The organism is Citrobacter sp. S46_ASV_140 (genome assembly GCF_018919545.1).
GTDB lineage: Bacteria > Pseudomonadota > Gammaproteobacteria > Enterobacterales > Enterobacteriaceae > Citrobacter > Citrobacter braakii.
In genome coordinates this window covers 1-57,171 of the sequence record NZ_JAHLRC010000013.1, presented here as the reverse complement: position 1 = coordinate 57,171, position 57,171 = coordinate 1, and the positions used below count along the sequence as shown (strand labels likewise).

The 57,171-nt window shown below is 51.9% G+C and carries 61 protein-coding genes (1 of these 61 only partly in view); 21 read left to right on the top strand and 40 right to left on the bottom strand.

Annotation, left to right across the window (positions count from 1 at the left end):
• A protein-coding gene (locus KQJ19_RS06250) for an aminopeptidase P family protein (protein ID WP_103766140.1) crosses the window boundary here: on the top strand, positions 1–485 show its final stretch. It extends 1,294 nt beyond the left edge of the window; 485 of the gene's 1,779 nt are visible here — the last part of the coding sequence; its start codon lies beyond the left edge, outside the window; its stop codon occupies positions 483–485.
• A 55-nt stretch (positions 486–540) separates the two neighbouring features.
• Here KQJ19_RS06250 and ptsG read toward each other — a convergent pair whose 3' ends face one another.
• The 14 genes from ptsG to yceD form a co-directional block, all read right to left on the bottom strand.
• On the bottom strand, positions 541–1,974 hold the full coding sequence (gene ptsG / locus KQJ19_RS06245) for a PTS glucose transporter subunit IIBC (protein WP_016152655.1): 1,434 nt from the start codon (positions 1,972–1,974) through the stop codon (positions 541–543).
• Positions 1,975–2,267: 293 nt separating this feature from the next.
• A complete protein-coding gene (locus tag KQJ19_RS06240; RefSeq protein WP_016156196.1) occupies positions 2,268–3,065 on the bottom strand; it encodes a metal-dependent hydrolase in 798 nt (265 codons plus the stop codon).
• Positions 3,066–3,075: 10 nt separating this feature from the next.
• Positions 3,076–4,080 carry a DNA polymerase III subunit delta' gene (holB, locus tag KQJ19_RS06235; RefSeq protein WP_016152653.1) on the bottom strand — a complete coding sequence of 335 codons (1,005 nt, stop codon included), beginning with the start codon at positions 4,078–4,080 and terminating at the stop codon, positions 3,076–3,078.
• Complete coding sequence (gene tmk, locus KQJ19_RS06230; protein WP_016156195.1) at positions 4,077–4,718, bottom strand: dTMP kinase; 642 nt, start codon at positions 4,716–4,718, stop codon at positions 4,077–4,079. The genes holB and tmk overlap by 4 nt, the downstream gene beginning before the upstream one ends.
• Entirely contained in the window at positions 4,708–5,730 is a 1,023-nt protein-coding gene (yceG, locus tag KQJ19_RS06225; protein WP_019076480.1) for a cell division protein YceG, read from the bottom strand. Before yceG ends, tmk begins: the two co-directional genes overlap by 11 nt.
• A gap of 2 nt (positions 5,731–5,732) precedes the next feature.
• The gene (pabC, locus tag KQJ19_RS06220) at positions 5,733–6,542 is read right to left on the bottom strand and encodes an aminodeoxychorismate lyase (RefSeq protein ID WP_216403432.1); all 810 of its coding nucleotides are present in this window, start codon (positions 6,540–6,542) and stop codon (positions 5,733–5,735) included.
• A gap of 135 nt (positions 6,543–6,677) precedes the next feature.
• Positions 6,678–7,919: a beta-ketoacyl-ACP synthase II gene (gene fabF, locus KQJ19_RS06215; RefSeq protein ID WP_003036260.1), complete on the bottom strand. Its 1,242-nt coding sequence runs from the start codon at positions 7,917–7,919 to the stop codon at positions 6,678–6,680.
• 85 nt (positions 7,920–8,004) lie between these two features.
• Entirely contained in the window at positions 8,005–8,241 is a 237-nt protein-coding gene (acpP, locus tag KQJ19_RS06210) for an acyl carrier protein (RefSeq protein WP_000103754.1), read from the bottom strand.
• Between the two features lie 155 nt (positions 8,242–8,396).
• Positions 8,397–9,131 (bottom strand): 3-oxoacyl-ACP reductase FabG, encoded by a 735-nt coding sequence (gene fabG / locus KQJ19_RS06205; protein WP_016152641.1) that lies wholly within the window; start codon positions 9,129–9,131, stop codon positions 8,397–8,399.
• A 12-nt stretch (positions 9,132–9,143) separates the two neighbouring features.
• Positions 9,144–10,073 carry an ACP S-malonyltransferase gene (fabD, locus tag KQJ19_RS06200; protein WP_216403431.1) on the bottom strand — a complete coding sequence of 310 codons (930 nt, stop codon included), beginning with the start codon at positions 10,071–10,073 and terminating at the stop codon, positions 9,144–9,146.
• 15 nt (positions 10,074–10,088) lie between these two features.
• Positions 10,089–11,042 (bottom strand): beta-ketoacyl-ACP synthase III, encoded by a 954-nt coding sequence (gene fabH / locus KQJ19_RS06195; RefSeq protein ID WP_016152639.1) that lies wholly within the window; start codon positions 11,040–11,042, stop codon positions 10,089–10,091.
• A 77-nt stretch (positions 11,043–11,119) separates the two neighbouring features.
• Positions 11,120–12,199: a phosphate acyltransferase PlsX gene (gene plsX / locus KQJ19_RS06190; protein WP_216403430.1), complete on the bottom strand. Its 1,080-nt coding sequence runs from the start codon at positions 12,197–12,199 to the stop codon at positions 11,120–11,122.
• Between the two features lie 122 nt (positions 12,200–12,321).
• Complete coding sequence (gene rpmF, locus KQJ19_RS06185) at positions 12,322–12,495, bottom strand: 50S ribosomal protein L32 (RefSeq protein ID WP_003036242.1); 174 nt, start codon at positions 12,493–12,495, stop codon at positions 12,322–12,324.
• 16 nt (positions 12,496–12,511) lie between these two features.
• Positions 12,512–13,033 carry a 23S rRNA accumulation protein YceD gene (yceD, locus tag KQJ19_RS06180; protein WP_003036239.1) on the bottom strand — a complete coding sequence of 174 codons (522 nt, stop codon included), beginning with the start codon at positions 13,031–13,033 and terminating at the stop codon, positions 12,512–12,514.
• 197 nt (positions 13,034–13,230) lie between these two features.
• Here yceD and KQJ19_RS06175 point away from each other — a divergent pair, with 197 nt between their 5' ends.
• Positions 13,231–13,815 carry a nucleoside triphosphate pyrophosphatase gene (locus tag KQJ19_RS06175; protein WP_016152637.1) on the top strand — a complete coding sequence of 195 codons (585 nt, stop codon included), beginning with the start codon at positions 13,231–13,233 and terminating at the stop codon, positions 13,813–13,815.
• A 90-nt stretch (positions 13,816–13,905) separates the two neighbouring features.
• Here KQJ19_RS06175 and rluC read toward each other — a convergent pair whose 3' ends face one another.
• Complete coding sequence (gene rluC, locus KQJ19_RS06170) at positions 13,906–14,859, bottom strand: 23S rRNA pseudouridine(955/2504/2580) synthase RluC (protein WP_049259723.1); 954 nt, start codon at positions 14,857–14,859, stop codon at positions 13,906–13,908.
• Positions 14,860–15,557: 698 nt separating this feature from the next.
• On the opposite strand from rluC, the gene rne reads away from it, so the two are divergent.
• Positions 15,558–18,806, top strand: a complete 3,249-nt coding sequence (gene rne, locus KQJ19_RS06165) for a ribonuclease E (RefSeq protein ID WP_216403429.1) — start codon at positions 15,558–15,560, stop codon at positions 18,804–18,806.
• Positions 18,807–19,048: 242 nt separating this feature from the next.
• On the opposite strand, the gene flgL is transcribed toward rne, so the two are convergent.
• The 11 genes from flgL to flgB form a co-directional block, all read right to left on the bottom strand.
• Positions 19,049–20,002 carry a flagellar hook-associated protein FlgL gene (gene flgL / locus KQJ19_RS06160; protein ID WP_016152634.1) on the bottom strand — a complete coding sequence of 318 codons (954 nt, stop codon included), beginning with the start codon at positions 20,000–20,002 and terminating at the stop codon, positions 19,049–19,051.
• 14 nt (positions 20,003–20,016) lie between these two features.
• Positions 20,017–21,675: a flagellar hook-associated protein FlgK gene (gene flgK / locus KQJ19_RS06155; protein ID WP_046274758.1), complete on the bottom strand. Its 1,659-nt coding sequence runs from the start codon at positions 21,673–21,675 to the stop codon at positions 20,017–20,019.
• A gap of 64 nt (positions 21,676–21,739) precedes the next feature.
• Positions 21,740–22,690, bottom strand: a complete 951-nt coding sequence (gene flgJ, locus KQJ19_RS06150; RefSeq protein WP_200079580.1) for a flagellar assembly peptidoglycan hydrolase FlgJ — start codon at positions 22,688–22,690, stop codon at positions 21,740–21,742.
• Positions 22,690–23,766, bottom strand: coding sequence for a flagellar basal body P-ring protein FlgI (locus KQJ19_RS06145; RefSeq protein ID WP_019076467.1), 1,077 nt, complete (start codon positions 23,764–23,766; stop codon positions 22,690–22,692). The genes flgJ and KQJ19_RS06145 overlap by 1 nt, the downstream gene beginning before the upstream one ends.
• A gap of 33 nt (positions 23,767–23,799) precedes the next feature.
• A complete protein-coding gene (gene flgH, locus KQJ19_RS06140) occupies positions 23,800–24,498 on the bottom strand; it encodes a flagellar basal body L-ring protein FlgH (protein WP_016152630.1) in 699 nt (232 codons plus the stop codon).
• A gap of 57 nt (positions 24,499–24,555) precedes the next feature.
• The gene (gene flgG, locus KQJ19_RS06135; protein WP_003036202.1) at positions 24,556–25,338 is read right to left on the bottom strand and encodes a flagellar basal-body rod protein FlgG; all 783 of its coding nucleotides are present in this window, start codon (positions 25,336–25,338) and stop codon (positions 24,556–24,558) included.
• Between the two features lie 13 nt (positions 25,339–25,351).
• Positions 25,352–26,107 (bottom strand): flagellar basal body rod protein FlgF, encoded by a 756-nt coding sequence (locus KQJ19_RS06130; protein WP_016156188.1) that lies wholly within the window; start codon positions 26,105–26,107, stop codon positions 25,352–25,354.
• Positions 26,108–26,127: 20 nt separating this feature from the next.
• Entirely contained in the window at positions 26,128–27,420 is a 1,293-nt protein-coding gene (gene flgE, locus KQJ19_RS06125; protein WP_046274760.1) for a flagellar hook protein FlgE, read from the bottom strand.
• Positions 27,421–27,446: 26 nt separating this feature from the next.
• Positions 27,447–28,145: a flagellar hook assembly protein FlgD gene (gene flgD, locus KQJ19_RS06120; RefSeq protein WP_016152627.1), complete on the bottom strand. Its 699-nt coding sequence runs from the start codon at positions 28,143–28,145 to the stop codon at positions 27,447–27,449.
• A 12-nt stretch (positions 28,146–28,157) separates the two neighbouring features.
• On the bottom strand, positions 28,158–28,562 hold the full coding sequence (flgC, locus tag KQJ19_RS06115; RefSeq protein WP_006685091.1) for a flagellar basal body rod protein FlgC: 405 nt from the start codon (positions 28,560–28,562) through the stop codon (positions 28,158–28,160).
• A gap of 3 nt (positions 28,563–28,565) precedes the next feature.
• Positions 28,566–28,982 carry a flagellar basal body rod protein FlgB gene (flgB, locus tag KQJ19_RS06110; protein ID WP_016152626.1) on the bottom strand — a complete coding sequence of 139 codons (417 nt, stop codon included), beginning with the start codon at positions 28,980–28,982 and terminating at the stop codon, positions 28,566–28,568.
• A gap of 157 nt (positions 28,983–29,139) precedes the next feature.
• Here flgB and flgA point away from each other — a divergent pair, with 157 nt between their 5' ends.
• From flgA to flgN, 3 genes are all read left to right on the top strand, one after another.
• Positions 29,140–29,799 (top strand): flagellar basal body P-ring formation chaperone FlgA, encoded by a 660-nt coding sequence (gene flgA, locus KQJ19_RS06105; RefSeq protein ID WP_016156187.1) that lies wholly within the window; start codon positions 29,140–29,142, stop codon positions 29,797–29,799.
• Between the two features lie 93 nt (positions 29,800–29,892).
• Positions 29,893–30,186, top strand: a complete 294-nt coding sequence (gene flgM / locus KQJ19_RS06100; protein ID WP_016152624.1) for a flagellar biosynthesis anti-sigma factor FlgM — start codon at positions 29,893–29,895, stop codon at positions 30,184–30,186.
• Between the two features lie 3 nt (positions 30,187–30,189).
• Positions 30,190–30,612, top strand: a complete 423-nt coding sequence (gene flgN, locus KQJ19_RS06095; protein ID WP_016152623.1) for a flagella biosynthesis chaperone FlgN — start codon at positions 30,190–30,192, stop codon at positions 30,610–30,612.
• Positions 30,613–30,696: 84 nt separating this feature from the next.
• Here the strand turns inward: flgN and murJ are convergent, their stop codons facing one another.
• From murJ to rimJ, 4 genes are all read right to left on the bottom strand, one after another.
• Complete coding sequence (gene murJ, locus KQJ19_RS06090) at positions 30,697–32,232, bottom strand: murein biosynthesis integral membrane protein MurJ (protein ID WP_016152622.1); 1,536 nt, start codon at positions 32,230–32,232, stop codon at positions 30,697–30,699.
• Positions 32,233–32,455: 223 nt separating this feature from the next.
• Positions 32,456–33,379, bottom strand: coding sequence for a Gfo/Idh/MocA family oxidoreductase (locus tag KQJ19_RS06085; protein WP_216403428.1), 924 nt, complete (start codon positions 33,377–33,379; stop codon positions 32,456–32,458).
• A gap of 1 nt (position 33,380) precedes the next feature.
• Positions 33,381–34,028, bottom strand: a complete 648-nt coding sequence (locus KQJ19_RS06080; RefSeq protein WP_047501063.1) for a YceH family protein — start codon at positions 34,026–34,028, stop codon at positions 33,381–33,383.
• A 34-nt stretch (positions 34,029–34,062) separates the two neighbouring features.
• A complete protein-coding gene (gene rimJ, locus KQJ19_RS06075; protein ID WP_006685101.1) occupies positions 34,063–34,647 on the bottom strand; it encodes a ribosomal protein S5-alanine N-acetyltransferase in 585 nt (194 codons plus the stop codon).
• A 259-nt stretch (positions 34,648–34,906) separates the two neighbouring features.
• On the opposite strand from rimJ, the gene mdtH reads away from it, so the two are divergent.
• From mdtH to KQJ19_RS06030, 9 genes are all read left to right on the top strand, one after another.
• Positions 34,907–36,115, top strand: coding sequence for a multidrug efflux MFS transporter MdtH (gene mdtH / locus KQJ19_RS06070; protein ID WP_016156184.1), 1,209 nt, complete (start codon positions 34,907–34,909; stop codon positions 36,113–36,115).
• 114 nt (positions 36,116–36,229) lie between these two features.
• Complete coding sequence (locus KQJ19_RS06065; RefSeq protein WP_016152618.1) at positions 36,230–36,790, top strand: lipoprotein; 561 nt, start codon at positions 36,230–36,232, stop codon at positions 36,788–36,790.
• Positions 36,791–36,895: 105 nt separating this feature from the next.
• Entirely contained in the window at positions 36,896–37,942 is a 1,047-nt protein-coding gene (pyrC, locus tag KQJ19_RS06060; protein WP_049259720.1) for a dihydroorotase, read from the top strand.
• 66 nt (positions 37,943–38,008) lie between these two features.
• Positions 38,009–38,254, top strand: a complete 246-nt coding sequence (dinI, locus tag KQJ19_RS06055) for a DNA damage-inducible protein I (protein WP_003036157.1) — start codon at positions 38,009–38,011, stop codon at positions 38,252–38,254.
• Positions 38,255–38,593: 339 nt separating this feature from the next.
• On the top strand, positions 38,594–38,848 hold the full coding sequence (gene bssS, locus KQJ19_RS06050) for a biofilm formation regulator BssS (RefSeq protein WP_003036154.1): 255 nt from the start codon (positions 38,594–38,596) through the stop codon (positions 38,846–38,848).
• Between the two features lie 114 nt (positions 38,849–38,962).
• Positions 38,963–40,081, top strand: a complete 1,119-nt coding sequence (gene solA / locus KQJ19_RS06045; protein WP_047501073.1) for an N-methyl-L-tryptophan oxidase — start codon at positions 38,963–38,965, stop codon at positions 40,079–40,081.
• A gap of 52 nt (positions 40,082–40,133) precedes the next feature.
• Complete coding sequence (locus KQJ19_RS06040; RefSeq protein WP_003036148.1) at positions 40,134–40,247, top strand: YceO family protein; 114 nt, start codon at positions 40,134–40,136, stop codon at positions 40,245–40,247.
• 262 nt (positions 40,248–40,509) lie between these two features.
• Complete coding sequence (locus KQJ19_RS06035; RefSeq protein WP_049282343.1) at positions 40,510–41,076, top strand: cytochrome b; 567 nt, start codon at positions 40,510–40,512, stop codon at positions 41,074–41,076.
• A gap of 1 nt (position 41,077) precedes the next feature.
• Complete coding sequence (locus KQJ19_RS06030) at positions 41,078–41,653, top strand: YceI family protein (RefSeq protein ID WP_016152614.1); 576 nt, start codon at positions 41,078–41,080, stop codon at positions 41,651–41,653.
• A 46-nt stretch (positions 41,654–41,699) separates the two neighbouring features.
• Here the strand turns inward: KQJ19_RS06030 and KQJ19_RS06025 are convergent, their stop codons facing one another.
• Positions 41,700–42,752 (bottom strand): rhodanese-related sulfurtransferase, encoded by a 1,053-nt coding sequence (locus KQJ19_RS06025; protein ID WP_216403427.1) that lies wholly within the window; start codon positions 42,750–42,752, stop codon positions 41,700–41,702.
• Positions 42,753–42,972: 220 nt separating this feature from the next.
• On the opposite strand from KQJ19_RS06025, the gene KQJ19_RS06020 reads away from it, so the two are divergent.
• The 3 genes from KQJ19_RS06020 to KQJ19_RS06010 all read left to right on the top strand — a co-directional run bounded on the left by KQJ19_RS06020 (position 42,973) and on the right by KQJ19_RS06010 (position 45,728).
• A complete protein-coding gene (locus KQJ19_RS06020) occupies positions 42,973–43,893 on the top strand; it encodes a Kdo(2)-lipid IV(A) acyltransferase (protein ID WP_115190709.1) in 921 nt (306 codons plus the stop codon).
• 155 nt (positions 43,894–44,048) lie between these two features.
• Complete coding sequence (gene mdtG, locus KQJ19_RS06015; protein ID WP_016156180.1) at positions 44,049–45,269, top strand: multidrug efflux MFS transporter MdtG; 1,221 nt, start codon at positions 44,049–44,051, stop codon at positions 45,267–45,269.
• A gap of 81 nt (positions 45,270–45,350) precedes the next feature.
• Complete coding sequence (locus tag KQJ19_RS06010) at positions 45,351–45,728, top strand: MysB family protein (RefSeq protein WP_016152610.1); 378 nt, start codon at positions 45,351–45,353, stop codon at positions 45,726–45,728.
• On the opposite strand, the gene KQJ19_RS06005 is transcribed toward KQJ19_RS06010, so the two are convergent.
• The 3 genes from KQJ19_RS06005 to mdoG form a co-directional block, all read right to left on the bottom strand.
• Entirely contained in the window at positions 45,729–45,956 is a 228-nt protein-coding gene (locus KQJ19_RS06005) for a YceK/YidQ family lipoprotein (protein WP_016152609.1), read from the bottom strand.
• A gap of 75 nt (positions 45,957–46,031) precedes the next feature.
• Complete coding sequence (mdoH, locus tag KQJ19_RS06000; RefSeq protein WP_019076449.1) at positions 46,032–48,560, bottom strand: glucans biosynthesis glucosyltransferase MdoH; 2,529 nt, start codon at positions 48,558–48,560, stop codon at positions 46,032–46,034.
• The gene (gene mdoG / locus KQJ19_RS05995) at positions 48,553–50,088 is read right to left on the bottom strand and encodes a glucans biosynthesis protein MdoG (protein WP_085951042.1); all 1,536 of its coding nucleotides are present in this window, start codon (positions 50,086–50,088) and stop codon (positions 48,553–48,555) included. The genes mdoH and mdoG overlap by 8 nt, the downstream gene beginning before the upstream one ends.
• A gap of 271 nt (positions 50,089–50,359) precedes the next feature.
• Here mdoG and mdoC point away from each other — a divergent pair, with 271 nt between their 5' ends.
• Positions 50,360–51,520, top strand: coding sequence for a glucans biosynthesis protein MdoC (gene mdoC / locus KQJ19_RS05990; RefSeq protein WP_216403426.1), 1,161 nt, complete (start codon positions 50,360–50,362; stop codon positions 51,518–51,520).
• A 24-nt stretch (positions 51,521–51,544) separates the two neighbouring features.
• Here the strand turns inward: mdoC and KQJ19_RS05985 are convergent, their stop codons facing one another.
• From KQJ19_RS05985 to csgB, 6 genes are all read right to left on the bottom strand, one after another.
• A complete protein-coding gene (locus KQJ19_RS05985; protein WP_152903216.1) occupies positions 51,545–52,984 on the bottom strand; it encodes a phospholipase D family protein in 1,440 nt (479 codons plus the stop codon).
• Positions 52,968–53,510, bottom strand: coding sequence for an O-acetyl-ADP-ribose deacetylase (ymdB, locus tag KQJ19_RS05980; protein WP_049282345.1), 543 nt, complete (start codon positions 53,508–53,510; stop codon positions 52,968–52,970). Before ymdB ends, KQJ19_RS05985 begins: the two co-directional genes overlap by 17 nt.
• Before the next feature lie 100 nt (positions 53,511–53,610).
• Positions 53,611–53,931 (bottom strand): type 1 fimbrial protein, encoded by a 321-nt coding sequence (locus KQJ19_RS05975; protein ID WP_016152603.1) that lies wholly within the window; start codon positions 53,929–53,931, stop codon positions 53,611–53,613.
• 151 nt (positions 53,932–54,082) lie between these two features.
• Positions 54,083–54,415, bottom strand: a complete 333-nt coding sequence (gene csgC / locus KQJ19_RS05970) for a curli assembly chaperone CsgC (protein ID WP_016152602.1) — start codon at positions 54,413–54,415, stop codon at positions 54,083–54,085.
• Positions 54,416–54,476: 61 nt separating this feature from the next.
• Positions 54,477–54,926 carry a curli major subunit CsgA gene (gene csgA, locus KQJ19_RS05965; RefSeq protein ID WP_016156176.1) on the bottom strand — a complete coding sequence of 150 codons (450 nt, stop codon included), beginning with the start codon at positions 54,924–54,926 and terminating at the stop codon, positions 54,477–54,479.
• A 40-nt stretch (positions 54,927–54,966) separates the two neighbouring features.
• Positions 54,967–55,422, bottom strand: a complete 456-nt coding sequence (csgB, locus tag KQJ19_RS05960; RefSeq protein ID WP_019076446.1) for a curli minor subunit CsgB — start codon at positions 55,420–55,422, stop codon at positions 54,967–54,969.
• A gap of 759 nt (positions 55,423–56,181) precedes the next feature.
• Here csgB and csgD point away from each other — a divergent pair.
• Positions 56,182–56,832 carry a biofilm master transcriptional regulator CsgD gene (gene csgD, locus KQJ19_RS05955; RefSeq protein WP_003036091.1) on the top strand — a complete coding sequence of 217 codons (651 nt, stop codon included), beginning with the start codon at positions 56,182–56,184 and terminating at the stop codon, positions 56,830–56,832.
• Positions 56,833–56,836: 4 nt separating this feature from the next.
• Positions 56,837–57,171: curli production assembly/transport protein CsgE (gene csgE / locus KQJ19_RS05950; protein ID WP_216403425.1), on the top strand; the 335-nt coding region annotated here is incomplete at its 3' end.

The following is a 57,171-nucleotide window of genomic DNA, read 5'->3' as shown; positions in this document are numbered from 1 at the left end:
TGTCGCTTATCTCGCTGCAATTTCCCAGCGGCACTCAGGGTCATCAACTGGATGCCTTTAGCCGTCGGGCGCTGTGGGATCTGGGTCTGGATTTTGATCACGGTACGGGACACGGCGTAGGCCATCAGCTCCTGATCCATGAGCAGCCCCATCGCATTGCCAAAAAAGTAAACCCCTGGCCTCTGGTTGCGGGCAATATCATTACCATCGAGCCGGGTTATTATCTGGCCGGAGAATATGGGATCCGTATTGAGAATCAGGTGGAGATTATCAACAGTCGTCCTGGCTTCTGTCGCTTCTCAACGCTGACGCTGGTGCCGATTGATTTAAGTCTGGTTGAACTGCATCTGCTAAGTGAGGCTGAAAAGCAGTGGATTGATGATTACCACCAGCAGGTCAGAGAGACGTTATCCCCACGCGTGAACGCAGAGGCTCGTCCGTGGTTGTTCGCCGCCACTGCGCCGATTCGCGTTCAGGCCAATTAATGCATTAAAAAAGGCAGCCCGCAGGCTGCCTTAATTCTCCCCAACCTTTTACTGCTTAGCTGTGACGGATGTACTCATCCATTTCAGTTTTCAGGTTATCGGACTTAGTACCGAAGATAGCCTGAACACCGGAACCCGCCACTACAACGCCCGCCGCACCCAGTTTCTTCAGGCCAGCCTGATCCACTTTGGCAACGTCAGCGACGCTGACACGCAGACGAGTGATGCACGCATCGAGGTTAGTGATGTTTTCTTTACCGCCGAATGCCGCAACCAGGGCCGGAGCCATTTCGCCGGACGCACCCGCTTTGGTGTCTTCGGTAGCATCTTCACGACCCGGAGTTTTCAGGTCCAGCGCTTTGATCAGCACACGGAAGATGGTGTAGTAAACAATCGCATAACCGATACCGACAATCGGGAACAGCCACAGTTTGCTGCTGTTACCGGACAGAACGATAAAGTCGATCAAACCGTGGGAGAACGACGTACCGTCACGCATACCCAGCAGGATACAGATCGGGAATGCCAGACCAGCCAGAATTGCGTGGATGATGTACAGGATCGGTGCCACGAACATGAACGAGAACTCGATCGGTTCGGTAATACCGGTCAGGAACGAGGTCAGCGCCGCGGAGATCATGATACCGCCCACTTTCGCGCGGTTTTCTGGTTTAGCAGAGTGCCAGATAGCGATAGCGGCAGCCGGCAGACCGTACATTTTGAACAGGAAGCCACCAGACAGTTTGCCCGCAGTCGGGTCACCCGCCATATAGCGAGGGATATCGCCGTGGAATACCTGGCCCGCAGCGTTGGTGTATTCACCGATCTGCATCTGGAATGGAACGTTCCAGATATGGTGCAGACCAAACGGCACCAGGCAGCGTTCAATGAAGCCATAGATACCGAACGCCACGACCGGGTTCTGGTATGCAGCCCACTGGGAAAACGTCTGAATAGCAGTCCCGATCGGCGGCCAAATGAAGGACAGAACCACACCGGTGAAGATAGCGGCCAGACCAGAAATGATAGGAACGAAGCGCTTACCCGCAAAGAAGCCAAGATACTCAGGCAATTTGATACGGTAGAAACGGTTGAACATATACGCTGCAATCGCACCGGAGATAATCCCCCCGAGAACACCCGTATCAGCAAGGTGTTTAGCTGCGATCTCTTCAGCAGGTAAATGCAGAACCAGCGGCGCAACAACAGCCATGGTCTTAACCATAATGCCGTAGGCAACAACGGATGCCAGTGCAGATACGCCGTCGTTATTGGTGAAGCCTAACGCGACACCGATGGCAAAAATCAGCGGCATGTTTGCAAAAACAGAACCGCCTGCTTCTGCCATTACGTGCGATACAACGGCTGGCAGCCAGCTGAAGTTAGCGGAACCGACACCCAGCAGGATACCTGCAATCGGGAGTACGGATACCGGCAGCATCAGCGATTTACCGACCTTTTGCAGGTTAGCAAATGCATTCTTAAACATAATTGAGAGTGCTCCTGAGTATTTGTGCTTTTCTACGTTCTCACGCATTAGCGAGGGGGGAGAACCTCGCCGTGTACAGGGCATCTAAGTACCCTTTATTTATTACACAGAGTAAAATAATTCAGTTTGTTTTTGTTTGACGGCTATCACAATTCAGTCGTGGATGGCCGTAAAATCCGCACATTCCGATAAAATTCGTTTCTGAATGTGTCAAACCGGTTATTCACCGCCCATTTTGAGGCGGTGAACTTTACTCGCTTTGCTTATTAATTACGAGCTTTAAAAAAAGTCAGTTAACGAACGGATTGCAGGCGAGAAGCGTCGATGTGAAAAAGGCGGGCAAAGTTATCAGTGGTTGCCTGCGCCAGTTCTTCAACGGCAACACCTTTCACTACGGCCATATACTCCGCAACGTCACGGGTCATGGCGGGCTGGTTCTCTTTTCCACGATGCGGTACAGGCGCAAGGTAGGGAGAATCCGTCTCAACCAGCAACCTATCCAGAGGAACATAGCGGGCGGCATCACGGAGCTGATCTGCGTTACGGAACGTGACGATGCCGGAAAACGAGATATAAAATCCGAGGTCCAGCAATTTGCCCGCCGTTTCTCTGTCCTCTGTAAAACAGTGTAGTACGCCACCACAATCCGTCACTTTTTCTTCGCGCAGAATAGACAGCGTATCGGCTCGCGCATCGCGGGTATGTACGATAACTGGCTTTTGTAACTCACGGCCAATCTGAATATGATGGATAAAAGATTCCTGCTGGCGCACCTTTGTTTCCGGCGTATAGAAATAGTCCAGCCCGGTTTCCCCCATTGCCACAACACCCTCTTCGGCGGCAAAACGGCGCAGGTCTTCAACATCATAGGCTTCATCCTGATTTAACGGATGCACGCCGCAGGAGAACACCACATTGTCACGTTCACCGACCAGTTCGCGCATACTGCGGTATCCTGGCAGAGTGGTCGCGACGGCAAGACAGAATTTCACATCGCGTGCGGCTGCTTTCGCCAGCACGTCATCCACGTCCTTATGCAGAGATTGATAATCCAGGCCATCAAGATGGCAGTGTGAGTCGACTAAAAACATAATGTCTCTCTCAAAGATGGGGAACAGGCAATACGGTGCCTGGTTGCAGGTAATGCTCAATACGCAGGATAAGATCGGTTAACACCAGTTCACGGTTTACGCCTGTTACGTTCAGCAACTGCTGACGGCAATGACAAACGTCACCGAGTATCGCCTGTATCCGGGCGACGGATAACCGTTCTGCGATAGAAGATATCAGGTCCAGCGCATCAGGATTGGTTAAATGGGAAACCCCATACGGACGCTTCAAGGCATCCGTCAACAACGTTGCCAGCCAGTGTAAACGGGCGGCAGCCTGATCGTGGTTTAACGCCGCGAGCAGGATATACCAGTCACCTGCGTTTAATGTGTTTGCCAGTGCCGCACAAAAATCTGTGCGATGCGCCCAGCTTTCAGCCTGTAACAACGAGAGTGCCGCACCTGGCGAACCCGCGCTCAGGCGTAATGCGCTCAACAGCGCTTCTGGAGATGCGGTCACTTCGCGGGCGAGCCAGGAGATAGCGTACGACTCAGCCGGCGGCGCAAGATGGTGTAACCGGCAGCGGCTGCGCAATGTCGCCAGCAATCGCGCAGGCTCTGTGCTGGCGAGGAAAAACCAGGTTTGTGCCGGCGGTTCTTCCAGCGTTTTTAGCAGGGCATTGGCAGCGGCATCAGTTAACTGGGCGGCATCAGGGATCCACACCACTTTCGCACCGCCAAGGCGTGAATGCTCGTACAGCTTTTCACTCACTTCACGTACCGCATCAACCCCCAGCGTGCTTTTGCCTTTTTCCGGCAGCAGCGAATAGTAATCAGGATGCGTCCCTGCCTGCATCAGCTGACAGCCCCGGCAGTGTCCGCAGCTTTTATGCCCTTCCGGCTGCTGGCACATTAAATAGCGACTGAGCGCGTAAATCAGCGCGTCGTCACCCATTCCGGGTAATGCCTGAATCAGTAACGCATGGTGACCACGACCCGCCTGGTAGCTGGCTACCAGTTTTTCAAAATCTGGTCGTAACCATGGGTACCATTTCATGCGCCCTGCTCCTGCACCCACTGGGTGATGGTATTGCGGATATCAGCCATCACAGCTTCCAGCGGCTGCGTAGCGTCGATGGTACGAATGCTGGCATCTTTGGCAGCCAGTTCAAGATAGCGCGCGCGGGTGCGATTAAAGAAATCGAAAGATTCCTGCTCAATACGATCCAGCTCGCCGCGCGCACGGGCACGTTTCAATCCGACCTCTGGAGTCACGTCCAGATAGAGCGTCAGGTCCGGGCGAAAATCACCGAGCACCGCATCGCGCAAGGTTGCCAGCATGTTTTGATCGATGCCGCGTCCGCCCCCCTGATACGCCTGGGTCGACAAATCGTGACGGTCGCCAATTACCCATGCGCCTTTTGCCAGCGCAGGTTTAATAACGGTTTCGACCAGCTGTACGCGCGCGGCGTAAAACATCAGAACTTCAGCTTTGTCAGTGATGACCTCGTCACCCACCGACTTAATGTCCAGCACCAGACTTCTTAGTTTCTCAGCGAGCTGAGTTCCCCCCGGTTCGCGGGTAAAAACCATGTCACGAATACCGAGTTGCTCAAGTGTCTCTACCACCACGTTACGCGCAGTGGTTTTTCCGGCGCCTTCCAGGCCCTCGATGACGATATAGTTACTGCCCATTTTTTTCCTTAAGCACTTTCAGGTAATCCTGCACGGACCGGTTGTGGCTGGCAAGATTGGTGTTAAACGTGTGACCGCCTTTACCGTCAGCCACGAAATAGAGGTACGGCGTTTTTGCCGGATGCGCCGCGGCCTGCAATGAGGCCTCTCCCGGCATGGCAATCGGGCCAGGCGGCAACCCCGTAATGGTATAGGTGTTATAGGCGGTCGGGGTATCTAAATCCACACGCGACAACTTGCCATTATACCGTGACCCCATCCCGTAAATCACCGTCGGATCGGTCTGTAAACGCATGCCAATCCGTAAGCGGTTAATAAAGACGGAAGCCACCTGGTCACGCTCGCTGGCAACCGCAGTCTCTTTTTCGATAATAGAGGCCATGGTTACCAGCTGATTTTTGTCCTGATAAGGCAGGCCTTCAGCGCGCCCTTCCCAGACGGAGTCTACCGCTTTAACCATTTTCTGATGCGCGCGTTTTAGCAACGCCACGTCGGTTGTATTGGCGGTATACATCCAGGTATCTGGCCAGAACCAGCCTTCTACCCATTGCGGGTTCTCCAGCTTCAGCGCCTGAGCAACGGTCTCGTAATTATCATCGCTCAGCGTATGTTTGATGTACGGGGCGTCGCGCAGCTGCTTGAGGTAGTCGCTCAGACGCATCCCTTCAACCAGACGTAACGGGAACTGCGCCTCTTTACCGCTTTCCAGCAGTTGCAACATGTCCCGCACCGTCATGTCGGGCGTAAAACGGTAGGTTCCGGCTTTAAAATGCGACAGTTCGGGCTCCACACGCAGCAGCCACTGGAACACACGCGGACGATTGATAACGTTGTCCGCATACAACTGTTCACCGAGAGCCAGACGGCCCGTACCCGCTTTCAGCGTAAAAATCGTCTCTTCTTTAATCAATAATTTACTGTCCGCCAGATGGCGAACTTTCCACATTCCCACTCCCGCGGCTATGCCCAGCACAACCAGCAATAACAGGACAACAAGTAACAGTTTTTTCATGACTAATTCGGGTGCTCACAAAGTGGGGCTAAAAAATCGAACAATAAACGTGCAGACAGCAGCGTGTCGCCACAGGTGCGTACGGGAATAACAGGCATTAATGCATTACAGACGACGATTTCATCGGCCTGCATAACCTCTTCCAACCCGGCATACACTTCGACAATGCTGAACGACGATTGTGCCAGCATCCGGATACAGAATTGTCGCATAATGCCGTTCACTCCGGCCTGATCCAGCCGGGGAGTGTAAACCACATCCCCCTTACGCCAGAACAAATTAGCCGCACAGCATTCCGTAACCCATCCCTCACTGTCAAGAACCAGTGCTTCATCAGCTGCCGTCTGCTCAAGATGAGAGCGAATCAACACCTGTTCCAGTCTATTCAGGTGCTTAAGTCCGGCAAGCAACGGATTACGCCCCAGACGCACTGGACTTAACGTCAGCGTTATCCCCTCCTGCCGCCAACGATCGTAATGATCGGGCCGGGCTGAAACAGAGAGAATACGTGTGGCACTGCGACAGTTTGCGCCGCTGTAACCACGGCCACCGCTACCACGGCTGATAATCACTTTTAACACGCCACGCGCATGCCCTTGCGCCAGCATTTTCATTTCACTTTGCAGCTCTGACCAATCTTCGAAAGAGATCAGCAATTTTTGGCAGGCGTCTTGTAAACGCGCAAGATGCGCTGCAAAGAGGCAAATTTCGCCGTCAATAATACGCGCAGTGGTAAAACAGCCATCACCGAATTGGGTCGCTCGATCGCTTGCGGCCAGCATATTCTGCTCGCAGCCATTAATTAAGAACATGGTGGCTCCTTATTTCTGGTCCGCTAGTTTGGCAGGATGAACAACACAGGACAAGGGTGGAAAACCGAATAAAAAAAGGCCCGACAAGCGGACCTTTTTAAATTGCTATCGATGCTAACGCACCACCTGGCAGACTTAAATCTTTTTAAAGATCAAAGAGCCGTTGGTCCCGCCAAAGCCGAAGGAGTTACACAGTGCGTACTCCAGACCACTAACCTGACGCGCTTCGTGAGGTACGAAGTCCAGGTCACAACCTTCATCCGGGTTATCCAGGTTGATGGTTGGCGGAATAGCCTGATCGCGCAGCGCCAGGATAGAGAAAATAGACTCTACCGCGCCCGCCGCACCCAACAGGTGTCCGGTCATGGATTTAGTGGAGCTTACCATTACACGGCTTGCCGCATCGCCAAAGACAGATTTCACTGCCTGGGTTTCGGCTTTATCGCCAGCAGGAGTAGACGTGCCATGCGCGTTGACATAGCCGATCTGACCCGCTTCGATAGCCGCATCGCGTAGTGCGTTGACCATTGCCAGCGCAGCACCCGCACCGTTTTCCGGTGGAGACGTCATGTGGTAAGCATCGCTGCTCATACCAAAACCAACGACTTCAGCATAGATTTTTGCACCGCGCGCTTTCGCATGCTCGTACTCTTCCAGTACCACCATGCCTGCGCCGTCGCCCAGCACAAAGCCATCACGTTCTTTATCCCACGGACGGCTTGCCGCTTGCGGGTTATCATTACGTGTAGACAGCGCACGTGCCGCGCCAAAACCACCCACACCCAGCGGGGTACTGGCTTTTTCTGCACCACCCGCAACCATCGCGTCTGCATCGCCGTATGCAATGATACGTGCTGCATGACCAATGTTATGCACACCTGAGGTACAGGCGGTCGCAATGGAGATGCTTGGCCCTTGCAGGCCGTACATGATGGTCAGGTGACCTGCCACCATGTTAACAATCGTTGACGGAACGAAGAACGGGCTGATCTTACGTGGACCGCCATTCACCAAAGAGGTGTGGTTTTCTTCGATCAATCCGAGACCGCCAATACCAGAGCCGATAGCGGCGCCAATACGGTGAGCGTTCTCTTCCGTAATTTCGAGACCAGAATCCTGCATGGCCTGAACGCCAGCGACAATTCCATATTGAATGAAAGCATCCATCTTACGCTGTTCTTTGCGCGAGATAATGTCTTCACAGTTAAAATCCTTTACTAAGCCAGCAAATTTCGTTGCATAGGCGCTAGTATCGAAATGGTCGATCAGGCTGATGCCACTCTGACCGGCAAGGAGAGCTTTCCAGGTAGACTCTACGGTATTGCCGACAGGAGACAACATGCCCAGTCCGGTCACAACTACACGACGCTTAGACACGGTTGTCCTCCAGGGAGGGAAAATAATTCAAGTGGGATAAAAAGATAAAACTCAGGCGGTCGAATGACCGCCTGGAGATGTTCACTTACGCCTGGTGGCCGTTGATGTAATCAATGGCAGCCTGAACGGTAGTGATTTTCTCAGCTTCTTCGTCCGGAATCTCAGTATCAAACTCTTCTTCCAGAGCCATTACCAGCTCAACGGTGTCAAGAGAATCTGCGCCCAGGTCTTCAACGAAGGAAGCATTGTTGGTTACTTCTTCCTGCTTAACGCCCAGCTGTTCGCCGATAATTTTCTTAACGCGTTCTTCGATAGTGCTCATACTCTTAAATTTCCTATCAAAACTCGCTTTCGCGATGGTTTTCGTAGTGTATAAAATGTTGAAAAATTTGCAACTAAATCCCGGCAGGTCTTACCACGATTTTACGTTATTTTGAGGGCATTCACCCTAATAACGCAAATTTTTTTATCTCGTGGTTAAACCATGTACATCCCGCCGTTGACGTGCAAAGTCTCACCTGTGATGTAACTTGCTTCGTCAGAAGCTAAAAATGCAACCGCACTGGCGATTTCCTGAGCGCCGCCAAGGCGACCCGCAGGAACCTGCGCCAGAATACCCGCACGCTGATCATCAGACAGCGCACGCGTCATGTCCGTTTCAATAAAGCCCGGAGCAACAACGTTTACAGTAATGCCACGAGACGCAACTTCGCGCGCCAGTGATTTACTGAAGCCGATCAGACCCGCTTTCGCCGCAGCGTAGTTTGCCTGACCCGCATTTCCCATGGTACCAACCACAGAACCGATAGTGATAATACGCCCATGACGCTTTTTCATCATAGCTCGCATTACCGCTTTTGACAGACGGAAAACAGATGACAGGTTGGTTTCGATGATATCGTTCCACTCGTCATCTTTCATGCGCATTAACAGGTTATCACGAGTAATCCCGGCATTATTGACCAGGATATCGACTTCACCAAATTCTGCGCGAATATTTCCCAGAACAGATTCGATAGATGCCGGATCGGTCACATTCAACATCAGACCTTTACCATTTGCACCTAAGTAATCGCTAATGGCCTGCGCACCGCTTTCGCTGGTTGCAGTACCGATAACTTTCGCGCCACGGGCAACGAGTGTTTCAGCAATTGCGCGGCCAATGCCACGGCTTGCACCGGTAACCAGCGCGACTTTTCCTTCAAAACTCATGGTCTTCCTCTTTTATTGCTCTAGCGCCGCAGAAAATGCCGCCGGCTCATTCAGTGCCGAAGCAGTCAGGGTGTCAACAATACGTTTCGTCAAACCGGTCAGAACTTTGCCCGGACCAACTTCATACAGGTGCTCTACGCCCTGGGACGCCATGAATTCAACGGTTTTAGTCCATTGAACCGGGCTGTACAGCTGACGAACCAGCGCATCGCGAATAGCGTCTGCGTCTGTTTCGCACTTCACGTCAACGTTGTTCACAACCGGAACAGTCGGCGCGTTAAAAGTGATTTTTTGCAGTTCAACGGCCAGTTTCTCAGCAGCAGGCTTCATCAGCGCGCAGTGAGAAGGAACGCTGACCGGCAGTGGCAGAGCACGCTTAGCGCCAGCCACTTTACAGGCTGCGCCAGCACGTTCTACGGCTTCTTTGTGCCCGGCAATAACCACCTGACCTGGTGAGTTAAAGTTTACCGGTGAAACCACCTGGCCTTCGGCAGACTCTTCACACGCTTTAGCAATAGCAGCGTCGTCCAGACCGATAATAGCAGACATGCCGCCAGTGCCTTCCGGTACCGCTTCCTGCATGAATTTGCCACGCAGTTCAACCAGACGTACGGCATCGGCAAAACCGATAACACCCGCACATACCAGCGCAGAGTATTCGCCCAGGCTGTGACCAGCCATCAGCGCAGGTGTTTTACCACCCTGCTGCTGCCATACGCGATAAAGCGCAACAGAGGCAGTCAACAGTGCTGGCTGCGTCTGCCAGGTTTTATTCAGCTCTTCGGCCGGTCCCTGCTGAGTCAACGCCCACAGATCATAGCCCAGCGCAGCTGATGCTTCAGCAAAAGTTTCTTCAACAATTGGGTAGTTTGCTGCCATTTCAGACAACATCCCAACGGTCTGGGAACCCTGCCCCGGGAACACAAATGCAAATTGCGTCATGTTTAAATCCTTATACTAGAAACGAATCAGCGCAGAGCCCCAGGTGAATCCACCCCCAAAGGCTTCAAGCAATATCAACTGCCCAGCTTTAATACGCCCGTCGCGGACGGCTTCGTCCAGCGCGCACGGTACGGAGGCCGCGGAGGTATTGCCATGTCTGTCGAGCGTCACGACAACATTATCCATCGACATACCCAGCTTTTTCGCGGTTGCGCTAATAATGCGGAGGTTTGCCTGATGCGGTACCAGCCAGTCCAGTGCAGAACGATCGAGATTATTTGCTTCCAGCGTTTCATCAACGATGTGTGCAAGCTCGGTCACCGCGACTTTAAATACTTCGTTACCCGCCATCGTCAGGTGGATCGGGTTTTCCGGGTTCACGCGATCGGCATTAGGCAGCGTCAACAGTTCGCCATAGCGACCATCAGCGTGCAGATGCGTAGAAAGAATGCCGGGCTCTTCTGATGCGCTCAGTACAACCGCACCTGCGCCATCGCCGAAAATAATGATCGTTCCGCGATCGGTTGGATCACAGGTACGAGCGAGGACATCTGAGCCAACCACCAGAGCATGCTTCACTGCGCCAGACTTAACGTACTGGTCGGCAACGCTCAGGGCGTAGGTGAAACCGGCACAAGCGGCTGCAACGTCAAACGCCGGACAGCCTTTGATCCCCAGCATACTTTGGATCTGGCATGCCGCACTTGGAAATGCGTGTGTGGATGATGTGGTGGCAACCACAATCAGACCAATTTGTTCTTTGTCGATGCCCGCCATTTCAATTGCACGGTTTGCGGCGGCAAAGCCCATCGTCGCAACTGTTTCATTTGGCGCTGCAATATGGCGTTCACGGATACCTGTGCGAGTGACGATCCACTCATCAGATGTCTCAACCATTTTTTCCAAATCGGCGTTAGTACGCACTTGTTCAGGCAGATAGCTGCCAGTACCAATAATCTTCGTATACATGTACGCTCAGTCACTTTTTGGTTATATACCGCCACGAGCAAATCGCTGATACGTTGGCAGCATTCACAAACGCACCGTTATCTGTGTGCTCGCGAGTTTGCGTTTTCGCCACCGTCCAGCAGTTCGAATCCAGCTGGGTATACAGATTCCAGGCGAGCGGCAATTCGCTGAGGAACTTGTCGCTGCACCGCCTGCACTGCCTGTTCAATCGCGACTTCAAATGCTCGCTGATTGGCCGCACCATGACTCTTAATCACCGTGCCGCGCAATCCTAACAGACAGGCGCCATTATACTGGTCGGGGTTGAGGTGACTAAATCGCCTTGTCAGGCTTTTTTGTAACCAACGTTTTAATAACAGCAGCCACCACGACCGTTTTTTGCCCTCACCCTGAGACTTCAGCAGTGAAAGGAACATTCTGACAACACCTTCCATCGTCTTTAATGTGACATTACCTGTAAAGCCGTCACAGACCAACACATCAGTTTTGCCAGTCAGTAACTCATTGGCTTCAAGATAGCCGATATAATTGATAGAAGGGATTGTTTTTAGCACTGCAGAAGCATCCCGAATACTGTCGAGACCCTTGGTTTCTTCTTCACCGATATTGAGCAACGCAACACGGGGATTGGCAATTCCAACCACCTCTTCTGCCAGCACGGAACCCATGACGGCAAATTGCACCAACATCGTGCTATCACAATCCACGTTGGCACCCAAATCCAGCACCACCGTTTTGCCCTTTTGCTGATGGGGTAAAACCGTCACCAGCGCAGGACGCTCAATCCCCTCAAGGGGTTTGAGCAATAACTTCGCAAGTCCCATTAGCGCGCCTGTATTGCCGGCGCTCACACAGGCTTCCGCTCGACCTTCTTTCACGAGCTCCAGGGCAACACGCATTGAGCTTCCACGACTGGCGCGAATAGCTTGCGAGGGCCGGGCATCACTGGCAATAACTGACTGAGCAGGGATAATCTGCAGACGTGAACGTTGTTCGAAGTCAGCTTTGGCAAGTAATGGCGTGATTGTATCGGGATCCCCGACTAAAAGAAGTGTGAGTTGCGAATTAGAATTCAGTGCCTGCAATGCTGCAGGCACTGTCACGATAGGGCCAAAATCACCCCCCATGACATCTAACGCCAGGGTTAGACGTGTCAAGGTATCGTCGCTGCCCGGTTAGGTGTTTCCCCAGTTACCCGGGGAAAGCCTCACTAAGCTTCATCACGCGTGTACTCTTTGTCTTTCTCACCGTAGCGGGAAAGCCATTGAGTCATGCGTGATTACTTAGCGATTACCTTACGGCCACGGTAAAAACCGTCGGCAGTGATGTGGTGACGCAGGTGTTGTTCACCAGAAGTTTTGTCTACAGACAGGCTGGTGACTGCGGTCAGAGCGTCATGAGAACGACGCATGCCACGTTTGGAACGGGTTGGTTTATTCTGTTGTACGGCCATGGACCTTACTCCTCAATTACTTACGCTTTAAGCTGGCTAATACGGCAAATGGGTTTGGTTTTTGCGCTTCATCAGGCAATTCGCCAAAGACCATGTCCGCCTCGGACACTTCACAGTGTTCAGAATCATGCACCGGAACTACCGGCAAGGAGAGGATAATCTCATCTTCAACCATTGCAAGCAGATCGATTTCACCGAATTCGTTAACCTCAATCGGCTCATACGCTTCCGGGAGTGCTTCAGCCTGCTCGTCAGAACGGACAGGACTAAAACAATATGTTGTGTGAACATGAAGTGGGAACGGTTTCCCGCAACGCTGACATTCGAGCGTAACCGACACCTTTGCATCACCGGTTATAACGGCAAGGCGCTGGTTATCGATAGCGAACGACATGGAGCATTCCACATCACTGTCCACACTGACTACAGAATCGGCGACACGCTCAACCAGATCAGAAGTATAGATACCTTCATAATCGAGGCGTTTCTGAGCCGTACGAACCGGATCAAGAGTCAGGGGTAATTTTACCTTTTGCATAGGGCGCGCATATTAACTTTGTAACGTCATATAGTCAAAGAAAAAGGCAGCCTGTGGTTGCCTTTTGCCAATAATTCGCACACATTGCGGGTCATCGACTTAAAATCGCTCAACACAAGCCATTACAGCCAGCTTGTAGGACGAAGTCCATAGTTTAAAATGGCTCTCATCAATACGCTATATGCGAGGGAAAAAATATGCCTCAACTTATTCTTGCTTCTACCTCTCCCTGGCGTCGCGCTTTACTAGAAAAACTGGCAATCCCGTTCGAATGCGCAGCACCAGAGGTTGATGAAACGCCGTTACCGGGCGAAGCCCCCCGGCACTTAGTCTTGCGACTGGCGCAGAAAAAAGCGCAATCTCTCGCCCACCGTTATCCATCGCATCTTATTATTGGTTCCGATCAAATTTGTGTTCTCGATGGTGAAATAACCGGCAAACCGTTAACAGAAGAAAATGCACGCCAGCAGTTACTCAAAGCCCGTGGCAATATTGTGACGTTTTATACCGGACTGGCGCTGTATAATTCTGCGACCGGACATTTACAAACTGAAGTTGAACCGTTCGACGTGCATTTTCGTCATTTAAGCGAAACGGAAATTGAAGATTACGTGCGCAAAGAGCGCCCGCTGCATTGTGCCGGTAGTTTTAAAAGCGAAGGATTGGGCATTGCACTTTTTGAGCGCCTGGAAGGCCGCGACCCAAATACCTTAATCGGTTTGCCGCTGATCGCACTGTGTCAAATGCTGCGACGAGAAGATATGAACCCGTTAAAAGCCTGACGGGTTGACGGCTGTACAGGCCAATCCTGTAGGCCTGATATGCGCAGCGCCATCAGGCCTACAGGTAATGCGCGATAATATCAATGCGCATCAGCCTTTACTGCGTAACACCTCGAGGCAGCGCTTCAACTGCTTATCCATTGGCGCTTCAATACGCATTACTTCACCCGTCCCAGGATGAGTAAATTTCAACGCAGCGGCGTGCAAAAAGAGCCTGCTCAGCCCGGTATCCGCCAGTTGCTTATCGAACTCACGATCGCCATAGCGGTCGTCAAAGGCAATCGGATGTCCGGCATATTGTGTATGCACGCGAATCTGGTGCGTTCGTCCAGTCACGGGACTGCAGCGCACAAGCGTAGCGAACGCATAACGCTCTTCCACTTTAAAGCGTGTTTCCGATGGTTTGCCTTCCTGATTCACCCGCACGATACGCTCGCCGCTTTGCAGAATGTTCTTTAACAGCGGGGCCTGCACGGTTTTGACATGCGACTGCCACTGGCCGCGTACCAACGCGAGGTAGTCTTTCTGCATGCCTTTTTCACGCAGTTGTTCATGCAACGAACGCAAGGCAGATCGTTTTTTGGCCACCAGCAGCACGCCGGAGGTATCCCGGTCGAGGCGATGCACCAGTTCAAGGAAACGCGCTTCCGGGCGCAGCGCACGTAAGCCTTCAATGACGCCAAAGCTTAACCCGCTTCCACCATGCACGGCCGTACCTGAAGGCTTGTTAAGCACCAGAATGTGGTCATCTTCATATAAAATGACATCGGTCAGCGCCGCGACCTTCTGCAAATTCGGTGAAATGGCCTCTTCTTCACGTTCAGCGACACGTACAGGTGGAATACGCACAATGTCCCCGTCTTCGAGTTTGTACTCGGGCTTAATGCGTTTTTTGTTCACCCGCACTTCGCCTTTACGCAAAATGCGATAAATCATACTTTTCGGCACGCCCTTGAGCTGGGTGCGCAAAAAGTTGTCGATGCGTTGCCCTGCTTCGTCGGCAGTAATGGCAACTGTTTTTACGGCTGGAGTCTCTGTTTTCATGGGGGCCGATTTTAAATAGCCATCAAGATTCGCGCCACACATTTTTCTATGCTTATATTAACTGCTATACCTTATTACTTAAGTTTGACATAGCCGATTTGGTGGTTATTAAAGCAATCACTACGCGGAAGTGAAAAAACTGTGAGTAACCGGGTGATAAATGGCAAAAGTCATCTTGCTATAACAAGGTTAGCAGTGGAATAATGAGGTTGTTTCCGTGTTGAATCTTGTTAAAACAAGAACTTTTCCGGAATGACCCAATTTTGCCCGACCGATCATCAACGCAGCAATGGCGTAAGACGTATTGATCTTTCAGGCAGTTAGCGGGCTGCGGGTTGCAGTCCTTACCGGTAAGTGCTCTATAGATTTCGCGTTGTAGGAAGGCGGCAAGTCTGGGAACCCCAGGTGCTTACTCCTGTAAGTGGTTGGGGTAAGAAGATGAAGCCAACGCACCCACAGCGTGAAAGACGATAAGCACAATGGAAGCTTCTCTGGAGAGTAACACCCAGACTGTTCCCCTGATAATTGCGCTGTGTTTCCGTATGAAATACAGGCAACCGACACTCTGCGCCTCTTTGAGCTGACGATAACCGTGAGGTTGGCGACGCGAATAGACACGAGGCCATCGGTTCACACCCGGAAAGGCATTACTCTGCCCGCAGCTTAGTCGTCAATGTAAGAATAATGAGTAAGTTACGATGAAAAGAATGTTAATTAACGCGACTCAGCAGGAAGAGTTGCGTGTCGCCCTTGTAGATGGGCAGCGTCTGTACGATCTGGATATCGAAAGTCCTGGACACGAACAGAAAAAAGCCAACATCTATAAAGGCAAAATTACCCGTATTGAACCGAGTCTGGAAGCTGCTTTTGTTGATTACGGCGCTGAACGTCACGGTTTCCTCCCGTTAAAAGAAATTGCCCGCGAATACTTCCCCGCTAGCTACAACTCCCATGGTCGTCCCAACATTAAAGACGTGTTGCGCGAAGGTCAGGAAGTCATTGTTCAGATCGATAAAGAAGAACGCGGCAATAAAGGCGCTGCGCTGACCACCTTTATCAGCCTGGCAGGTAGTTATCTGGTTCTGATGCCGAACAACCCGCGCGCGGGCGGCATCTCCCGTCGCATTGAAGGCGACGACCGTACCGAATTAAAAGAAGCGCTGGCAAGCCTGGAACTGCCTGACGGCATGGGACTTATCGTGCGTACCGCAGGTGTCGGCAAATCTGCCGAAGCGCTGCAGTGGGACCTGAGTTTCCGCCTGAAGCACTGGGAAGCGATTCAAAAAGCCGCTGACAGCCGCCCTGCTCCGTTCCTGATCCATCAGGAAAGCAACGTTATCGTTCGCGCATTCCGTGACTATTTACGTCAGGACATCGGCGAAATCCTCATCGACAACCCGAAAGTTATGGAGATGGCGCGTCAGCACATCGCCGCGCTGGGTCGTCCGGATTTCAGCAGCAAAATCAAACTGTACACTGGTGAAATCCCGCTGTTCAGCCACTATCAAATCGAATCTCAAATTGAGTCCGCGTTCCAGCGCGAAGTGCGTCTGCCGTCCGGCGGCTCAATCGTTATCGACAGCACAGAAGCGCTGACCGCTATCGATATCAACTCCGCACGCGCGACCCGCGGCGGCGACATCGAAGAAACTGCGTTCAACACCAACCTTGAAGCAGCCGATGAAATTGCTCGTCAGCTGCGTCTGCGCGACCTCGGCGGCCTGATTGTAATCGACTTCATTGATATGACGCCGGTTCGTCACCAGCGTGCGGTTGAAAACCGTCTGCGTGAAGCCGTGCGTCAGGACAGAGCGCGTATTCAAATCAGCCATATTTCTCGCTTCGGCCTGCTGGAGATGTCCCGCCAGCGTCTGAGCCCGTCGCTGGGTGAATCCAGCCATCACGTATGCCCACGCTGCTCCGGCACGGGTACCGTACGTGATAACGAATCACTGTCGCTGTCTATTCTGCGTCTGATCGAAGAAGAAGCGCTGAAAGAAAATACGCAGGAAGTTCACGCTATTGTTCCTGTGCCGATCGCATCCTACCTGCTCAACGAAAAACGTACCGCGGTAAATGCCATCGAGACGCGTCAGAATGGCGTGCGCTGTGTGATTGTGCCAAACGATCAGATGGAAACCCCGCATTACTCCGTGCTGCGCGTACGCAAAGGGGAAGAAACACCAACCCTGAGCTACCTGCTGCCGAAACTGCATGAAGAAGCGATGGCATTGCCGACGGAAGAAGAGTTCGTCGAGCGTAAACAGCCAGAGCAGCCGGCATTAGCCACCTTTGCAATGCCAGAGGTGCCGCCAGCCCCTGCTTTGCAGGAACCTACTGCGAAGGCCGCCGCGCCTAAAGCCGCAGCAGCGACCGCGGCCGTCGCCGCACAGCCAGGTTTGATTAGCCGTTTCTTCAGCGCACTGAAGTCCATCTTCAGCGGTAGCGAAGAAGTGAAACCGGTTGAACAACCTGCGCCGAAAGCTGAAGAGAAAACCGACCGCCAGCAGGATCGTCGTAAACCGCGTCAGAACAATCGTCGCGACCGTAACGATCGTCGTGATAATCGCGACAACCGTGGCGAGCGTGATAACCGTAACGAGCGTTCAGAAAGCGGCGAAAACCGTGAAGATAACCGCCGTAACCGCCGTCAGTCGCAGCAGCAAAATGCGGAAGCGCGCGATAACCGCCAGCAGTCTACTGAGGTCGCCGACAAAGCGAAATCCGGTGATGATCAGCAGGCTCCGCGTCGCGAGCGCAACCGCCGTCGCAACGATGATAAGCGTCAGGCGCAGCAGGAAGTTAAAGAGCTGAACCTGGCAGAACAACCTGCGCAGGATACCGAGCAGGAAGAGCGCGTTCGTCAGCCTCAGACTCGCCGTAAACAGCGTCAGCTGACTCAGAAAGTTCGTTACACAGACAGCCCGGCTGTTGAAGCCGAAGTCGCGACTGCCGAAGTGGTCACTGAAACGGCAGTCGCTCAGCCAACTGAACAGCCCGTACCGGCACAGCGTACTGAACTGGCGAAAGTTGATCTGCCTGCCGTCGTTGTGACTGAGCAGGAAGACAACAGCGAAGCGCGTGACTCTAATGGTATGCCGCGTCGTTCCCGTCGCTCACCTCGCCATCTGCGCGTCAGTGGACAACGCCGTCGTCGCTATCGTGACGAGCGTTACCCGGTTCAGTCGCCGATGCCGTTAACGGTTGCCTGCGCATCTCCAGAATTAGCGTCCGGTAAAGTCTGGATCCGCTACCCTGTTGCTCGTCCTCAGGATCAGCAGGTTGCAGAGCAGCGCGAGCAGGAAACGGTTCAGGGGCAAACAGCACCTGTCGCCGTAGAGCCTCAGGTTGCTGCAACTGCCGTTGAGCATATTGTGAACGCCCCTGCGTCGGTTGAAACCGTACAGCCAGAGGTGGTCATTGCTGAACCTCAGGCTACCGTCGTTGAAACCACGCATCCGGAAGTCATCGCTACTCCGGTCGAGGAACAACCGCAAATTATCGCTGAATCTGACGCGCCTGTTGCTGAGGATACCGCGGCGAAAGCCGAACCTGTCGCTGAAATAGTGGCTGCGCCGGTTGTCGAAGAATCTGCGGAGGTTGTTATTTCTCAGCCTGAAGTGGCTGAAGAGATTGCCGAGGTTGTGGAAACAGCGCCAGTGGTTGAAGAAGTTGCCGCGCCGCAAGAGGTTGTTGCCGCACCTGTCGTCGAAGACGCAGTCGTTAAGGCTGAAGTTGTCGCAACCCACGTTGACGCAGAACATCTTCACAGCCACGCGGCCGCCCCGATGACCCGTGCTCCGGCACCAGAGTATGTGCCTGAAGCGCCGCGTCATAGCGACTGGCAACGCCCGGAATTCACCTTTGAAGGTAAAGGTGCCGCAGGTGGACACAGCGCCACGCACCAGGCGACTGCGCCAGCAACGCGCCCGCAGCCCGTTGAGTAAGTCATAATCAACATCAAAGCCGACCTTCGGGTCGGCTTTTTTTTATCTCTGCTCTACACACTGACAAACTGAGAAGGCGTGGTTACGCTGGCAATCTTTAGCGGTGCGATTGCGCGGGTAATAAGATTAACGGGTAATCTGTCGCTGAGAAAATAACAGTGGCCTAAAAAAATGCCCGCTCCGGGGTGTTAAAGGAGCGGGCAGACAAACATATCCAGTTTCATGATATGTTCAAAAAGGTGTTACCGGTTCAGTTGAAATAGCGACATTCCCTGCATATCGGTAAATGTTTTGTACGATGCCTGCAGTGCGGCCTGCTGCATCACGTAGGACGAAATCGCTGCGTTCCAGTCAACATCCACCAGATTGCTCATCTGCTGAGTCTGGCCCAATGCGCGATCGGCGCCCAGTGAATCCAGTGAACTTAACTCGCTGAGCTGAGTCCCTAATTCTGCACGAACAGAAAGCACGTTATTCAATGAATTTTTCAGGCCACGACTGGTTTTATCAATGGCTGCAGAGGCGGTAGCTTTTGCCGCGTCATTGCCCTCAATCGGGGTTTTGAGCGCATCAATAGCGGTATCCAGCATTTTGAACAGGTTCTTTTCCTGAGTACCGCCGCCTGGTTCCGGTACGGCATTACTGGTCAGATTAACAAATACTTTATCGCCAGTATGACCAATCACCATGGTACGGGAGGCATCGACCTGCTGGGTCACATTTGTTGTACCGCCACTGTAAGCGCCATCTGCCTGAGCAAACGGTGCAGATTCTGTTTTATATCCGCCAAAAATATAGCGTCCATTACCGTCGGTGCTGTTCGCCAGGTTCATCAGTTGATCGCGGATCCCCTGCAGGTCGGTGGCCAGCGATGCACGGTCGTCATCGCTTAACGTGCCGTTCGCGGCATAGACAATTTTTTCCTGCGCGGTCTGAATTGCCGTCGTTACCTGACTCAGTACGTTCTCTTCCAGCGATACTTTTTGCGTCGCAAATGAACGTGCCAGCGTATATTGGCTGTTCTGCGCCTGTGCTTGAGAAAGCACCACGGCCTGCGAGGCGGCGATCGGATCGTCAGATGGGTTGATCACACGTTTGCCCGTTGACATCTGCTCGCCGAACTTCATCCATTCAGCCTGAGAGTTAGTGATGCCACGCATATTCTGCTGGTACATCATCTGGGTGCTGATACGCATTGTGTCCCTCTCCCTTAGCGAATATTAATCAGTGCATCAAACAGCGCATTTGCGGTTTGCAGCACTTGCGCGTTAGCCAGGTAATACTGTTGATAGCGTTGTAAGTTACCGTATTCTTCGTCGAGGTTGACGCCGGAAATAGACTGCTGCTGCTTATAAAGCTGCGTTACCACGTTGTTTTGGGTAATGGCGCTGGTTTTCAGCGTCGCGGTTTTGTTCCCGACATCGCTTACCAGCGTGGCATATGCATCGTTGAAGGTCTTATTACCCACGGTAGCTTTGGTCTGCAGATCCAGCAGTTTCTGACCGTTACGGTTATCGCTTTTTCCCTTATCAATATCCGGGTCCGGATCATTTTTTGAGACCTGGGCCATGGCGATTTTCGACTCATCGGTCACCATGACTTTCATATCAACAACGGCGTTACTGACAGGTTTCACTGTGAAGCTGTCATTTGCTTTTGCGCCAGCATTTACGGTGATTTCCATCCCGTCAAAGGACATCTTCCCACCGGTAACGGTAGCTTTGAAGCTGGTATTATCCGCCAGGCGAGTAACCTGCCAGTCCGTCCCGTCATAAACGATTTTATAATCGGTCGCCTGTACAGCAGAGCTGTCGGTAATCTTCGCGCTTAACGATCCTGTTCCTGTATTTTTAGCGTTGTTGAATACTGCCGGGCTACCGATAGCAAAGAAATCCTTACCCTGATCGCCGTTCGCGTCAAAACCCTCTTTATGCTGGGTGTTAAACGCATCGGCAAACGCCAACGCCAGTTGGCCCAGTGTGTTACGCGTCTGGTCAAGCTCTTGAGAACGGAAAGTCAACAGCCCACCCAGTGAACCGGTATTCAACAGTTTTTCGGGAATTTCAACCTCGCCGGCAACCCCGTCGACGTAGGCCACTGTGGTACGATTGGGATCGTCACTGGAGGGCACAGCCGCCAGCTGGCGTGCATTGCTGCCCTGCACCAGTGAATAGCCGTTCGCCATGGTTATGTTGTAAGTCCCGCCGTCCTGAACGCTGACTTCAACACCGACAATCTGGTTCAGTTCACTGACCAGTTGGTCGCGCTGGTCGAGTAAATCGTTAGGCGATGCGCCCGCGCCGACGCCGGTCAGACGGGAAATCTGATCGTTGAGGCTGGCAATCTGTTTTGAATAGTTGTTGATCTGGTCAACGCTGGCCTTGATCGCAGTATTAACCTGCTTGTCTTGATCGCGCAGATACTGGTCGGTTGTTCTGAACTGGTTGACTAAACCATCAGCTTTACCGATCAGCGCCTGGCGCGCCGCCGGGTCTTCCGCGTTACTGACAAGGGTTTGCAGGCTGGTAAAAAAGTCCTGCATTGAGGTCGAAATGGAACTGGTTTTGCTAGAGAGCAGATTGTCGATTTTCGACATTTGTTCATAGCGCGTTGTCAGGCCGCTGCTTTGGTTCTGCGCGGCACGTAACTGATTCGTGATAAAGGAGTCATACTCGCGCTGTACGCCAGAAACATAGACGCCATTGCCAACCCAGCCCCCCGCACCCAGCGTGCTGTTCGCTTGCGCCATAATTGTCGTTTGACGGGTGTATCCGGCAACGTTATAGCTGGAGATGTTATTACTGGCAGAATTCAACGCGGCCTGCGCTGCGGCGAGTCCACTCATCGCGTTATTAATCAAGCTGGACATGGAGGTTCCTTGTAATCCTTCAATACTCGTTATTATCGGCAGCAGGTTGGTAGACTTGAGCTATTTAAAAGAGATTATCGATATTCGTACTGTAGGTTTTGCTCACTTTTTCGCTCATCGATTTCAACTGCTGGATCATGCTGGTTAATTTACGCGCATAGTTAGGGTCAGTCGCGTAACCGGCATTCTGCAAAGCCTGTGCCCCCTGCTCGGCGGTAGCAGCGGCGGTTACCGCCGCATAGCGCGGGTTACGCGATATCAGACCGACATAATCCGACAGTGCCTCAAGGTAAGAGCTATAGACGCGGAATCGGGCTTTCACCTTTTTCGCCTCGCCGTTTTCATATTCGGTGGTGGTGATTTCGGTGGTTGGGCCTTTCCAGCTTCCCGAAGCCTTCACGCCAAAAATGTTAAAGCTCGGTTCACCGTTCTCACGGCGGATTTGTCGCTGGCCCCATCCGGACTCCAGCGCCGCCTGCGCCAGAATCAGATGATGCGGAACCCCGCTTTGCTGACTTGCCAGCTTAGCCGGCAGCGATAGCTGGGCGAGGAAGTCTTTGCTGTCACCTGACAGCGGCTCATCATTGCTTTCCGTCGCGCGGGGAATAGCTTTACGGACCAGTTGCGTCAGCGCCTGGTTTTGATAGCTGGTCACCGTTTCCAGAGAGAACTTCATTGGCACCTGCGGCGCATCGTCTGCGGGTTGCGCCTGCCCTTCAGTCATCTGCTTAACCATCATTTCAGCCAGTCCCAGACCTTTACCTGCGGTCATCTGCTGCGCAATTTGTTGGTCATACATGCTGGTATACAAACGTGTCGAATCACTGCTAAAAACGCCATCTTTCGGCAGCGCTTCACGCATGCTTTTCAGCATCATTTGTACGAACATCCCTTCAACCTGACGGGCAACCGGGCGGATATTCGCCGCCGGGTCCTGACCCGCTTTCACTTTCAGTTCGTTCAGTGATTGCGCATCCCAGGCGGCACTGGTCAGCAGTTTGCTGTCACCAATCATTAGATGATTTCCAGTTTGGCGCGTAAGCATCCCGCGCTCTGCATCGATTGCAGAATGGACATCAGATCCATCGGCGTTGCCCCTAGCGCATTAAGCGCACGCACAACATTGTTCAGGTTGGCGCTGGAACGCACGCTTTGCAGCGAACCGCCGCTCTGGCGCAGATCGATCTGGGTTTGAGGCGTCACCACAGTCTGTCCACCCCCAAACGGTGTATCCGGCTGGCTGACGTTCGCCTGGCGGTTTACCGTTATCGACAAGTTGCCTTGCGCGACGGCACAGCTATCCAGCGTGACTTCACGGTTCATGACAACGGATCCGGTGCGCGAGTTGATAATCACTTTCGCATCCTGCGGCGTGACGTTCACCTCCATATTCTGGATGTCAGCAAGGAAACGCACCTGCGAGCTGTTGCCGCTTGGCACGCGTACCTGAATCGTCCGGGCGTCCAGCGCAGTGGCGCTACCAAAGCCGCGCGAACGGTTAATGGTGTCGGTTATCTGCTGCGCCATAGTGAAATCTTCATTATTGAGCTGCAGATTAATGGTGTTACCGCCGCCGAACTGGCTGGGTAATTCACGTTCGATGGTCGCGCCGTTGGTAATACGTCCGCCATTGAGCTGGTTTACCTGCACGCTGCTGCCACCCGCAGCCGCGCCTGCACCGCCTACCAGAATATTCCCCTGCGCCAGCGCATATACCTGGCTATCGACCCCTTTCAGCGGGGTCATCAGCAGCGTACCGCCGCGCAGGCTTTTGGCGTTCCCCATGGAAGAGACCACCACGTCAATGGTTTGCCCCTGACGACCAAAGGCCGGGAATTGCGCGGTCACCATCACCGCCGCCACGTTTTTCAGTTGCATATTGGTGCCGGTTGGCACGGTAATTCCCAACTGCGAAAGCATGTTGTTGAGCGTTTGCGTAGTAAACGGCGTCTGGGTGGTCTGGTCACCCGTGCCATCCAAACCGACCACCAGCCCATAACCGATCAACGAGTTTTCCCGCACGCCCTGAACGCTGGTCAGGTCACGAATACGGTCGGCATGCGCAAAGGTGGTTATCAGCACCAGTACCATTCCAACTAAAGATTTAAACACTGGCTACCTCGCTTACATCGGCGACAAGTTAAGGAAGAAACGCTGCAACCAGCCCATATTCTGCGCTTCATTGATGTAGCCGTTGCCGACATACTCAATACGTGCGTCCGCAACCTGAGTTGACGGTACGGAGTTGCTGCCACTGATGGTGCGCGGGTTAACGACCCCGGAGAAGCGAATGAATTCAGTGCCCTGATTAATGGCGATCTGTTTTTCACCCACAACATGTAAGTTGCCATTCACCAGTACCTGATCGACCGTTACGGTCAGGGTACCGCTGAAGGTATTGCTGGCGTTCGCGCCGCCTTTACCGTTAAAGGTGTTACCGCCTGAAGCTTCTACGTCAGCACGCTCGTTGCCAAACAGTCCTTGCAAATAACGCGGTACGGTATCAAAGCCAAAGTTTGTCTTGCCGTCGCGGCTGGCATTAGCCGAAGAACTTTTGCTCGCGCTGACGTTTTCCTGCAATACGATGGTCAACGTATCGCCAATATTGCGCGGACGGCGGTCTTCGAATAACGGCTGATAACCGTAGTTAATCGGTTGGGCCGACTGGAAGATTGATCCATTCGCCACCGGCGTCGGGCCAGGAACAGGCTGGGCAGACGTTGCGCCCTGCACGAGGGGCGTGGCCGGGATCCAGGCGCATCCTGTCAATGAAACCACCAACAGGGCTAAAATTGGGTATGGGTGAAGCGCGTATTTTCGCATTGCGGTCATCTTCAAAATCAGTGTGCCGGTGAGGCTTTCACCCCACCGGGCCACACTTTAGAGTTGCGTCAGTTTTTGCAGCATCTGATCGGTGGTCGATACCGCTTTACTGTTGATTTCGTAAGCGCGCTGAACCTGGATCATGTTTACCAGCTCTTCCGCCACGTTGACGTTAGAGGTTTCAACATAACCCTGGTACAGCAGACCCGCGCCGTTCAGCCCCGGAGTGCTCTCATTCGGCGCACCGGATGACTGCGTTTCGGTGTACAGATTCTCACCAATGCTTTCCAGACCGGTATCGTTCATAAAAGTAGTCAGGTTAAGCTGCCCAACCTGAACCGGTGCTGCCTGGCCCTGCTGGGTTACGCTGACGATACCGTCGCGTCCAATGGTGATACTGAGCGAGTTAGCCGGGATGGTGATAGCCGGCTGAACCTGAAAACCACCCGCAGTCACCAGTTGGCCGTTCTGATCCACCTGGAAAGAACCGTCACGGGTGTAGGCGGATGTGCCATCAGGCAGCATGACCTGGAAAAATCCCTGCCCTTTAATCGCCACATCTTTACTGTTGTTGGTCTGCGACAGGTTCCCCTGGCTGTGTAAACGCTCGGTCGCGACCGGGCGCACACCGGTACCAATCTGCAAACCAGACGGCAGTGTGGTTTGTTCAGAAGACTGTGCGCCAGGCTGGCGAATCGTCTGGTACAACAGATCTTCAAACACGGCACGTTGACGCTTAAATCCGTTGGTGCTGACGTTTGCCAGGTTGTTGGCAATCACATCCATGTTGGTTTGCTGTGCATCCAGGCCGGTTTTGGCGATCCATAATGAACTGATCATAAAATGTCCTGTATTAACTCATCGACAGCAGTTGGTTGGCGCGACCCGCGTTATCATCCACGCTACTGATAATCTTCATTTGCATTTCGAAACGACGGGCGTTGGCGATCATGTCACTCATCGCGGCTACCGGCTTAACGTTACTGCCTTCCAGCACACCCGACATAACGCGAATGCTGGGGTCGGCCTGTAACGTAGCGCCACGGGTAGCCTGCGCGGCCTGGGTCAGACGGAACATACCGTCATCGCCACGTTGCACTTCACTCCCCGTGGCCTTCACCAGTTTCAGTCGCCCAACTGGCGCAACGGTGTTAGCCGGATCGCCAGGGTTGAGCGCCGAGATCGTGCCGTCTGCCGCAATAGTGACTTCAGAACCTTCCGGTACGGCTATTGGTCCGGCTTCGCCAATCACCGGGTGTCCCTGAATGGTCAGCTCCCCCGTAGGGCTTACCTGAATGGCGCCATTTCGGGTATATCCTTCGCTACCGTCCGCGGTCTGCACGGCCAACCAGCCATCCTGTTGCAGCGCCACGTCCAGCGGACGTGAGGTATAGTCCATCTGACCCGGTGTCATATCGGCCCCCGGCGTGGAGGCCACCACCAGCGTACGCGTCGGTAAAGACAATCCTTCAACGGGAACCGCGCGCAGCGCATTGAGTTGCGCACGAAAACCCGGCGTTGAGGCGTTTGCCAGGTTGCTGGCCGTCACCGCTTGTTGATTCAGCGTCTGACTGGCCGCGCCCATGGCGGTATAAATTGCGTGATCCATTAAGCCATCCCGTCAGGCGCTTAGCGCAGGTTGACCAGCGTGTTGAGGATCTGGTCCTGGGTTTTGATGGTCTGCGCGTTCGACTGATAGTTACGCTGGGCGACGATCATATTCACCAGTTCTTTACTCAAATCCACGTTTGATGCTTCCAGCGCGCCGTTGGTCAGCTTGCCGAAGTTACCCTCGCCTGCGGTACCCAGCAGCGCCACGCCGGAAGACTGAGTAGCTGCCCAGACGTTGTCACCCTGAGAAGCCAGACCTTCGTTGTTGGCAAAGTTTGCCAGCACGATCTGCCCCAGAACCTGTTGCTGTTCGTTGGAGTAGTTACCGACCACAGTACCGTCATTGTTAATCTGGTAGCTCACCAGGTCGCCCGGCTTGTAGCCATTCTGATTCGTGGCAACGATGTTGTTGGCGCCAGTGTTCTGCTGCATGGAGTTCAGGAAGCTCAGAGAGAAGTTCGCCGGAACTGCGCCATTGATCGTACCGGTCGTTATCTGAATTTGCGGTTGGGCATTAGCTGGGCCTTCAACGGGGATTTTTGGTCCAGTCGGATCTGCTGGATCTACTGGCACCGTCCCTGGAACATAATTGTTCACTGAGGTCAGCGTACCGTTAGCACTAAAGTTCATCACCGCATTCTTGTTGGCAACTGAACCCGCAACGCTGGAGTCCTGGGTGTAGACATCCCATTTGTTCGGGCCTGTTTTGACATAAAAAATATTCATGTCGTGGGCGTTACCCTGGCTATCGAAAACGGTAACTGAGCCTTTTTTGTTGTAGGAATCCGCATCGCTTGGATTAAACGGGGTCTTCGTTGGCACCTTGTCAGTGGAGTTCAGGTTGATCTGCATTGACGCAGTCGTGGTGGTTTTAGCCGCCATCAGCGTATTCGGGATAGTGATCGGCGCCGGGTTAGCACCTTGCTGTATCGTTGGCGGTGTACCGGTAGCCGGATAGCCCGTCAGCTGTAGCCCCTGCATGTTGACGATATTGCGGTTTTCATCGAGCTTGAACTGACCGTTACGGCTGTAGAAAACGGAACCGTTGCTGTCTACCATGCGGAAAAAACCGTTCTGGCTGATAGCGACATCCAGCCCGCGACCGGTGTTGGTCGTGGTACCGTCGGTAAAGTCCTGGGTAATGCCCGCAACTTTAACGCCCAGACCTACTTTAGAACCGGCGAACATATCGGCAAAAGAGGCCGTACCGGATTTAAAACCGTAGGTGGCGGAGTTGGCGATGTTGTTACCAATGACATCGAGGTTGGTCGCTGCAGCGTTCAGACCGCTGACCGCTTGTGAAAAGGCCATGACTTACTCCTGATAAGTGTGAAGGCTTAAATGATCTGCCGTACTTCGTCGAGGGTGGTGGTTCCATAGGTGCCCAGATCCAGCGTATTACCGCCGTTACTGCGAATAACGCCCTGCACCAGCGCAAACTGAAGCGGCTGAGCCACCAGTTGTGTTCCGCCATTACTGGCAGCAATTGACACGTTGTAAGAACCGCTTGGCGCATCCGTGCCATCGGTCATGGTGCCGTCCCAGGTAAAGGTATGAACGCCCGCTTTCAACCCACCAATATCAATGGTGCGTACCACCTTGCCGTCTTTATCGGTAATGGTTGCGGTAACCTTATCTGCCGGTTGCTGCAGTTCAACGCCAAACGGCGTGGTGGTGGTTTTTGCGCCCTCTTCCGTACCTTTACCGGTCAGGATGGTGGTGCCTGGGATCATGACACCGTGGCCAATCAACGTACTGGCCTGCAGCGACTGACTGTTGTCGATCTGCCCGGAGATCGATCCCAGCGTGGTGTTCAGTTTCTCAATTCCGCTCACGGTACTGATTTGCGCCAACTGGGTGGTCAGTTCGTTGTTTTGCAGCGGGTTGGTTGGATCCTGGTTTTTCAGCTGTGCAACCAGCAGCGTAAGGAAGCTGCTTTGCAGGTCCGCGGCGTTGCTGCCCGTCAGCGAACTCTTCCCCGTTGCGTCATTCACACCCGTCGTGCTCGGGTCATTCATTTTTACAGCAATAGACATGTGCGCCTCCTTTTACTGGCCTAGCGTCAGCGTTTTGAGCATCAAGCTTTTCACCGTATTGAGCACTTCAACGTTTGCCTGGTAGCTACGCGAGGCTGACATGGTGTTGACCATTTCGCCGACGACGTCCACATTCGGCATTTTTACGTAACCGTTCGCATCGGCCAGCGGATTACCGGGTTCATAAACCAGCTTATCCGGCGCCTGGCTTTCAATGACGTCAGCGACTTTTACGCCACCGGTTGCCGCACCTGGCGCGGCATCAACCTGAAAAACAACCTGCTTCGCGCGATACGGCTGACCGTCAGGTCCGGTGACGCTATCCGCATTCGCCATGTTGCTGGCTGCCACGTTCAGGCGCTTAGACTGAGCCGTCAGCGCAGAGCCTGCGATATCAAAAATATTTAACAGCGCCACGAATTAGTTCCCTCCTTGCAGCACGTTCATCATGCCTTTGATTTGTCCACCCAACGCGGTCAGCCCCATTTGATACTTGAGGCTGTTGTCTGCAAATTGCGTGCGCTCCCGGTCCATATCTACCGTGTTGCCATCGAGAGACGGCTGATCAGGAATGCGGTAGAGCAGTTCCGTAGAAGGAGCGGAAACGGTCTGGGCCGGAATGTGTTGTGCAGAGGTCAGCGTCAACGAGACACCGCCGGTTTCTTCCCGTCCTCGCACCATGACTTTTTTTAATTCACTGGCGAAATCCAGGTCGCGCGCCTGATACCCCGGCGTGTCGGCATTGGCTATGTTGGCCGCCAATACTTCCTGGCGTTGGGCGCGCAAATTCAGCGCTTCCTGTTGAAAACGTAAGGCGGCGTCGAGCTTATCGAGCATATCTCCTCCGCAAATGACAAAATTCAGCCGACAGCTTAAATCCCATTACGCGCGCGTTATCGCCGGAATAAACGCAAAATGCGTCGCTATTTGTTGCGTTGATGACTGCGTCACACAGGTAGAATCCTGTCACTACCTGAAAAAGCGCGAGGTTTTGATGCAAACGTTTAAACGTGGAGTCGTCGTGGCAGCACTGCTGTTCAGTCCTATGACGCTGGCGCAAGACCTGAATTCACAGTTGACGGCATGGTTTTCCCAGCGTCTGGCCGGATTTAGCGATGAGGTCGTCGTTACTATCCGAACGTCGCCAAACTTATTGCCGAGCTGCGAACAACCAGCATTAAGCGTGTCCGGGAGTGCAAAATTGTGGGGTAATGTGAACGTGCTGGCGCGCTGCGCCAACGAGAAACGTTATCTGCAGGTGAACGTGCAGGCCACAGGAAACTACGTTGTTGCCGCCGCGCCCGTAGCTCGGGGTAGTGCCCTGACTTCGGCCAGCGTAACGCTAAAACGAGGTCGACTGGACCAACTCCCTCCGCGCGCCGTGCTGGATATGAATCAGGTGCAGGATGCCGTAAGCCTGCGCGATCTGGTGCCTGGTCAGCCGATACAGCTTTCCATGTTGCGCCAGGCATGGCGAATCAAGGCCGGTCAGCGCGTCCTGGTTATCGCCAACGGAGATGGCTTTCGGGTGAATGCCGAAGGTAAAGCGCTGAACAATGCCGCCGTCGCCCAGAATGCCCGAGTACGGATGATTTCAGGCCAGGTGGTGAGCGGTGTCGTCGATTCTGATGGGAATATTCTTATTAACCTATAATAGGTTAAAGATTTTTTAGCGTGTGCCGATAGATAAACAACCAATGATTACAGCGGGCCGCTATAGCGTAACCCCTCGATGAGGATAAACAAAATGAGCATTGATCGTACCTCACCATTGAAGCCAGTAAGTACCGTTCAGCCACGTGAAACCAGCGATGCGCCGGTACAAAAAACGCGGAAGGAAAAAACCACCGCCACCACCAGCACCAGCGTCATGCTGAGCGACGCCCAGGCCAAACTGATGCAGCCCGGCACCAATGACATCAATATGGAACGCGTGGAAGCACTCAAAACCGCAATCCGTAATGGCGAGCTGAAAATGGACACCGGAAAAATTGCCGACTCGCTGATCCGCGAGGCGCAGAGCTACTTACAGAGTAAATAAAGTATGACTCGTTTGTCAGAAATACTTGACCAGATGACGACCGTCCTCAATGACCTGAAAACGGTAATGGATGCTGAACAGCAGCAGCTTTCCGCAGGATATATTAACGGCAGCCAGCTACAGCGTATTACAGAAGAAAAAAGCTCTTTGCTGGCAACCCTTGATTATCTGGAGCAGCAGCGCCGTCTGGAGCATGACGCCACGCGCAGCGCCAATGATGAAATTGCCGAGCGTTGGCAGACCATTACCCGGAAAACACAGGACCTACGCGAACTCAACCAGCACAACGGTTGGCTGCTGGAAGGGCAGATCGAGCGCAATCAACAAGCGATTCAAGTGCTGAAACCGCACCAGGAACCGGCGCTGTATGGCGCAAACGGTCAAACCTCTGCTGCGCACCGCGGCGGGAAAAAATTCTCTATCTGATGCTAGCCTGATAACGTTTTGCTTATCAGGCCTACGCGTTTGTAGGCCGGATACGGCGTCATGCCGCCATCCGGCATTAATCTGTTACGCCGTCCGGCGCACAAACTCTTTCACTTTAAAGCCCAGCACCGCGAGCGCAGCGAAGTAAGCAGCAATACCTGCCACCACAACGGCCATCAGACGCAGCAGACGCCATAACATCGTTCCCTGCGACCAGTCCGGCATGATGTAGAGCATCCCAACCAGCGCCGCCGACATCACCAGCACAGAAATCACCAGTCGCGCCAGGAACCAGGCCCAACCCGGTTGTGGGGTAAAAATTTTCTGTTTACGCAGTTGCCAGTACAGCAGTGAAGCGTTCAGACACGCCGCCAGACCAATCGACAGCGACAGCCCGGCATGTTTCAGCGGCCCAATAAACGCCAGGTTCATTACCTGGGTCATAATCAGCGTGACAATGGCAATCTTGACTGGCGTTTTAATATCCTGGCGCGAATAAAAACCAGGGGCCAACACTTTCACCACGATCAAGCCAATCAAACCTACCGAGTATGCCACCAGCGCGCGCTGCGTCATCGCTGCATCAAAGGCGGTAAATTTACCGTACTGGAACAGAGAAACCGTCAGCGGTTTGGCCAGAATCCCCAACGCCACGGCGCTCGGTAATGCCAACAGAAAACACAAACGCAGGCCCCAGTCCATCAGACGGCAATACTCATCATGATTACCGCTGGAAAAACTTTTGGACAGCGAGGGCAGCAGGATAGTCCCCAACGCGACGCCAAGTACGCCAGACGGAAACTCCATCAGACGGTCAGCATAATACATCCATGACACTGAGCCAGAGGCCAGAAACGAAGCGAAAATCGTATTGATGATCAGTGAAATCTGGCTGACAGATACCCCAAGGATCGCCGGGCCCATTTGCTTGACGACGCGCATCGCCCCCGCATCACGGAAGTTCACGCGCGGCAGCACCAGCATGCCAATTTTCTTCAGGTGTGGAAGCTGATAAATCAGCTGTAGCACGCCGCCAACGGTAACGGCCCACGCCAGCGCCAGCACCGGAGGGTGAAAATAAGGCGCAGCAAACAGCGCGAAACCGATCATGCTGATATTCAGAAAGGTCGGCGCAAACGCCGGAATGGAAAAGCGATTCCAGGTATTCAGGATCGCACCCACCAGCGAAGCCAGCGAGATCAGCAGAATATACGGAAAGGTGATCCGTAGCAGTTGAGTGGTCAGCGCAAATTTGTCCGCGGTGTCGGCAAACCCAGGCGCGGTGACTAAAATCACCCACGGGGCAGCCAGCATCCCGGCGACCGTCACCACGGCCAGCGCCAGGGTCAACAGCCCGGAAACGTAAGAGACAAAGACGCGGGTCGCATCCTCACCCTGCTTACTTTTATATTCGGCAAGAATAGGCACAAACGCCTGCGAAAAAGCGCCCTCAGCAAAGATTCGGCGCAGCAGGTTAGGAAGTTTGAATGCCACAAAAAAGGCATCAGTCGCCATCCCTGCGCCAAAGATTCTGGCGACAATCGCATCACGCGCAAAACCCAGCACACGTGAAAACATCGTCATCGAGCTGACGGCTGCCAGCGACTTTAATAAATTCATCTATGTTGTATTCCAGACTCTGAGGCAAAACCCCGACAAACCTGCCCGTAGGTCGGATAAGGCATGATCGCCGCCATCCGGCACTTTTGCTGTGCCTGATGGCGACGCCGTAGCGTCTTATCAGGCCGACAAACCAGCCTATGGTTAAAAAGAGGTGTTATTTTTGAGTTGGCATATAGTACCTGGATTACAATGAATTACTACCGCCAGATGTTACAGGGGGTTATTCAGCCATTGCCTCCCGCCACAGCTTTTCGACAACGCGCTGGGCCAGGAGCGCCTGCTCACCTGCCGTCTGGGGAACCGTCTGATTTTGCACGCACTCAATGAAATGACGTGCGCATCCGGCAAAACCACGCTGTTCCAGGGTAGTTTGCCAGCCTGCTACCGGCTTGTGCACCACTCCTTGCCCGCGCTCTTCCCGCCATTCCCGCATATCCGTGACGTCAATCAGGCCACCATCCGTCACCGCCTGCACGCTCTCGCGCTGGCTACCGGCGCGGCGATGCATACTGGTCGTTATCTGCATTTGCCCGGCACAAAAATGGTGCTCCGCATAGAGCATCGCGCCGGATTCATTGGTTAACAGCGTACCGTTATTTAACTGCGCTTTCTCTCCCGCCAGCCACAATGCGGTATCGACAACGTGCAGATAGTCGTCCAGTAGAGTGAAGCGCAGATCGTGCGGCCCGACGCTGTCCGTCCGGTGCTTATCCATGCGTACGGACGCCGCATTGCCCAACTGGGATTTGAGATCCTGATACAGCGGCGCAAATCGACGGTTAAACCCCACCATCAGCGTCAGCTTTTTCCTCTCGGCCAGCTCCACCAATTGTTCAGCCTCGCGCAGGTTTTCCGCCAGCGGTTTATCCACGCACACGTGAACCCCGGCATTCAGCAGTTCGCTGACCACCGCATAGTGCGTTGCGGTACTGGAATGGACGAAAACCGCATCGCAGGTTTGCGCCAGATTAACCGGTGAATCAACGTAAGGTATCCGCCAGGTATGACAGATACGCTGCGCTTTTTCCCGCGAAGGTGAAAATGCCCCTTCCAGTGTCCAGTCTGCACTAGCACCCAGCACGGGCAGCCAGGCCTTTTGCGCAATCCCGCCGAGCCCGACAACGCCGATACGTAATTTATTCACATTAGTCTCCCAGGTGCGCCAGCAAGGAATCAAGCCGCTGCTTAAGCTCCGCGACGTCTGTTTCCAGCGCTTCAACGCGCGCCTGTAGATCGCCCGAAGCTGCCGGAAGTTCATCTGCCGTTGTCATCGCTTCATCAACGTCACCGCAAAACAGGTGCATATAACGGCTTTCACGTTTGCCCGGCTCACGCGCCAGGCGAACGACATAAGGACCATCTTCCCGGGTTGCCAGTTTCTCCAGTGTCGACTCTACTTCGGCCATATCGCTGAATTCGTACATCCGGGAGGCGCGGCTACGTAGCTCACCTGGTGTTTGAGCGCCGCGCAGCAACAGCGTGGTAATGAGCGCGACTTCCCCCGCGCTGAGCTTAAGATTGCCAAACTCAGAGTTGCAGAAACGCTGCTCATATTTCGTGACGCGATTACCAAAGCCACTCACCGTGCGCAGGAAATGCCGTTTCACCAGGTTATCAAGCTGATCCTGCACGTCGGATTCCGACAGGTTCATCACGGGTTCACGATTCGTTTTTTGATTGCAGGCGGTTACGACTCCGTTAACGGAGAGCGGATACTGTTCAGGCGTAGTCACTTGTTTTTCTAATAAACAGCCAATCACCCGTGCTTCGGTGGCGGTTAATTCGTATTTCATCGTCTTCTCCATTAATCATGGCTGCATCTGAAACTTAGCGGCCGGGGGTCCATTCTGATGTGGTCAACGCCGTCAGCACGTGATCGCGCCACTGCCCGTCAATCAGCAGGTAGTCTTTGGCATACCCTTCTTTTTCAAAACCCAGTCGCGCCAGCAGGTCACCGCTGCGTTTATTATGTGGCATGTAGTTAGCCATAATGCGGTGAATATGCTGCGTGCGCTGCATATAGCGGATGGCCGAGGTTAAGGCTTCATACATCAGCCCCTGCCCCTGCCACTTCTGCGCAATGGAGTAACCGAGATAACAGGCGTGGAAAGATCCCCGCACGACGTTCGAGAAGTTCGCGACGCCAATAATCTCTTTTTCTTCCGGATCGAGCAGCGCAAAGTAATAAGCGGTGCCCTGTTTATGAAACTCAGAGATCATGCTCAGACGCGCCTGCCAGCCTGACGGATAACAGTGACTTTCATCGCGAATAGGTTCCCAGGGTTTTAAGAAATGACGATTTTCTGCGTAATAATCTGCCAGACGCCAGGCATCACGCTCATGCACTAAACGAACGACCAGGCGGTCCGTGGTTAAGCGCACTTTTGGCACGTTACTGCGATAGCCAAACATTCTATACCTACTCCTTCCCGTAACGTCTTCAATACGCTATTCGCATTACTATACCTGCGCAAATACGCCCTGTGAAAAGAGCAAAATGCCATTTTTTGAATTATTCACACATTTTGATGAAAACTCTCTATCAAGACGGACTTTTGATAAAAAAATATTGTCCCGCGAAGGGTGGGAAAAGCGATGACGACACCGCAGAATAGGAGGTGCTTATCTTTTAAACTCTATGCAGAGTGACGAGTTTTTCCCTGGAGGGGAAATGTCGCAAGTCTCGCAGGCAAGGAACCTGGGTAAATACTTCCTTCTTATCGATAACATGCTGGTCGTGCTGGGTTTCTTCGTCGTTTTCCCGCTGATCTCAATTCGTTTTGTCGATCAAATGGGCTGGGCTGCCGTGATGGTCGGTATCGCGCTTGGATTACGTCAATTTATCCAGCAAGGTTTAGGTATCTTCGGCGGTGCTATTGCTGACCGTTTCGGGGCAAAACCGATGATCGTCACCGGCATGCTGATGCGCGCTGCCGGATTCGCCACCATGGGCATTGCCCATGAACCGTGGCTGCTGTGGTTTTCCTGCTTTCTTTCCGGGCTGGGCGGCACGTTGTTCGACCCTCCCCGCTCGGCGCTGGTGGTCAAACTGATCCGTCCGGAAAAGCGCGGGCGTTTTTTCTCTATTCTGATGATGCAGGATAGCGCCGGGGCAGTGGTTGGCGCGTTGCTCGGCAGTTGGTTATTGCAATACGATTTCCGTCTGGTGTGTGCCACCGGCGCAATTTTGTTCGTTCTGTGCGCGGCGTTTAACGCCTGGCTGCTTCCGGCATGGAAACTGTCGACGGTGAAAATTCCGGTGCGCGAAGGAATGAGCCATGTGATGCATGACAAGCGCTTTGTCACTTATGTGCTGACGCTGGCGGGCTATTACATGCTGGCGGTGCAAGTGATGCTGATGCTGCCAATAATGGTAAACGACATCGCTGGCTCACCGGCCGCTGTGAAATGGATGTATGCCATCGAGGCGTGCCTCTCTTTAACGTTGCTCTACCCGATTGCCCGCTGGAGTGAAAAACGCTTTCGCCTTGAGCATCGCCTGATGGCCGGTCTGCTGGTGATGTCTTTAAGCATGATGCCCATCGGCCTGGTCGGGAATTTGCAGCAGTTGTTCACCCTGATTTGCACGTTCTATATTGGCTCAATCATCGCCGAACCGGCGCGTGAGACCCTGAGCGCCTCGCTGGCGAATGCACGTGCCCGGGGAAGCTATATGGGTTTCAGTCGACTGGGACTCGCCATCGGCGGCGCCATTGGTTATATCGGCGGCGGCTGGCTGTTTGACATGGGTAAAGCCCTGGCACAACCGGAGCTGCCCTGGATGATGCTCGGCATTATCGGCTTCATCACTTTCCTGGCGCTGGGCTGGCAATTCAGTCTCAAACGCCCAACGCGTGGTATGCTGGAGCCTGACGCCTGATAGCCAATCTGGTGTACGCGCATTTTTCAGTTTTTTCTGCTGTTACCCGCAGCGCTGGTGCTCGATGATGCTTTGTGTCACGATTACACCACAAGCATCATGTTGAGGAACCCCATGAAAAAGTTTTTTTTTGCCGCTGCACTAATTGTCAGCGGCCTGTTGGTTGGTTGTAATCAACTCACGCAATACACGGTTAGCGAGCAAGAGATTAATCAGGCCCTGGCGAAGAATAATAACTTTTCTAAAGATATCGGTTTGCCTGGCGTCGCTGAAGCACATATCGTACTGAACAACCTCGCCAGCCAGATAGGTCGTGAAGAACCCAATAAAGTGACGCTGACCGGAGACGCCAACCTGGACATGAACTCCCTGTTTGGCAGTCAGAAAGCGACCATGAAGTTGAAGCTAAAAGCCTTACCGGTTTTCAATAAAGAAAAAGGCGCGATTTATCTGCAAGAAATGGAAGTCGTGGACGCTACCGTCACGCCGGAAAAAATGCAGTCAGTACTGCAAACGCTGATGCCTTATTTAAATCAGTCGCTGCGCAACTATTTCAACCAGCAGCCGGCGTACATTCTGCGGGATGACAGCAGCCAGGGGGAAGCGCTGGCGAAAAAACTGGCGAAAGGCATTGAGGTGAAACCGGGGGAAATCATTATCCCGTTCACCGACTAATATGACAGAGGGCGCCGATGCGCCCTTTTTTTTCGTGCAAACGAAAACGTTTCCGCTTATCCTTTGTTTCCGGCAAAAAAGACTATCCTCAGCCGGAGCATATTGATGACTGCACCATCCCAGGTTTTAAAGATCCGCCGCCCAGACGACTGGCATCTTCACTTTCGCGATGGCGACATGTTAAAAACTGTCGTGCCCTATACCAGCGAAGTTTATGGCCGCGCCATTGTCATGCCGAACCTGGCTCCGCCCGTCACCACGGTGGACGCGGCTATCGCTTACCGCCAGCGAATTCTTGACGCGGTACCTGCCGGACACGACTTCACGCCATTAATGACCTGCTACTTAACGGATACGCTGGATCCCAATGAGCTGGAACGTGGATTCAACGAAGGCGTGTTCACCGCCGCAAAACTCTATCCGGCCAATGCCACCACCAACTCGACGCATGGCGTAACCTCTATTGATGCCATCATGCCAGTGCTGGAACGGATGGAAAAATTGGGTATGCCTCTGCTGGTGCACGGCGAAGTGACGCATGCGGATATCGATATTTTCGATCGCGAGGCGCGCTTTATTGAAACGGTGATGGAACCACTGCGTCAGCGCTTAACTGCGCTGAAAGTGGTGTTCGAACATATCACGACTAAAGATGCTGCCGAATACGTGCGCGACGGCAACGACCTTCTGGCGGCGACCATTACGCCACAGCACCTGATGTTTAACCGCAACCACATGCTGGTCGGCGGGATTCGCCCACATCTGTACTGCCTGCCGATCCTCAAACGTAACGTCCATCAACAGGCGCTGCGTGAGCTGGTCGCCAGCGGGTTTAACCGCGCCTTCCTCGGTACCGACTCAGCGCCGCATGCGCGTCATCGTAAAGAGTCAAGCTGTGGCTGTGCGGGCTGCTTTAATGCGCCGACCGCACTGGGCAGTTATGCCACCGTGTTTGAAGAGATGAATGCACTGGACCATTTTGAAGCCTTCTGCTCACTCAATGGCCCACAGTTCTACGGTTTGCCGGTGAATGAAACCTTTATTGAGCTGGAACGCGTGGAGCACCAGGTCCCAGAGAGCATTGCGCTGCAAGATGATACGCTGGTGCCTTTCCTGGGTGGCGAAACGGTACACTGGTCCGTGAAAAGCTAAAAAAAAGTGTAGCCAACTGGCGAGAATAACTGTATAAATAAACAGTATATTCCACAGGGGGCTACTATGCGTATTGAAGTCACTATTGCCAAAACTTCACCTTTACCTGCTGGTGCAATTGACGCGCTGGCAGGTGAACTCTCCCGCCGTATTCAGCACCATTTTCCGGATAACGAAGGTAACGTTACCGTCCGTTATGCCGGCGCAAACAATCTGTCGGTTATTGGTGCCACCAAAGAGGATAAAGAACGCATCAGCGAGATCCTCCAGGAGACCTGGGAAAGCGCGGATGACTGGTTCATCAATGAATAAATAATGATATGCAGTGATGTTTGTTTGCCGGGTCGCCCCGGCTTTTTTATACACACCATCTTTTAATCAATAGTTCATTCCTTCTGGCAAACTGATATTTTAATAATAAATCCCTGGCTATCTTTTAACCACAACACCAAAATAATTGTGCAACATGCTTAAAAAAAATGAATAACATGTCGGTTTGTTAGTCAGATAACGCTGAAAACGAAAATTTTATGTGCTTACCTCTTTAAATTTTCAATGAATACCCTTATTTATTGATATACTGAAGTTGCTTCAGAAAAAACGCATTGAACCTCGAAAACCGTTGTCTAGTAACACGAATTAGGGGGCATGATGGAAAAGAATAATGAAGTCATTCAGACTCATCCGTTAGTAGGATGGGACATCAGCACTGTTGATAGCTATGATGCGCTGATGCTGCGTTTGCACTACCAGACCCCGAATCGTCCAGACCCGGATGGGACTGAAGTTGGTCAAACGCTCTGGTTAACCACTGATGTTGCCAGGCAATTTATTTCGATATTAGAAGCAGGAATCGCTAAAATTGAATCCGGCGATTACCAGGTAAATGAGTATCAGCGACATTAAATCTGATACATCCAACCATCAAAAGGCACCTTTCCGGTGCCTTTCTTATTTCCAGGTTGAATATTCCGGGTCACTTATTTACCCTGCTACTATCGCGATTGCAGAGAGAAGCGGATGAAATACGACTTAATCATAATTGGCAGCGGTTCCGTGGGTGCCGCAGCCGGATACTATGCCACTCGCGCCGGTCTGAAGGTTCTGATGATCGATGCGCATATGCCACCGCATCAGCAGGGCAGCCACCACGGCGACACTCGATTAATTCGTCATGCCTATGGCGAAGGTGAAAAATATGTTCCGCTGGTGCTGCGTGCGCAAACATTATGGGATGAATTATCCACCCAAAATGAAGAGCCGATTTTTGTGCGCTCTGGTGTCATCAACCTTGGTCCGGCAGATTCAACCTTCTTAGCGACCGCGGCGCAAAGCGCAAAACAGTGGCAACTCAATGTTGAACAACTGGATGCAGCAGCCATTATGGCGCGCTGGCCAGAGATTCGCGTACCTGAAAACTATATCGGTCTGTTTGAAGCGGAGTCTGGTTTTTTACGTAGTGAGTTAGCGATTAAAACCTGGATCCGTCTGGCGGAAGAAGCAGGCTGTGCGCAGCTATTTAAATGCCCGGTCAGCGCAATTCGTCATAGTGATGATGGCGTCACGGTAGAAACCGCCGATGGCGACTATCACGCGCAAAAAGCGGTGATCAGCGCCGGAACCTGGGTACAGGCATTAGTCCCTGAACTACCGATACAACCGGTACGCAAAGTGTTCGCCTGGTATCAAGCCGATGGGCGTTACAGCGTTAAGAATAACTTCCCTGCCTTCACCGGGGAGCTACCAAATGGCGATCAATTCTACGGTTTCCCGGCAGAAAACGACGAGCTAAAAATTGGTAAGCACAATGGCGGACAGGTAATTCATTCGGCAGAAGAGCGCAAGCCGTTTGCCGCTGTAGCCAGCGATGGTTCTGAAGCCTTCCCATTCCTGCGTACAATACTGCCAGGCGTGGGTTGCTGTCTGCACGGTGCGTCCTGCACCTATGATAACTCACCAGATGAAGACTTTATTATTGATACTCTACCGGAGCATGACAACACGCTGATCATCACCGGGCTGAGCGGACATGGCTTTAAGTTTGCCTCCGTCCTCGGAGAGATTGCGGCTGACTTCGCCCAGGACAAATCGTCTGACTTTGACCTGACGCCCTTCAGGCTAAGTCGTTTTAAGCGATAATAAATGAATGGCCTCGTTGGTGAGGCCATTTTTAATGACAGGAATAACGTTGATGCGCCGCATCTTTCACTATCTGGTTAATAATATTCGCGAGCATCTTATGCTCTACATTATTTTATGGTCGCTGCTGGCAATTATGGATGTGATATATATTATGTTTTTCTGAACCCGCAACGCTGACACTAATTGACATAAACTGATATTAACTTAATTTTCATTGCAATTAACTGAACAAGAAAATACCTTAACCCCCCCAGAAACCACGCCTTAATGTCATCCATCCCTACTAATTCCTTGATGATTACTTCACAATTCAATCAATTTTATTGAATCAAAAACAAATATCATCATTATTGTTATTTATTAGTTGCATTAATGTCTTTTACGCGCCATTTTCATTCACTTCTGAAATATCTAACGGTGCACTTATGCAATTCAATAATACTCCACAACGCTATGGCGTGGTGTCTGCCGCTTTACACTGGCTGATTGCGATTGCTGTATATGGCATGTTTGCGCTGGGATTGTGGATGGTCACACTCAGCTATTACGACGGCTGGTATCACCAGGCCCCTGAACTGCATAAAAGCATCGGCGTTATGCTCATGATGGGGCTGGTTATCCGCGTCGTCTGGCGGTTGATCTCCCCTCCTCCTCCTGCGCTGGCAAGTTATTCCCGTTTCACCCGCATCGCGGCGGCACTGGGTCACCTCGCGCTATACACATTGCTCTTTTCAATTGTCATCAGCGGGTATTTGATTTCGACCGCTGATGGCAAAGCGATAAGCGTATTTGGTTGGTTCGACATTCCTGCCACCCTTGCCAATGCGGGCGCTCAGGCCGACCTCGCCGGTAGTCTGCACCTGTGGCTTGCGTGGACCGTGGTGGTTTTATCGCTTCTGCACGGACTGATGGCCCTGAAACATCACTTTATCGATAACGACGATACCCTGAATCGCATGTTGGGAAAATCGTCATCTGACTATGGAGCTTAAAATGAAAAAAAACCTGCTGGGACTTACACTCGCCTCTCTGTTATTCACCACCGGGTCAGCCGTGGCGGCAGATTACAAAATTGACAAAGAAGGACAGCATGCCTTTGTTAATTTCCGTATTCAGCACCTGGGTTACAGTTGGCTGTACGGCACATTTAAAGATTTCGACGGGACTTTTACCTTTGATGAGAAAAATCCCGCAGCCGATAAGGTTAACGTCACCATCAACACCAACAGCGTTGACACCAATCACGCCGAACGCGACAAGCACCTGCGCAGCGCAGATTTCCTTAACGTGGCCAAATTCCCGCAGGCGACCTTTAGCTCTACCAGCGTGAAGAAAGAGGGGAACGACCTGGATATCACCGGTAATCTCACCCTGAACGGCGTCACTAAACCGGTTACGCTGGATGCGAAGCTGATCGGTCAGGGCGGCGATCCGTGGGGTGGCACGCGTGCGGGTTTTGAAGCAGAAGGTAAAATTAAGCTGAAGGACTTCAACATCACCACCGATCTCGGCCCGGCGTCTCAGGAAGTCGATCTGATCATCTCAGTGGAAGGTGTCCAACAGAAGTAACGTATGAGTTGCCGGATGGGGCTAAAGCCGCCATCCGGCATGATGACTATTGCGCAGGGTCCGGAATACCCAGTTTGGTATTCAGGCGACCGCGTGACTTATTAAAGATTTTGTTGCCATTTTCACGTCCGGCGCGAAGACGACGTTGCTCTTCTTCCGGCAACTTACTCTCTTCGCTACACAATTCGCTACAGCAGCCGTTATACTTCTGCGCGCAGGCCGGACACTGGATAAACAACAGATGGCAGCCATCATTTTTGCAATTAGTATGGCTGTCGCACGCCGTTCCGCACTGATGACAATGTGCAATAACATCTTCAGAAATCCTTTCGCCCATACGCTCATCAAAAACGAAGTTTTTACCGACAAAACGCACAGGAAGCCCCTGTTCACGCGCCTTGCGGGCATATTCAATAATACCGCCCTCAATGTGCCAGACTTTGCTAAATCCGTTGTGTTTCATCCAGGCGCTGGCTTTCTCACAACGGATCCCGCCCGTGCAATACATAACGATTTTTTTATCTTTATGCGCCTGCATCATTTCAACGGCTTTCGGTAACTGGTCGCGGAACGTGTCTGCCGGGATTTCTAGCGCATTCTCGAAATGGCCCACTTCGTATTCATAGTGGTTGCGCATATCAATGAATACCGCGTCAGGATCGTCCAGCATGGCGTTTACTTCCGCCGCCTTCAGGTAATCACCTACGTTGCTGGCGTCAAATTGCGGATCGTCAATCCCATCCGCCACGATGCGTTCACGCACTTTCATGCGCAGCACCCAGAACGATTTACCATCATCATCCAGCGCGATATTCAGACGTAACCCGGCGAATGCGGGATCAAACGCATAAAGCTGCTGGCGGAATGCCTCGACGTTGCTTTGCGGTACGCTGATTTGCGCATTGATTCCTTCATGGGCAAGATAAACGCGCCCGAAGACCTTCAATGCAGTGAACATCTGGTACAGCGCATCACGCGTGTGCTGAGGATTAGCGATGGTGAAATATTTATAGAATGAGATCGTCGTGCGCGGCTCGGTCTCAGCCAACATTTTGGCTTTGAGCGCATCGTTCGAAATGCGGTTGTGTAACACTGGCATGGTGTACGTATCCTGCAAATAGGGAGAAAATGAAAATCGGCGGCATAATAAAGCAAACACCGCCAATTTACATCCACACATTTTACGCTACATTTCTTACTCCAATATAAAAGTGCAACAACAATTGCTGGTTTAATCACCGTTCTCCCGTCACAAATTTTTGATATGCGCGAAAAAATGCGACAATACAGGCAATTGGTCGTTTGAAGACAGGATAGACATGACGAATTTACCCAAGTTTTCGGCTGCGTTACTGCATCCACGTTATTGGTTAACCTGGCTGGGCATTGGCATCCTTTGGTTAATCGTGCAGTTACCCTACCCGGTTCTTTACAAGTTGGGCTGCGCATTAGGTCGTCTGGCATTACGTTTGATGAAACGTCGGGCAAAAATTGTTTCCCGTAATCTGGAACTGTGCTTCCCGCAAATGAGCGAGCAGGAACGCCAGCAGATGGTAGTCAAGAACTTCGAGTCCGTGGGCATGGGCGTGATGGAAACCGGAATGGCCTGGTTTTGGTCTGACAAGCGCATTTCACGCTGGACGGAAGTTATCGGGATGGAACATATCCGCGACGTTCAGGCGCAAAAGCGGGGAATTTTGTTAGTGGGTCTGCACTTTCTGACCCTTGAACTGGGTGCGCGTCAGTTTGGTTTGCAGGAGCCGGGGATAGGCGTATATCGCCCTAACGACAACCCACTGCTCGACTGGCTACAAACCTGGGGCCGTATGCGCTCTAATAAATCAATGCTCGATCGTAAAGACCTGAAAGGAATGATTAAAGCGTTGAAAAAAGGCGAAGTGGTCTGGTACGCGCCGGATCATGACTACGGTCCCCGCGCCAGCGTATTTGTCCCGCTTTTTGCTGTTGAACAGGCCGCAACAACCTCCGGGACCTGGATGCTTTCACGCATGTCGAATGCCTGCCTGGTACCGTTTGTTCCTCGCCGCAAGCCTGACGGTAAAGGTTATCAATTGATTATGCTGCCTCCGGAGTGTTCACCGCCGTTAGACAACGCGGAGACTACGGCTGCGTGGATGAATAAGATTGTTGAGCAATGCATCATGATGGCCCCGGAGCAATACATGTGGCTACACCGTCGTTTCAAGACGCGCCCCGAAGGTTCACCTTCCCTGTACTAAAGCACGGTTGCAGTCCTGTGGACTGCAACACCTCCCCCGCCCGCTTTAGGTTTAACTGCTATCCGCATTGCAGCAACTATCAACCAGGCGCATAATTAGCCTGCTTGCTTATATTCAATCGATAGCGCAAACAGCGCGCCACACTGCGGAACGCTATGTCACCCTCAGATGCTCCCATAAACTGGAAACGTAACCTCACCGTTGCCTGGTTGGGTTGTTTTTTAACCGGTGCAGCATTTAGCCTGGTTATGCCCTTTTTGCCCCTCTATGTCGAGAGCCTCGGCGTCACGGGTCATAGCGCCCTGAATATGTGGTCAGGTCTGGTCTTCAGCATCACTTTTCTCTTTTCCGCCATCGCCTCTCCTTTCTGGGGTGGCCTTGCCGATCGCAAAGGGCGAAAAATCATGCTGCTGCGTTCCGCATTGGGTATGGCGATTGTGATGCTGCTGATGGGGCTGGCGCAAAATATCTGGCAGTTCCTGGTCCTGCGTGCCCTGTTGGGTCTGCTCGGCGGTTTCATTCCCAACGCCAATGCACTCATCGCCACCCAGGTTCCGCGCAATAAAAGCGGCTGGGCGCTGGGAACGCTTTCCACCGGCGGCGTCAGCGGCGCACTGCTCGGACCGTTGGCAGGCGGGCTGCTCGCGGATCAGTACGGACTACGCCCGGTATTTTTCATCACCGCCAGCGTACTGCTGCTCTGTTTTATCCTGACGCTATTTTTTATTCGCGAACGTTTCCAACCGGTGAGCAAGAAAGAGATGCTGCACATTCGCGAAGTCGTGGCCTCGTTAAAAAATCCCAAACTGGTGCTGAGCCTGTTTGTCACAACGCTGATAATCCAGGTGGCAACCGGGTCCATCGCGCCAATTCTGACGCTGTACGTTCGAGAGCTGGCTGGCAACGTCAGTAACATCGCCTTTATCAGCGGGATGATTGCTTCCGTACCTGGCGTGGCTGCGTTAATCAGCGCCCCGCGGCTCGGCAAATTAGGTGATCGAATTGGCCCGGAGAAGATCCTGATTGTTGCTCTGGTCATCTCCGTGCTGCTGCTTATTCCAATGTCGTTTGTACAATCGCCCTGGCAACTTGCCGTTCTGCGCTTTTTATTGGGGGCCGCTGACGGGGCTCTGCTCCCGGCTGTGCAAACGCTGCTGGTCTATAACTCGACCAATCAGATCGCCGGGCGTATTTTCAGTTATAACCAGTCATTTCGCGATATCGGTAACGTAACGGGACCGTTAATGGGGGCGGCAATATCCGCCAACTACGGTTTTCGCGCCGTCTTCTGCGTGACCGCGGGCGTCGTACTGTTTAACGCTTTCTACTCGTGGAATAGTCTGCGCCGTCGCCGGAACACTGAGGCCACTGGATGATTTTTGTGCATTCATACTTGCAATATCGGAGAATCAACTATTATTTCCCTGAATACTTCATTAAATCAAAGGGAGACTCTGATGACCATGTATGCCACGCTGGAAGAAGCCATTGATGCCGCTCGTGAAGAATTTCTGGCTGATAACCCTGACCTTGAGCCCGACGAAGCCAGCGTTCAACAGCTAAGCGTACAAAAATACGTGCTACAGGATGGTGACATTATGTGGCAGGCGGAATTCTTTGCTGATGAGGATGAGGGTGAGGGTGAATGCCTGCCAATGCTGAGTGGTGAAGCGGCCCAAAGCGTTTTTGATGGCGACTATGATGAAATTGAGATCCGTCAGGAGTGGCAGGAAGAAAACACGCTTCACGAATGGGATGAAGGTGAATTCCAGCTGGAACCTCCCCTGGATACCGAAGAGGGTCAGACCGCGGCCGATGAATGGGATGAGCGATAGCTACTCGTAAGGTCCGTGGTGAATGTCGAGCGGGAGCAGCAAGGTATCAAACACCAGCGAAAATGGCAGGTCTAGGATGGTGACGTAGCGCCACGCGGAGTCCCGGACATCCCATTGCACACCAGGATAGTATTGGTTTCCGTGCCCTTGCCCTGGGATAGTTCGGCTAATAATACTGCCGCATCCGCTCAGCAAGCACACCATGATTGCCACTGCCAATATTCGCACCTGATACCTCACGGCTCTTTTATTTAGTATAAAAAAATACCGGCACCAGGCCGGTATTTTCACGTTACATAACGCTTACTTTTTCCTGAGCGCCAGCGGATTCAGGGTCAGTCCCTGGTAGTAATTCACCCACGAAGAATACTTATCAGGTGAATTCCAGACGCGATAGTGCAAACGCGCCATCGTCACCGGATCGCTCAACAGCACCAGACGGCGGTCACGGTTTAGTTTCTCCGGCGTTTCGTTCAGCGCCTGCTCCACATGGCGGTCACGAGCAATCTCAAGCACGTTACTCGCGCGGTGACGTGCAGTCGCCATTGCCGTTGCCAGTGCATTAAATGACGGGTTAAACACCGCATGCATAAAGCCGTCGTCCAGTGTACGATTGCGGTTCATCACCAGATAGGTATCCGTATCCACCAGCACCTGCGGCGGAGAATACTCTTCCGGGATCAGGAACAGCTTCCAGCGCTTGGTACGTAACCCAACCGTGGAACGGCTGGAAATCACAGAAACAAACGGCGACAGGATCAGCGAGAAGACAATCGGCGCCAGCCAGAACAGGAAACGCAGATCCAGCCAGGCCATACCCACCGCCCAGACCAGCCCCAGCAGTAGCTGAGAACCGTGACGCATAAATGCTTCACCCCACGGGGTGGAATCGTCATCACGCTGCGGCGAATTCCACACCACTTCCCAACCGAGGAAGGCGCTCACGACAAAGACGGTATGGAACAGCATACGTACCGGCGCCAGCAGCACGGAGAACAGAACCTCCAGCAGCAGCGACAGCGTGACGCGGATAAACCCGCCGTACTCTTTCGTCCCTTTACACCAGATGAGCAAAATACTCAGCAGCTTCGGCAGGAACAGCAGCACCATCGTAGAAGCAAACAGCGCGATCGCCAGTTCAGGACGCCACTGCGGCCATACCGGGAACAGCTGGCGCGGTTGCAGGAAGTACTGTGGTTCCGTCAACGCATGCACCACCTGCAATGCGGTCGATAACGCGAGGAACATAAACCACAGCGGCGCGGACAGATAGGACATAACGCCGGTCAGGAACACCGCACGGTGAACCGGGTGCATCCCCTTCACCAGGAACAGACGGAAGTTCATCAGGTTGCCATGACACCAGCGACGGTCACGCTTGAGTTCATCCAGCAGGTTCGGCGGTAGCTCTTCATAAGAGCCCGGCAGATCGTAAGCAATCCACACGCCCCAGCCGGCACGACGCATCAACGCCGCTTCGACGAAGTCATGGGAGAGAATCGAACCCGCAAACGAGCCTTCGCCCGGTAACGGCGCAAGCGCACAGTGTTCGATAAACGGCTTCACGCGAATAATCGCGTTATGGCCCCAGTAGTGCGATTCCCCCAATTGCCAGAAGTGAAGTCCAGCGGTAAACAACGGACCATAAACACGGGTCGCAAACTGCTGACAGCGCGCATACAGCGTATCCATACCGGAAGCCTTCGGTGAAGACTGGATAATCCCTGCATTTGGATTCGCTTCCATCAGGCGCACCAGCCCGCTCAGACAGTCACCGCTCATCACGGAGTCAGCGTCCAGCACCACCATGTAGCTGTACTGATTTCCCCAGCGACGGCAGAAGTCATCAATGTTACCGCTTTTACGCTTCACGCGACGACGACGACGACGGTAGAAAATCTGCCCTTCGCCTTGCACTTCGGCAATCAGCTCCATCCACGCTTTTTGTTCTGCTACGCAGATATCGGGGTTGTAGCTGTCGCTCAGGATGTAAACATCAAAATGCTCGGCGTTGCCCGTCGCTTTGACCGACTCCCACGTGGCGCGAAGTCCCGCGAATACGCGGTCAACGTCCTCGTTACAGATCGGCATAATCAACGCGGTCCGGTGCTCGGGATTTAACGGCTCGTCCCCAACCGTTGAGGCGGAAATACTGTACTTATCTCGCCCAATCAACAGTTGCAGGAAGCCCATCAGCGCGGTCCAGAATCCTGCTGAAACCCAACAGAAAAGCACGGCAAACAAAATGAGAATGCCGGTCTGGAGCATGTAGGGCAGCAGTTGCATAAAGGAGACCCATAAATCCTGCCCCATCATGTCAACAGGATTAATGAATGCCCAACCCTGATACGGAAGGATCGTCTTCATATACCAGGTTGCGACGACCGTTTGCGCCAGCGTTAAGATCAACAACGTATAGCGGCGGATGGTGCCAACCGTACGCCATTTTTGCTCGCTCTCCTGTTCTTCTTTCGTCAAACGCGAAAGATAACGCGGAGTCACATCGCGCCCGCGCAGGCGATCCCAAAAGCGGCCAACCGGGTTGGTACGCCAGGGATCGGGGAACATAGAGGTACGCGTTGCTTTTGGCATCGCCTGCAGCTGATCGCGCCCCTCATCGTCCTTAACCAACTGCTCTTTGGCCAGAGAATCCGGCCACGCCTGCTCCAGGCGAGCTTTCACCGAACCCTGCGGTGAATCATCTTCGCGCGAGTACGTACGATGCTCGGCATCCAGCGCCTGATGAACGGCGCGGATGTCAGTTTTCGGCAGTGCCGCTTTTTCGATATCCGAAAGCGGCATTGCGTCAATATACTCAGTTGTCTTATTCATTGGCAGGTAACTGGTAGCTCCAGGTTTCACTCAGCGTCTGATCGGCATTGACCAAGGCAGCACGCATTTCAGTGGTTTTCTTCACATCTTTCACTTTCACGCGCAATACCAAACGCCAACCTTTAGTTACCGGGTTGTAGCGCACAGTACTTTCAACGATCTCGCCGTTGTCGCCAATACTGGTTTGTGCGGTAACCGGGGTATCCTGCGGCAGCTTTTTCATATCCGTGCCGGTAAAGTCCACCACAAACGCGATGGTGCCATCAGGCTGACGAATGAGGTTAGACTGTTTTACATCACCGGTAGAACGACGAGTCTGCTGGACCCAGGCGCTATCAGGGGCATGAAGCTTGTCTTCGTCACGCGTGAACGTCAGGGTGTACTTGAAGTTCATCTCTTTGCCGGCTTCAGGCAGTTGATCCGGCGTCCAGTACGCAACGATGTTATCGTTCGTTTCATCGTTAGTTGGGATTTCAACTAACTCAATCTTACCTTTACCCCAATCACCTTTTGGCGTGATCCAGGCGCTTGGGCGCAGATCGTAACGATCGTCGATATCTTCAAAACGCGAGAACTGACGGCCACGCTGCAGCAGGCCGAAACCTTGCGGGTTTTCCATCGCAAAGCTGCTCACCGCCAGATGTTTCGGGTTATTCAGCGGACGCCAAATCCACTCGCCGTTGCCAGCGTGGATCGACAAACCGTTAGAGTCATGCAGTTCCGGACGATAGTTGGTCGCCGGAGAAGGCTGGTTTGGTCCGTACAGGAACATACTGGTTAACGGTGCCACACCCAGCTTGCCCACTTTGTCGCGCAGATAAACTTTGGACTGAACATCGACGACCGTGTCACGACCCGGAATGATGACAAAGCGATACGCTCCGGTTGCGCGCGGAGAATCCAGCAAGGCATAAATGGTCAAACGTTTGTCAGTCGGTTTCGGACGCTCGATCCAAAACTCACGGAAGCGGGGAAATTCTTCGCCAGAAGGCAGAGCGGTATCAATCGCGAGACCGCGCGCAGACAGACCGTAGACCTGCCCTGCCCCCAGCACACGGAAATAGCTGGCACCGAGCATGCTGACGATTTCGTCGTTTTTATCTTTGCTGTTGATCGGATACAGCACTTTGAACCCGGCGAAACCGAGATCTTTTACCGTGTCTTTATCATGCTGAACATCGCCAAAATTAAAATAATCCGGGCTGTATTTGATTCTTTTCACCGCTGTAGCGGTAACTTCGTTGATTTTGACCGGCGTGTCGAAGTACATACCCTGGTGGTAGAACTCGAGCTTAAATGGGGTCTTGAGATTGCTCCAGTAGGCTTTATCGCGGTTAAACTGGATCTGCTGATAATCCGCATATTTCATGTCGCGGAAAACGGAGGGCAAGTTACTTTTTGGCGCCTCATAGCCTTTACCGGCTAAGGATTGAGCTTGTTTTGCAACATCATCGATGCTGAACGCCCAGCTCGATGATGTGTACAGCGTTAACATAACTGCTGCACCCAACCAACGCATTTTCATCATTTGTAGTTTATGTTTCATAATTAGTAAGCACTTCCCCCTTTGTGTGCTTATATTGATCCGATCCATTTTAATGGATAATCGGGTATTCCGACAACTGAATCCCTGTATTGTTCGCGCGCTGGCTCATGGTTTAATCAGGTTCAACTACCTGTTTTCACTTTGCGTGCTTATCCTGGAGACAGGTTGTTGGACTTCGTGTAGGGTTGCCCTCGAATGTAACCATTATTCGTCTTAGGGATAAGACGAAAAGTCTGAGAATACATAACTGTCTATGAGCTCTGTATCACCACCACGCGAATATTTTCTTGACTCCATCCGTGCCTGGCTAATGTTGTTAGGGATCCCATTCCATATTTCATTGATTTACTCGACCCACACCTGGCACGTGAACAGCGCTGAACCGTCGTGGTGGTTGACCCTGTTTAACGACTTTATCCATGCTTTTCGCATGCAGGTCTTCTTTGTCATTTCGGGTTATTTTTCCTACATGCTATTTTTGCGCTATCCGCTAAAGCGCTGGTGGAAGGTGCGTGTAGAACGCGTGGGGATCCCGATGCTGACCGCGATTCCATTACTTACGCTGCCGCAATTTATCATGCTGCAATACGTAAAGGGAAAAGCAGACAGTTGGCATACTCTCAGCGGCTACGATAAATACAATGCGCTGGCCTGGGAGCTGATTTCCCATCTGTGGTTTTTACTGGTTCTGGTCGTATTAACGACCGTGAGCATGTGGGTGTTCACCCAGATGAAAAACAGACTGACGCGTAGTGACGCCGCCAGCGCCCCGGCGGTGTCGATGACTAAATTATCGCTGATCTTCATCTTGTTAGGTGTCGGTTACGCTGCCGTCAGAAGGACAATTTTCATCCTCTACCCTTCGATTCTCAGCGATGGCATGTTCAATTTTATCGTTATGCAAACGCTGTTCTATGCGCCGTTCTTTATCCTCGGCGCACTGGCGTTTATCAACCCGAATCTGAAAGCGCTGTTTACCACACCGTCACGCGGTTGCACGCTCGGTGCTGCATTCGCATTTGTGGCATACCTGCTCAATCAGCGTTATGGCAACGGCGATTCCTGGATGTATGAAACCGAATATGTCATTACCATGGTCATGGGACTGTGGATGGTGAACGTCGTCTTTTCGTTGGGTCACCGCTTGCTTAATTTCCAGTCTGCCCGCGTGACCTATTTTGTCAACGCGTCGCTGTTTATCTATCTGGTGCACCACCCGTTAACGCTGTTTTTTGGCGCTTACATCACACCGCATATCACGTCGAATCTGCTGGGTTTTCTCTGCGGTCTGCTGTTTGTGGTTGGGATTGCGGTAATACTGTACGAAATCCATTTACGCATACCGGTGCTGAAGTTTCTCTTTTCGGGTAAACCGCCCGTTAAGCAGGATAAAAACAAGGCCGTAGCCGGCTAGTTTTTCCCTCAATCATTGTGTGGTTCAAAGCAGCCATTCAATGGGTAACACGGACGCCAGCTTTACCAGAACCCGCTTCCAGAATCCTGTGGCGGGTTCTTTTTTCAGGACCTGTTCACTGCCAGAAAGTCGGTCGACCCAATTAATTCTCCCCCAACGGTCAAGGCGTAGCTGCCAGGCCATATCACGCTGGCTTTGCATAAACCGTTTATGAATCAATTCGGCCAGCACTTCACTCTCAATCACAAATCCCATTTCCGTATTGAGCAGCGTCGAACGAGGATCAAAATTAAGCGAGCCGATAAACACTTTGCGATCATCAATACTGAACGTTTTCGCATGCAGGCTGGACCCTGAATTACCGGTTAATCCACGATCGTGAACGACCGAGACGCGATCGCGGGTCGGTTTAAGTTCGTATAATTCTACACCGTAGCGCAGCAGTTTTTTTCGCCAGCGCGCATAGCCCGCATGGACGATCGCCACATCATTCGCCGCCAGTGAATTGGTTAAAATGGCAATCTTGACGCCTTTTCTTACCAGTCTCAGGAGCTGCGCCACACCGGCACGCGTCGGCACAAAGTAGGCAGAAATAATATCAATACGTTCGGTCGGCGAGCCCATTACGTCAAACAAACGCTGCGGTAATAGCGAGTGGCGCGGCGCTTTCCCTTCTCCTTTTGCAGGATCATCGCTCAGCAAACGCGTTTTGGCCCAAATCAGCGGCAGCGACCTTTGATCGAGACTGGACATAAACTGGCTGGTTTCCAGCTTATGCAGATAGCGGCGGGTAATATCATCGTTATACCAGGATTCGGGTAGCTCAATACGCTGCACAGAATCTGGCTCAGACATCTCAAGCACATTTTGTAACGTTGAAACCGAGCGGCAGTGCCAGTAACGCTCAAAATCATCCGCCACATCTTTGACAACCGGCCCGATAGCCATGACGTCCAGGTCGGAAAATAGCGGTTGCTCACCCGCGCCAAAATAGGCATCGCCAATATTACGCCCACCAACGAGAGTCACCACGCCGTCAGCGGTATAACTTTTATTGTGCATGCGCCGATTAAGCCGGGCAAAATCGGTTAAATAGCCCAGCGCGCGCAGGATGCGAAAGGAAAACGGATTGAAGAGGCGAACTTCTATATTGGGGTGCTTATCCAGCAGACGCAGCGTGTCGTCCAGACCCGGCGTGTTGTTATCATCCAGCAGCAAACGCACCCGTACGCCTCGCTTCGCTGCGGCCAGCAGTACGGAAAATAGCAATAACCCGGACATGTCGTTTTCCCAGATGTAATACTGCACATCCAGGGTACGTTCCGCCATTTCCGTTAACCGATAGCGAGCAGCAAACGCATCCAGGCTGTCATCCAACGCAAGAATGCCGCATTCTCCCGGGTGGTCTTCGCAAAGGGGCGTGATGGCACGCTCAAGTCGCGTCATATCAGTCCGAGTGATCATCACCTTGTTGTGTTAGCAATCTCTTATAAAGTTGAGCGTTTTCGTCATCAAAGCACACGAAGTATATCTGATCAGGAAGTGCGCGGCGGGTAATAAATTTCAGCACCGTTTTCACCGCTATTTCTGCCGCTGCGGCGCGTGGATAGCCATAAGCCCCAGTGCTAATCGCCGGAAAAGCAATGGAGTGATAACCATTGGCCAGGGCCAGTTGCAGGGTGTTTAAGTAAGCTTCTTCGAGGCGTTCGGCCTCATGATGACCTCCCCCTTGCCAGACGGGTCCTACGGTATGAATGACCGCTTTTGCCGCAAGCGCCCCCGCCAGAGTGATAACCGCATGCCCTGTCGGGCATTCTCCTTGTTGCTGGATAACCTGTTTGCAGGCCTCCAGTAATGCAGGTCCGGCAGCGCGATGGATTGCGCCATCGACGCCACCTCCCCCCAGCAGCGATGAATTCGCCGCATTGACAATCACATCAACAGCGACAGTCGTAATATCGCCATGTAACACATGAACACGTGATTGCATAAGTTCCCCCTGACAAAACACCATTCGTTAAGTGTACAGCAGGGTTTTCCCTTAAATCTCTCTTTTTAACCGTAAGTGTGCATATCTACGCCACAGCGAGTCATTTATATTCAATATTAAGAATCGCCATGTTTTTCTGTTCATTGAGGTAGTGCATTTTGACTGTGGCAATTTCCTGCACATTCTGAGGGGCTGTCGCGAGCTGTTGCGGGTTGTAAAGACTATTCTGGTTGGTGCCGTTGCGGATACATGACAATTCAATTTGCTGCTGCTGTCTGTTAACGTCGCAAGGTGATTCAACTATCGCTCCGCGAAAATGAATAACCCCGCCGGTTGTGATTTGCTGCGCAATTGCAGGGAGGGTTAAAAGAGAAAAAGCACATAAACTGGTACTTAAAATACGCTTTAATAATGTACACATAAGGGTTCCTCAACGATTAGCCATCTTTGAGGGATCGAAATGATCCTTCACCGCTACGATTAACGATCAAATACAAACGCTCACACGCTTCTATATTCATAGAACAGCAGCGCATTCCCAGCCACACCCTTAATGCAAATACAGCAAAAAATTATGGGTGACTGTTTGAGTCAGGCCATTGTTGCGACAGATGCAGAGACTGCCCATCTGAAACGGTAACGATAATTTTGACCGAGTCCTCAGATGAAATATTAAAGCTCAGTTTGGTTAATTCAATCGGTCGATTAGCAGGGACCGAAAGGCTTATTTTCTGCTGCGACTGGCTTTGTCCCCCCTGCCCTTTACGTATGGCAAGGACTTGTACCTCACATACGCACGGTTGGGTTAACGTCACCTGAGGAATAATGGTGTACATATCACCTTGCTGAGTTGTATTGAATGTTATTTGATTTGCCAGCGCGGCAATGAGTAATAGCGTATGCATCATATTCTCCCGAAAAAAAAACAGGGCTCACGCCCTGTTTATTATCAGTCAGAAAACTGAATTAGTGTTGGTTAGCTGTAGCGTTGTTGCCAAAGCCAACTTGCTGAATCAGCACATTGGAGTCAGAAGCGGTCTGATTAACCAACGCACCGTTACGGCCACCGAACTGGGTTACACTAATATCAGCATTTTTAGCATTCCACTGATCGATAGTGGCATTGTTCTGGAAGCCAGTCTGTTTCAGGCTAATGGTACTGTCATCAGCGCCCTGACCAACTACAGCCCCGTTACCACGCCCCTGTTGTGTGATGGTGACATCTGATTTACGCGCATCACTTTGCAGAGCATTCGCAGCGTTGTTTGACCCATATTGGTAGATACTCAGTGAAGAGTCTGGGCCATAATTACTACCGCCACCATGATGATTGCCGCCCCATTGCGGAACAACACCAGCCAGAGCACTGCCAGAAACTACGATTGCTGCGAATGCTGCCACTTTTAAAAGTTTCATGGTAAACCCCCATCGGATTGATTTAATCGTCGTTAATGGATTAGCGTTGAGTAACGCGAATTGCCATTTGCGACTGTCTCTGCACCACAACTGCTGTTTTTTGTGTACCGTACTGAGTAATATTGGCTTTATTACCAGAACCTTTCTGGATAATTACCGCCGTATTACCGTATGAACCTTGTTTAATACTCGCGTCATTGGAACTACCCGTTTGATCAATATATGCAAAGTTATATGATCCCGTCTGGTCTGTTTTCGCTCGGTTACCAGAACCTTCTTGCGAAATAACCGACAATAACTTCGAGCCCCCCTGTCGAGTATTTGCACTGTTCGCAGTGCCAACCTGACCAATAATGGCTGCCTGATTAAATGAAGACTTACTTAATTCATTTACCGCAAAGTTATATTCTGAGTTAGCTAAATCATAACTTGTAGCGGATGCAATCCCAGGCACACCCAGCATTGTAAACATCATAAATAACAACTTGTTTTTCATGTTGTCACCCTGGACCTGGTCGTACATAAGGTTAAATTATTTACCACTCAAATTATTGTTAACGTGACTTACATTTGTTAACGCCACGTTACGATGAAGAGTATGTCCGTTGAAACATTTTAAATAACTCACCCACCAGTTGTATTTTTATATCCAGATTCACCCCAAAGTACTAATTAACCGCAATTAACACCGTTATAGCTCTGGATTTTATTTCTTTTGTAACCCAATGACTGAATTTCTATGCAGTAACAAAAAAACGCGTTTCCCGCGTTTTCTGGGCCTTGCAGACGGTAGTGGGATTGTCCTCGGTACAAGTCGTGACAAGTGTCATTTTTTTCTATCTAAAATTGTTCAACTTAAAGTGAGACCATAAAATCAAAATTCATTAGAAATCTAAAACCATCTAATTATAATTTTATCCCTTAAAATTCAACAAGATATTATAATTTGTATGATTTTTTAAATCTATGCAATAACGCTAAAATGTACAACTTTACTATCAAATCTAAACTCCACAAAAACGCAAAAATCACATTTTAATATATAAATTTACATTATGTAACATGTTTAACACTTGCTTTAAGATTTGTAATAGCTAGATTGAAATCAGTTGAAGTCCATTTGTTTTAATATTTTCACCCCGTTGGGTCGAAGTTTTATTTCTACACAGCAGTGCAACATCTGTCAGTACTTCTGGTGCCTCTATTTTAGTAGAGGCAACTGTCAGGTGTGCGACTAAAAAAGTGGAGTTTCATCATGTTTAATGAAGTCCATAGTATTCATGGTCATACATTATTGTTGATCACTAAACCATCCCTGCAGGCAACTGCGTTATTACAGCATTTAAAGCAATCGCTGGCGTTAACCGGAAAACTACATAATATTCAACGTTCTCTGGATGATATATCCTCCAGCTGCATTGTTTTACTGGATATGATGGAGGCAGATAAAAAACTGATCCATTACTGGCAAGATAATTTGAGCAGAAAAAACAACAATATAAAAACTTTATTGTTGAATACCCCAGATGATTATCCTTACCGGGATATTGAAAACTGGCCGCATATCAATGGCGTATTTTACGCAACTGAAGATGAGCAGCGTGTAGTCAGCGGTTTGCAGGGTGTGTTGCGGGGCGAATGTTACTTTTCGCAAAAGCTCGCCAGCTACCTGATCACGCATTCCGGGAACTACCGCTATAACAGCACGGAGTCGGCATTACTTACGCACCGTGAAAAAGAGATCCTTAATAAACTGCGTATCGGCGCCTCAAATATTGAAATCGCGCGTTCACTATTTATTAGTGAAAATACGGTGAAAACACATCTTTATAATCTTTTCAAAAAGATAGCTGTCAAAAATCGTACGCAGGCGGTCTCGTGGGCCAATGATAACCTCAGGCGATAAAGCCATGAAACGCTATTTGACCTGGATTGTGGCAGCAAATTTGTTCCTTGCTGCCGGGAATCTACACGCGGCTGTAGAGGTGGAGGTTCCCGGACTGTTAACCGACCACACTGTCTCTTCCATTGGCCATGATTTTTACCGGGCCTTTAGTGACAAGTGGGAAAGTAAGTACACAGGAAACTTAACCATTAATGAAAGACCCAGTGCACGTTGGGGAAGTTGGATCACCATAACGGTCAATCAGGACGTTATCTTCCAGACTTTTTTATTCCCGACGAAAAGAGACTTCGACAAAATTGTGGTCTTTGCATTGGCAGAAACAGAGGAAGCATTAAATCG

Bases quoted from the DNA above. Each gene is read 5' to 3' on its own strand.
- ptsG (WP_016152655.1), bottom strand. From the start codon at position 1,974: ATGTTTAAGAATGCATTTGCTAACCTGCAAAAGGTCGGTAAATCGCTG.
- KQJ19_RS06240 (WP_016156196.1), bottom strand. From the start codon at position 3,065: ATGTTTTTAGTCGACTCACACTGCCATCTTGATGGCCTGGATTATCAA.
- holB (WP_016152653.1), bottom strand. From the start codon at position 4,080: ATGAAATGGTACCCATGGTTACGACCAGATTTTGAAAAACTGGTAGCC.
- tmk (WP_016156195.1), bottom strand. From the start codon at position 4,718: ATGGGCAGTAACTATATCGTCATCGAGGGCCTGGAAGGCGCCGGAAAA.
- yceG (WP_019076480.1), bottom strand. From the start codon at position 5,730: ATGAAAAAACTGTTACTTGTTGTCCTGTTATTGCTGGTTGTGCTGGGC.
- pabC (WP_216403432.1), bottom strand. From the start codon at position 6,542: ATGTTCTTAATTAATGGCTGCGAGCAGAATATGCTGGCCGCAAGCGAT.
- acpP (WP_000103754.1), bottom strand. From the start codon at position 8,241: ATGAGCACTATCGAAGAACGCGTTAAGAAAATTATCGGCGAACAGCTG.
- fabG (WP_016152641.1), bottom strand. From the start codon at position 9,131: ATGAGTTTTGAAGGAAAAGTCGCGCTGGTTACCGGTGCAAGCCGTGGC.
- fabD (WP_216403431.1), bottom strand. From the start codon at position 10,073: ATGACGCAATTTGCATTTGTGTTCCCGGGGCAGGGTTCCCAGACCGTT.
- fabH (WP_016152639.1), bottom strand. From the start codon at position 11,042: ATGTATACGAAGATTATTGGTACTGGCAGCTATCTGCCTGAACAAGTG.
- rpmF (WP_003036242.1), bottom strand. From the start codon at position 12,495: ATGGCCGTACAACAGAATAAACCAACCCGTTCCAAACGTGGCATGCGT.
- yceD (WP_003036239.1), bottom strand. From the start codon at position 13,033: ATGCAAAAGGTAAAATTACCCCTGACTCTTGATCCGGTTCGTACGGCT.
- KQJ19_RS06175 (WP_016152637.1), top strand. From the start codon at position 13,231: ATGCCTCAACTTATTCTTGCTTCTACCTCTCCCTGGCGTCGCGCTTTA.
- rluC (WP_049259723.1), bottom strand. From the start codon at position 14,859: ATGAAAACAGAGACTCCAGCCGTAAAAACAGTTGCCATTACTGCCGAC.
- rne (WP_216403429.1), top strand. From the start codon at position 15,558: ATGAAAAGAATGTTAATTAACGCGACTCAGCAGGAAGAGTTGCGTGTC.
- flgL (WP_016152634.1), bottom strand. From the start codon at position 20,002: ATGCGTATCAGCACCCAGATGATGTACCAGCAGAATATGCGTGGCATC.
- flgK (WP_046274758.1), bottom strand. From the start codon at position 21,675: ATGTCCAGCTTGATTAATAACGCGATGAGTGGACTCGCCGCAGCGCAG.
- flgJ (WP_200079580.1), bottom strand. From the start codon at position 22,690: ATGATTGGTGACAGCAAACTGCTGACCAGTGCCGCCTGGGATGCGCAA.
- KQJ19_RS06145 (WP_019076467.1), bottom strand. From the start codon at position 23,766: ATGGTACTGGTGCTGATAACCACCTTTGCGCATGCCGACCGTATTCGT.
- flgH (WP_016152630.1), bottom strand. From the start codon at position 24,498: ATGCGAAAATACGCGCTTCACCCATACCCAATTTTAGCCCTGTTGGTG.
- flgG (WP_003036202.1), bottom strand. From the start codon at position 25,338: ATGATCAGTTCATTATGGATCGCCAAAACCGGCCTGGATGCACAGCAA.
- KQJ19_RS06130 (WP_016156188.1), bottom strand. From the start codon at position 26,107: ATGGATCACGCAATTTATACCGCCATGGGCGCGGCCAGTCAGACGCTG.
- flgE (WP_046274760.1), bottom strand. From the start codon at position 27,420: ATGGCCTTTTCACAAGCGGTCAGCGGTCTGAACGCTGCAGCGACCAAC.
- flgD (WP_016152627.1), bottom strand. From the start codon at position 28,145: ATGTCTATTGCTGTAAAAATGAATGACCCGAGCACGACGGGTGTGAAT.
- flgB (WP_016152626.1), bottom strand. From the start codon at position 28,982: ATGCTCGATAAGCTCGACGCCGCCTTACGTTTTCAACAGGAAGCGCTG.
- flgA (WP_016156187.1), top strand. From the start codon at position 29,140: ATGCAAACGTTTAAACGTGGAGTCGTCGTGGCAGCACTGCTGTTCAGT.
- flgM (WP_016152624.1), top strand. From the start codon at position 29,893: ATGAGCATTGATCGTACCTCACCATTGAAGCCAGTAAGTACCGTTCAG.
- flgN (WP_016152623.1), top strand. From the start codon at position 30,190: ATGACTCGTTTGTCAGAAATACTTGACCAGATGACGACCGTCCTCAAT.
- murJ (WP_016152622.1), bottom strand. From the start codon at position 32,232: ATGAATTTATTAAAGTCGCTGGCAGCCGTCAGCTCGATGACGATGTTT.
- KQJ19_RS06080 (WP_047501063.1), bottom strand. From the start codon at position 34,028: ATGAAATACGAATTAACCGCCACCGAAGCACGGGTGATTGGCTGTTTA.
- rimJ (WP_006685101.1), bottom strand. From the start codon at position 34,647: ATGTTTGGCTATCGCAGTAACGTGCCAAAAGTGCGCTTAACCACGGAC.
- mdtH (WP_016156184.1), top strand. From the start codon at position 34,907: ATGTCGCAAGTCTCGCAGGCAAGGAACCTGGGTAAATACTTCCTTCTT.
- KQJ19_RS06065 (WP_016152618.1), top strand. From the start codon at position 36,230: ATGAAAAAGTTTTTTTTTGCCGCTGCACTAATTGTCAGCGGCCTGTTG.
- pyrC (WP_049259720.1), top strand. From the start codon at position 36,896: ATGACTGCACCATCCCAGGTTTTAAAGATCCGCCGCCCAGACGACTGG.
- dinI (WP_003036157.1), top strand. From the start codon at position 38,009: ATGCGTATTGAAGTCACTATTGCCAAAACTTCACCTTTACCTGCTGGT.
- bssS (WP_003036154.1), top strand. From the start codon at position 38,594: ATGGAAAAGAATAATGAAGTCATTCAGACTCATCCGTTAGTAGGATGG.
- solA (WP_047501073.1), top strand. From the start codon at position 38,963: ATGAAATACGACTTAATCATAATTGGCAGCGGTTCCGTGGGTGCCGCA.
- KQJ19_RS06040 (WP_003036148.1), top strand. From the start codon at position 40,134: ATGCGCCGCATCTTTCACTATCTGGTTAATAATATTCGCGAGCATCTT.
- KQJ19_RS06035 (WP_049282343.1), top strand. From the start codon at position 40,510: ATGCAATTCAATAATACTCCACAACGCTATGGCGTGGTGTCTGCCGCT.
- KQJ19_RS06030 (WP_016152614.1), top strand. From the start codon at position 41,078: ATGAAAAAAAACCTGCTGGGACTTACACTCGCCTCTCTGTTATTCACC.
- KQJ19_RS06025 (WP_216403427.1), bottom strand. From the start codon at position 42,752: ATGCCAGTGTTACACAACCGCATTTCGAACGATGCGCTCAAAGCCAAA.
- KQJ19_RS06020 (WP_115190709.1), top strand. From the start codon at position 42,973: ATGACGAATTTACCCAAGTTTTCGGCTGCGTTACTGCATCCACGTTAT.
- mdtG (WP_016156180.1), top strand. From the start codon at position 44,049: ATGTCACCCTCAGATGCTCCCATAAACTGGAAACGTAACCTCACCGTT.
- KQJ19_RS06010 (WP_016152610.1), top strand. From the start codon at position 45,351: ATGACCATGTATGCCACGCTGGAAGAAGCCATTGATGCCGCTCGTGAA.
- mdoH (WP_019076449.1), bottom strand. From the start codon at position 48,560: ATGAATAAGACAACTGAGTATATTGACGCAATGCCGCTTTCGGATATC.
- mdoG (WP_085951042.1), bottom strand. From the start codon at position 50,088: ATGATGAAAATGCGTTGGTTGGGTGCAGCAGTTATGTTAACGCTGTAC.
- mdoC (WP_216403426.1), top strand. From the start codon at position 50,360: ATGAGCTCTGTATCACCACCACGCGAATATTTTCTTGACTCCATCCGT.
- KQJ19_RS05985 (WP_152903216.1), bottom strand. From the start codon at position 52,984: ATGATCACTCGGACTGATATGACGCGACTTGAGCGTGCCATCACGCCC.
- ymdB (WP_049282345.1), bottom strand. From the start codon at position 53,510: ATGCAATCACGTGTTCATGTGTTACATGGCGATATTACGACTGTCGCT.
- KQJ19_RS05975 (WP_016152603.1), bottom strand. From the start codon at position 53,931: ATGTGTACATTATTAAAGCGTATTTTAAGTACCAGTTTATGTGCTTTT.
- csgC (WP_016152602.1), bottom strand. From the start codon at position 54,415: ATGCATACGCTATTACTCATTGCCGCGCTGGCAAATCAAATAACATTC.
- csgA (WP_016156176.1), bottom strand. From the start codon at position 54,926: ATGAAACTTTTAAAAGTGGCAGCATTCGCAGCAATCGTAGTTTCTGGC.
- csgB (WP_019076446.1), bottom strand. From the start codon at position 55,422: ATGAAAAACAAGTTGTTATTTATGATGTTTACAATGCTGGGTGTGCCT.
- csgD (WP_003036091.1), top strand. From the start codon at position 56,182: ATGTTTAATGAAGTCCATAGTATTCATGGTCATACATTATTGTTGATC.